Annotated in this window: 53 protein-coding genes, 1 tRNA gene, 1 rRNA gene and 1 riboswitch (1 of these 56 cut by a window edge); of the genes, 44 read left to right on the plus strand and 11 right to left on the minus strand. The window is 72.6% G+C overall.

All coding sequences use genetic code 11. The annotated features are described in order from the left end of the window. Positions 1–70, plus strand: a 5S ribosomal RNA gene (gene rrf / locus AC54T2_RS18540); the annotation flags it as partial. A gap of 198 nt (positions 71–268) precedes the next feature. Next, positions 269–667, plus strand: coding sequence for a single-stranded DNA-binding protein (locus AC54T2_RS18545; protein ID WP_496666911.1), 399 nt, complete (start codon positions 269–271; stop codon positions 665–667). Here AC54T2_RS18545 and AC54T2_RS18550 read toward each other — a convergent pair. Beyond that, entirely contained in the window at positions 642–1760 is a 1119-nt protein-coding gene (locus AC54T2_RS18550) for a DUF1015 family protein (RefSeq protein WP_496666912.1), read from the minus strand. The genes AC54T2_RS18545 and AC54T2_RS18550 overlap by 26 nt on opposite strands. 48 nt (positions 1761–1808) lie before the next feature. Here AC54T2_RS18550 and AC54T2_RS18555 point away from each other — a divergent pair, with 48 nt between their 5' ends. Genes AC54T2_RS18555 through pyrG form a run of 8 tightly spaced genes read left to right on the plus strand, consistent with a single transcriptional unit; the run spans position 1809 to position 10393 of the window. Beyond that, a complete protein-coding gene (locus tag AC54T2_RS18555) occupies positions 1809–2828 on the plus strand; it encodes an HAD-IIA family hydrolase (protein WP_496666913.1) in 1020 nt (339 codons plus the stop codon). Between the two features lie 10 nt (positions 2829–2838). Next, positions 2839–3024 (plus strand): hypothetical protein, encoded by a 186-nt coding sequence (locus tag AC54T2_RS18560; protein ID WP_496666914.1) that lies wholly within the window; start codon positions 2839–2841, stop codon positions 3022–3024. 6 nt (positions 3025–3030) lie between these two features. Continuing rightward, the gene (locus AC54T2_RS18565) at positions 3031–3870 is read left to right on the plus strand and encodes a TlyA family RNA methyltransferase (protein ID WP_496666915.1); all 840 of its coding nucleotides are present in this window, start codon (positions 3031–3033) and stop codon (positions 3868–3870) included. Further along, complete coding sequence (locus tag AC54T2_RS18570) at positions 3867–4817, plus strand: NAD kinase (RefSeq protein ID WP_186342283.1); 951 nt, start codon at positions 3867–3869, stop codon at positions 4815–4817. Before AC54T2_RS18565 ends, AC54T2_RS18570 begins: the two co-directional genes overlap by 4 nt. Beyond that, entirely contained in the window at positions 4810–6582 is a 1773-nt protein-coding gene (gene recN / locus AC54T2_RS18575; protein ID WP_186342282.1) for a DNA repair protein RecN, read from the plus strand. The genes AC54T2_RS18570 and recN overlap by 8 nt, the downstream gene beginning before the upstream one ends. A gap of 15 nt (positions 6583–6597) precedes the next feature. After that, positions 6598–7797 (plus strand): putative cytokinetic ring protein SteA, encoded by a 1200-nt coding sequence (steA, locus tag AC54T2_RS18580; RefSeq protein WP_186342281.1) that lies wholly within the window; start codon positions 6598–6600, stop codon positions 7795–7797. Beyond that, a complete protein-coding gene (locus AC54T2_RS18585; protein ID WP_496666916.1) occupies positions 7794–8687 on the plus strand; it encodes a copper transporter in 894 nt (297 codons plus the stop codon). Before steA ends, AC54T2_RS18585 begins: the two co-directional genes overlap by 4 nt. An 11-nt stretch (positions 8688–8698) precedes the next feature. After that, a complete protein-coding gene (pyrG, locus tag AC54T2_RS18590) occupies positions 8699–10393 on the plus strand; it encodes a CTP synthase (protein ID WP_186342279.1) in 1695 nt (564 codons plus the stop codon). A gap of 66 nt (positions 10394–10459) precedes the next feature. On the opposite strand, the gene AC54T2_RS18595 is transcribed toward pyrG, so the two are convergent. Beyond that, positions 10460–10987, minus strand: a complete 528-nt coding sequence (locus AC54T2_RS18595) for a hypothetical protein (protein ID WP_496666917.1) — start codon at positions 10985–10987, stop codon at positions 10460–10462. A gap of 165 nt (positions 10988–11152) precedes the next feature. Here AC54T2_RS18595 and AC54T2_RS18600 point away from each other — a divergent pair, with 165 nt between their 5' ends. Further along, a complete protein-coding gene (locus AC54T2_RS18600; protein ID WP_186342278.1) occupies positions 11153–11740 on the plus strand; it encodes a pyridoxine/pyridoxamine 5'-phosphate oxidase in 588 nt (195 codons plus the stop codon). A 93-nt stretch (positions 11741–11833) separates the two neighbouring features. After that, entirely contained in the window at positions 11834–12466 is a 633-nt protein-coding gene (locus tag AC54T2_RS18605; protein ID WP_496666918.1) for a CG0192-related protein, read from the plus strand. A gap of 299 nt (positions 12467–12765) precedes the next feature. Here the strand turns inward: AC54T2_RS18605 and pepN are convergent, their stop codons facing one another. Continuing rightward, positions 12766–15213, minus strand: coding sequence for an aminopeptidase N (pepN, locus tag AC54T2_RS18610; protein ID WP_496666919.1), 2448 nt, complete (start codon positions 15211–15213; stop codon positions 12766–12768). Between the two features lie 56 nt (positions 15214–15269). On the opposite strand from pepN, the gene AC54T2_RS18615 reads away from it, so the two are divergent. From AC54T2_RS18615 to AC54T2_RS18630, 4 genes are all read left to right on the plus strand, one after another. Next, complete coding sequence (locus AC54T2_RS18615) at positions 15270–15890, plus strand: NUDIX domain-containing protein (protein WP_186342275.1); 621 nt, start codon at positions 15270–15272, stop codon at positions 15888–15890. Positions 15891–15966: 76 nt separating this feature from the next. Next, positions 15967–17082, plus strand: coding sequence for an alanine dehydrogenase (gene ald, locus AC54T2_RS18620; RefSeq protein ID WP_496666920.1), 1116 nt, complete (start codon positions 15967–15969; stop codon positions 17080–17082). After that, on the plus strand, positions 17079–18011 hold the full coding sequence (gene xerD / locus AC54T2_RS18625) for a site-specific tyrosine recombinase XerD (RefSeq protein ID WP_489976874.1): 933 nt from the start codon (positions 17079–17081) through the stop codon (positions 18009–18011). The genes ald and xerD overlap by 4 nt, the downstream gene beginning before the upstream one ends. Beyond that, positions 18008–21157: an AfsR/SARP family transcriptional regulator gene (locus AC54T2_RS18630; RefSeq protein ID WP_496666921.1), complete on the plus strand. Its 3150-nt coding sequence runs from the start codon at positions 18008–18010 to the stop codon at positions 21155–21157. The genes xerD and AC54T2_RS18630 overlap by 4 nt, the downstream gene beginning before the upstream one ends. Here the strand turns inward: AC54T2_RS18630 and AC54T2_RS18635 are convergent. Together AC54T2_RS18635 and AC54T2_RS18640 are read right to left on the minus strand one after the other, a co-directional pair. Beyond that, positions 21141–21968, minus strand: a complete 828-nt coding sequence (locus AC54T2_RS18635) for an ABC transporter permease (RefSeq protein WP_496666922.1) — start codon at positions 21966–21968, stop codon at positions 21141–21143. The two genes, AC54T2_RS18630 and AC54T2_RS18635, sit on opposite strands and share 17 nt — an antisense overlap. Beyond that, positions 21965–23023, minus strand: a complete 1059-nt coding sequence (locus AC54T2_RS18640; protein WP_496666923.1) for an ATP-binding cassette domain-containing protein — start codon at positions 23021–23023, stop codon at positions 21965–21967. The genes AC54T2_RS18635 and AC54T2_RS18640 overlap by 4 nt, the downstream gene beginning before the upstream one ends. Before the next feature lie 120 nt (positions 23024–23143). Between AC54T2_RS18640 and AC54T2_RS18645 the strand changes: the two genes are divergently transcribed. The 12 genes from AC54T2_RS18645 (at position 23144) to der (ending at position 35394) form a co-directional block, all read left to right on the plus strand. After that, positions 23144–25741 (plus strand): DUF3516 domain-containing protein, encoded by a 2598-nt coding sequence (locus tag AC54T2_RS18645; RefSeq protein ID WP_489976878.1) that lies wholly within the window; start codon positions 23144–23146, stop codon positions 25739–25741. Between the two features lie 294 nt (positions 25742–26035). After that, positions 26036–26941 carry a ParA family protein gene (locus tag AC54T2_RS18650; RefSeq protein ID WP_496666924.1) on the plus strand — a complete coding sequence of 302 codons (906 nt, stop codon included), beginning with the start codon at positions 26036–26038 and terminating at the stop codon, positions 26939–26941. Further along, entirely contained in the window at positions 26926–27288 is a 363-nt protein-coding gene (locus tag AC54T2_RS18655; protein WP_241005097.1) for a hypothetical protein, read from the plus strand. The genes AC54T2_RS18650 and AC54T2_RS18655 overlap by 16 nt, the downstream gene beginning before the upstream one ends. Then, a complete protein-coding gene (locus AC54T2_RS18660; protein ID WP_186342268.1) occupies positions 27285–28187 on the plus strand; it encodes a segregation and condensation protein A in 903 nt (300 codons plus the stop codon). The genes AC54T2_RS18655 and AC54T2_RS18660 overlap by 4 nt, the downstream gene beginning before the upstream one ends. After that, entirely contained in the window at positions 28184–28963 is a 780-nt protein-coding gene (gene scpB / locus AC54T2_RS18665; protein ID WP_186342267.1) for an SMC-Scp complex subunit ScpB, read from the plus strand. The genes AC54T2_RS18660 and scpB overlap by 4 nt, the downstream gene beginning before the upstream one ends. Before the next feature lie 61 nt (positions 28964–29024). Further along, positions 29025–29828: a pseudouridine synthase gene (locus tag AC54T2_RS18670; RefSeq protein WP_496666925.1), complete on the plus strand. Its 804-nt coding sequence runs from the start codon at positions 29025–29027 to the stop codon at positions 29826–29828. Between the two features lie 95 nt (positions 29829–29923). Continuing rightward, positions 29924–30856: a GNAT family N-acetyltransferase gene (locus AC54T2_RS18675; RefSeq protein WP_496666926.1), complete on the plus strand. Its 933-nt coding sequence runs from the start codon at positions 29924–29926 to the stop codon at positions 30854–30856. Positions 30857–31108: 252 nt separating this feature from the next. Continuing rightward, the gene (gene aroH, locus AC54T2_RS18680) at positions 31109–31480 is read left to right on the plus strand and encodes a chorismate mutase (RefSeq protein ID WP_241005096.1); all 372 of its coding nucleotides are present in this window, start codon (positions 31109–31111) and stop codon (positions 31478–31480) included. Next, positions 31473–32558: a prephenate dehydrogenase gene (locus AC54T2_RS18685; protein ID WP_496666927.1), complete on the plus strand. Its 1086-nt coding sequence runs from the start codon at positions 31473–31475 to the stop codon at positions 32556–32558. The genes aroH and AC54T2_RS18685 overlap by 8 nt, the downstream gene beginning before the upstream one ends. Positions 32559–32569: 11 nt before the next feature. Then, a complete protein-coding gene (gene cmk, locus AC54T2_RS18690; RefSeq protein ID WP_186342262.1) occupies positions 32570–33256 on the plus strand; it encodes a (d)CMP kinase in 687 nt (228 codons plus the stop codon). Further along, complete coding sequence (locus AC54T2_RS18695) at positions 33253–34002, plus strand: lysophospholipid acyltransferase family protein (RefSeq protein WP_496666928.1); 750 nt, start codon at positions 33253–33255, stop codon at positions 34000–34002. The genes cmk and AC54T2_RS18695 overlap by 4 nt, the downstream gene beginning before the upstream one ends. Positions 34003–34008: 6 nt before the next feature. Next, positions 34009–35394: a ribosome biogenesis GTPase Der gene (der, locus tag AC54T2_RS18700; RefSeq protein WP_186342260.1), complete on the plus strand. Its 1386-nt coding sequence runs from the start codon at positions 34009–34011 to the stop codon at positions 35392–35394. 13 nt (positions 35395–35407) lie between these two features. On the opposite strand, the gene AC54T2_RS18705 is transcribed toward der, so the two are convergent. After that, positions 35408–36085 carry a M23 family metallopeptidase gene (locus tag AC54T2_RS18705; protein ID WP_496666929.1) on the minus strand — a complete coding sequence of 226 codons (678 nt, stop codon included), beginning with the start codon at positions 36083–36085 and terminating at the stop codon, positions 35408–35410. Between the two features lie 181 nt (positions 36086–36266). Between AC54T2_RS18705 and AC54T2_RS18710 the strand changes: the two genes are divergently transcribed. Next, positions 36267–36340 (plus strand) — tRNA-Pro (locus AC54T2_RS18710). Positions 36341–36833: 493 nt separating this feature from the next. On the opposite strand, the gene AC54T2_RS18715 is transcribed toward AC54T2_RS18710, so the two are convergent. Next, on the minus strand, positions 36834–37874 hold the full coding sequence (locus AC54T2_RS18715; protein ID WP_186342248.1) for an NYN domain-containing protein: 1041 nt from the start codon (positions 37872–37874) through the stop codon (positions 36834–36836). A 346-nt stretch (positions 37875–38220) separates the two neighbouring features. On the opposite strand from AC54T2_RS18715, the gene AC54T2_RS18720 reads away from it, so the two are divergent. Together AC54T2_RS18720 and AC54T2_RS18725 are read left to right on the plus strand one after the other, a co-directional pair. Continuing rightward, positions 38221–39390, plus strand: coding sequence for a sensor histidine kinase (locus tag AC54T2_RS18720; protein WP_496666930.1), 1170 nt, complete (start codon positions 38221–38223; stop codon positions 39388–39390). Next, positions 39387–40040 carry a response regulator transcription factor gene (locus AC54T2_RS18725; RefSeq protein WP_186342246.1) on the plus strand — a complete coding sequence of 218 codons (654 nt, stop codon included), beginning with the start codon at positions 39387–39389 and terminating at the stop codon, positions 40038–40040. Before AC54T2_RS18720 ends, AC54T2_RS18725 begins: the two co-directional genes overlap by 4 nt. Positions 40041–40692: 652 nt before the next feature. Here the strand turns inward: AC54T2_RS18725 and AC54T2_RS18730 are convergent. Then, positions 40693–41280 carry a hypothetical protein gene (locus tag AC54T2_RS18730; protein WP_186342243.1) on the minus strand — a complete coding sequence of 196 codons (588 nt, stop codon included), beginning with the start codon at positions 41278–41280 and terminating at the stop codon, positions 40693–40695. 1177 nt (positions 41281–42457) lie between these two features. On the opposite strand from AC54T2_RS18730, the gene AC54T2_RS18735 reads away from it, so the two are divergent. Then, a complete protein-coding gene (locus AC54T2_RS18735) occupies positions 42458–43936 on the plus strand; it encodes a phospholipase D-like domain-containing protein (RefSeq protein ID WP_496666931.1) in 1479 nt (492 codons plus the stop codon). 238 nt (positions 43937–44174) lie between these two features. Here the strand turns inward: AC54T2_RS18735 and AC54T2_RS18740 are convergent, their stop codons facing one another. Genes AC54T2_RS18740 through AC54T2_RS18750 form a run of 3 tightly spaced genes read right to left on the minus strand, consistent with a single transcriptional unit; the run spans position 44175 to position 47303 of the window. Then, complete coding sequence (locus AC54T2_RS18740; RefSeq protein WP_496666932.1) at positions 44175–44792, minus strand: pyridoxal-phosphate dependent enzyme; 618 nt, start codon at positions 44790–44792, stop codon at positions 44175–44177. Beyond that, entirely contained in the window at positions 44678–45763 is a 1086-nt protein-coding gene (locus tag AC54T2_RS18745; protein WP_489976884.1) for an SLC13 family permease, read from the minus strand. The genes AC54T2_RS18740 and AC54T2_RS18745 overlap by 115 nt, the downstream gene beginning before the upstream one ends. 4 nt (positions 45764–45767) lie before the next feature. Further along, positions 45768–47303, minus strand: coding sequence for a sulfatase-like hydrolase/transferase (locus tag AC54T2_RS18750; RefSeq protein WP_496666933.1), 1536 nt, complete (start codon positions 47301–47303; stop codon positions 45768–45770). Positions 47304–47563: 260 nt separating this feature from the next. Between AC54T2_RS18750 and AC54T2_RS18755 the strand changes: the two genes are divergently transcribed. The 12 genes from AC54T2_RS18755 to gcvP all read left to right on the plus strand — a co-directional run. Then, a complete protein-coding gene (locus AC54T2_RS18755; RefSeq protein WP_186342238.1) occupies positions 47564–48913 on the plus strand; it encodes a hemolysin family protein in 1350 nt (449 codons plus the stop codon). Further along, the gene (locus AC54T2_RS18760; RefSeq protein WP_186342237.1) at positions 48903–49967 is read left to right on the plus strand and encodes a hemolysin family protein; all 1065 of its coding nucleotides are present in this window, start codon (positions 48903–48905) and stop codon (positions 49965–49967) included. The genes AC54T2_RS18755 and AC54T2_RS18760 overlap by 11 nt, the downstream gene beginning before the upstream one ends. A 20-nt stretch (positions 49968–49987) precedes the next feature. Next, positions 49988–50587, plus strand: coding sequence for a cardiolipin synthase ClsA (gene clsA / locus AC54T2_RS18765; RefSeq protein WP_241005095.1), 600 nt, complete (start codon positions 49988–49990; stop codon positions 50585–50587). Beyond that, on the plus strand, positions 50580–51479 hold the full coding sequence (locus AC54T2_RS18770) for a DUF881 domain-containing protein (RefSeq protein ID WP_496666934.1): 900 nt from the start codon (positions 50580–50582) through the stop codon (positions 51477–51479). Before clsA ends, AC54T2_RS18770 begins: the two co-directional genes overlap by 8 nt. Continuing rightward, positions 51476–51808: a small basic family protein gene (locus tag AC54T2_RS18775; protein ID WP_186342235.1), complete on the plus strand. Its 333-nt coding sequence runs from the start codon at positions 51476–51478 to the stop codon at positions 51806–51808. The genes AC54T2_RS18770 and AC54T2_RS18775 overlap by 4 nt, the downstream gene beginning before the upstream one ends. Next, entirely contained in the window at positions 51801–52634 is an 834-nt protein-coding gene (locus tag AC54T2_RS18780) for a DUF881 domain-containing protein (RefSeq protein WP_496666935.1), read from the plus strand. Before AC54T2_RS18775 ends, AC54T2_RS18780 begins: the two co-directional genes overlap by 8 nt. A gap of 49 nt (positions 52635–52683) precedes the next feature. Further along, positions 52684–53070: a glycine cleavage system protein GcvH gene (gene gcvH / locus AC54T2_RS18785; RefSeq protein WP_241005094.1), complete on the plus strand. Its 387-nt coding sequence runs from the start codon at positions 52684–52686 to the stop codon at positions 53068–53070. A 132-nt stretch (positions 53071–53202) separates the two neighbouring features. Then, positions 53203–53715, plus strand: a complete 513-nt coding sequence (locus tag AC54T2_RS18790; protein WP_186342232.1) for an FHA domain-containing protein — start codon at positions 53203–53205, stop codon at positions 53713–53715. 3 nt (positions 53716–53718) lie between these two features. Beyond that, positions 53719–54459: a transcriptional regulator FtsR gene (gene ftsR, locus AC54T2_RS18795; protein ID WP_496666936.1), complete on the plus strand. Its 741-nt coding sequence runs from the start codon at positions 53719–53721 to the stop codon at positions 54457–54459. 53 nt (positions 54460–54512) lie between these two features. Continuing rightward, positions 54513–54980 (plus strand): bifunctional nuclease family protein, encoded by a 468-nt coding sequence (locus tag AC54T2_RS18800; protein ID WP_186342230.1) that lies wholly within the window; start codon positions 54513–54515, stop codon positions 54978–54980. A gap of 297 nt (positions 54981–55277) precedes the next feature. Then, on the plus strand, positions 55278–55802 hold the full coding sequence (locus AC54T2_RS18805; RefSeq protein WP_496666963.1) for a MerR family transcriptional regulator: 525 nt from the start codon (positions 55278–55280) through the stop codon (positions 55800–55802). Positions 55803–55938: 136 nt separating this feature from the next. Then, positions 55939–56047: riboswitch (glycine riboswitch) on the plus strand. Positions 56048–56223: 176 nt separating this feature from the next. Next, on the plus strand, positions 56224–57439 hold the beginning of the coding sequence (gcvP, locus tag AC54T2_RS18810) for an aminomethyl-transferring glycine dehydrogenase (RefSeq protein ID WP_496666964.1). Its footprint extends 1550 nt past the window's final position; only the first 1216 of its 2766 coding nucleotides appear in the window; it begins with the start codon at positions 56224–56226; the stop codon falls past the right edge of the window.

The following is a 57439-nucleotide window of genomic DNA, read 5'->3' on the forward strand; positions in this document are numbered from 1 at the left end:
GGAAGTTAAGCCTTTCAGCGCCGATGGTACTGCAACCGAGAGGTTGTGGGAGAGTAGGACGCCGCCGGACATACATTGTGGAAGTGGGGTCACCTTCGGGTGGCCCCACTTCTGCATTTCATGGCATCGTCCGGAGCGCACTCGGCGCGTGCTGCCTGGCCGCTCACCGTCCACAGGCGGCCTGAGAACGGTGTCGTCCACAGCCGTTGCGACCACGGGTCCGCTGTTGTCCGTCCTCCCCGTCAGAGTCGGAGGCAGGAGGTGCATGGTGAGCACAGGACAGACGAAGGCCGCGGCCCGGAGCACGCCTGCCGGTGCGGACGAGGCGATCAACGAGGTACGACTGACGGGGCGGCTCAGCAGCGTCCCGATGACGGTCGAGCTGCCCAGCGGCGACAGCCTGGTGACCTTCCGGGTGTCGGTGGAGCGCCCGCCGGCGACGGGCAGGGTGAGCGGCTCCGCGTCGGGGCAGCGGGTCGACTCGATTCCCTGCACGGCGTGGACCGCGGTGCTGCGACGCCGCGTCGTGGGTTGGCGCCCGGGTGACGTCGTCGAGGTGGTGGGCGCCGTGCGGTGCCGGTTCTACCAGGCCGGCGGCGCGACGCGCTCGCGGGTGGAGGTCGAGGCGTCGTCGGGACGGATCATCCGTCGAGCACCGGCCGCATGATCACACCGAGGCTCGGCTTGGGCTGGAACGACGTCGCCTTCTCGGGCAGGAGCCCGCCCGACTCGACGAGGGCCTGCACCTGCTCGAAGTCCGGGCTGGGCAGCAGCACGCCGGGCGCCGCGGCCGACGTCGCGGCCAGAGCCTCGTCGACCGTGTGGTGGTGGTGGATGCGGCGCGGCGGTCGGGGCAGCCGGGGCAGCACGTGGTCGTGGAGCCAGGACACCGCGGCCTCGCGCTCGAGCCCGTCCGGCGCCACGGCGTACCAGGCGTCCCCGTCGGTGAGCACCATGTGAGTGCTGTCGAGGGCCCCGAGCGCCCGGGGGCGGGGCTGCTGCGTCACCGCGGCTCCCGCCCGGCGAGCCCCGTCGAGCAGCGCGTCGAGCCCGACGCCGGGCAGCGTGCGGTGGATGGCGCCGAGGAAGAGGGGAGTGTCGGCCTGGTCGACCAGCATCGCGAGTCCGGAGTCCCAGGGCGTGCCCGGGTGCTGCTCCTGCAGTCGGAGGTAGGCCGCGTAGCGGTGGTGGCCGTCGGCGAGGAGGCATCGGCTGTCGGCGATGAGGCTCCCGATCCGCGCGACGGTCGCGTCGTCGCGCACGGCCCAGAGCCGCTGTCGCTGTCCGGTGCGGTCGAGGTAGCGCCAGTCAGGCTCGGCTCGCGTGAGCTCGGCGACCAGCTCGCGGAGCTCGCGGCGGCCGTGGTGCACGAGAAGGATGGGGGCGGGGTTGAGGTCCATCTGCAGCATGCGGTCGGCCAGCTCGCCGGCCTGCTCGGGGTGGATCGCCTCGTGCGGCCACACCACCCGCTTCTCGAGCGTCTCCGCGCGGCGCGAGACGCGAAGGGCACCGACCAGTCCTCGCACGGTGAGGCCGCCGGAGGTGTACTCGTGGAGGTAGAGCGCGGGCTCGGTGTCGGCGCTCGCGTCACCACGGGCCATCCACTGCGTCAGCCGCCCCGCGACGTCGCGATAGGGTCGCGCCAGTGCTCGCGCGGAGGCGGGGTCACCCACGCGCGCCGGTGCCAGCATCACCGCCCGGAACGGGAGCAGCTCGAGGGGCTTCGCCACGTACGGAGGCACGACGGTGGCGGAGTCCATCGGAGCATCGTAGGGGGACGCTCGTCACAATCCGGAAAGGGGTGGACCATGCTCGAGGAGTCGACGACGCCGCTCGTGGAGGCGCACGACCTGGTCATGTTCGACCTCGACGGGGTGGTCTACGTGGGCACCGAGGCCATCGCGGGAGTCGCGGAGGCCATCGACAAGGTGCGCCAGGACGGGCGCCACGTGGCGTTCGTGACCAACAACGCCTCACGCACGCCTGAGCAGGTGGTCGACAAGCTCGTCGGGGTCGGGGTGGACGCCCATCCGTCGGACGTGGTCACGTCGGCACAGGCCGCGGCCCGGCTGCTCGTCGAGGAGCACGGCGCGGGCGCCCGCGTGCTGCTCCTGGGCGGCGAGGGTCTCCGGGTCGCACTGCTGGAGGCGGGTCTGGTGCCGGTCGACGACCCGGAGGGCGCGGTGGCCGTGGTGAGCGGCTACGGACCCGACGTGCGGTGGCGCGAGATCATGCGTGCGGCCACCCTGGTGCGCGGCGGGCTGCCCTACGTGGCCAGCAACGCCGACCTGACGATCCCCACCCCCTACGGACTCGCGCCCGGTCACGGCGTGCTCGTGCGCACGATCACCGGATTCGCCGGCGTCGACGCCGTGGTGGCGGGCAAGCCCGAGAAGCCGCTCATGGAGGAGACCGTGCTGCGCGTGGGTGGCGACCGGCCCCTGATGGTCGGCGACCGCCTCGACACCGACATCGAGGGCGCCCACGCGATCGACGCGCCCTCGCTGCTCGTGCTGACCGGGGTGACGTGGCTCGACGAGCTGGCAGCGGCTCCGCCCCGGCTCCGCCCGACCTACATCTCACCGACGATGGACGGGCTGTTCGAGACCCATCCGGCCCCCGCGGTGAGCGAGCGCGCCGCGGAGCTCGGCGGCTGGATGGCCCGGGTCGACAGGGGCCGACTGAGCGTGTCGGGCGAGGGGTCGGACGCCGACTGGTGGCGCGTCGCTGCCACCGCGTGCTGGCGTCACCTCGACGACAACGGGAGCCCCGCCGACGTCACCGACACGACGCCGCCCGGACCCGTCCGGCGACTCGGCGCCGAGTAGGCTCGCGGCCATGAGCGAGGTGCCCGAGCACGACCCGACCGGCGTCGAGGCCGTCGACCGCGTGCTGGCCGACGTGTCAGGGCTGGACGGGATCCCCGTCTCCGACCACGTCGCCGTCTTCGAGCGGGCCCACGAACAGCTGCGGCGTGCGCTCGACGCCCGGCCCGACGCGCCCGGCGCCGACCCGGGCGCCTGAGCCACCGTGCCGCCCAGACGCCTTCGCCTCGACCAGGAGCTCGTCAGGCGCGGCCTCGCCCGCTCGCGCGATCACGCCAGCGAGCTGGTGGCCGCCCGTCGGGTGACGGTGTCGGGGGCCGTCGCGACCAAGCCGGCGACCGGGGTCACCACCGACGTCGCGATCGTGATCAAGGACGACCCGTCGTCGGTCGACTACGTCTCCCGGGGCGGGCACAAGCTCGCCGGCGCGCTGGCGGCGTTCGCCGAGCACGGCCTGACCGTCCGGGGCAAGCGGTGCCTCGACGCCGGCGCGTCCACGGGCGGCTTCACCGACGTGCTGCTGCGGGCCGGCGCGCGCGAGGTGGTGGCGGTGGACGTCGGCTACGGGCAGCTCGCGTGGTCGCTGCAGAGCGACGCCCGCGTGCAGGTCCACGACCGCACCAACATCCGTGAGCTGACCCTCGACGTGATCGGCGAGCCCGTCGACCTCGTGGTCGGTGACCTGTCCTTCATCTCCCTCGCCCTCGTCCTCGACCCGCTCCTGTCGGTCACGCGGGACGACGGCGCGCTGGCGTTGATGGTCAAGCCGCAGTTCGAGGTCGGCAAGGACCGGGTCGGCAAGGGGGGGGTGGTCCGTGACCTGGCGCTGCGGGCCGAGGCGGTCACCACGATCGCCGACCTCGCCGCCGAGCGCGGATGGGGAGCCGTAGCGGTCACGGTGAGCCCACTTCCCGGCCCGTCGGGCAACGTCGAGTTCTTCCTGCTGCTGCGGCACGGGCCGGCGTCCGTCGGGGCGGACGAGATCCGCGCCGAGGTGGAGCGCGCGGGGTCGATGGGGGTGGCGGGTGAGAGGGTGGACCCGTGACCAGCAACAGCCCCCCGCGCCGTGTCCTGGTGCTGGCGCACACCGGCCGCCCCCAGGTGCACGACGTGGCCCGCGAGTGCGTGCAGACGCTCACGGCCCACGGGATCGGCGTACGCCTGCTGGCCGACGAGGCAGCCGACCTGGGCCTCGACGACTCCGACGTCCTCGTCGAGACCACCCGGGCCGACGACAGGCCGGGTGAGGGCTGCGAGCTGGCCCTGGTCATCGGCGGCGACGGCACCATCCTGCGGGCCGTGGAGCTGACCCACGAGACGAGCACCCCGCTGCTCGGCGTCAACCTCGGCCACGTCGGGTTCCTCGCCGAGGCCGAGCAGGAGGACGTCGCGTCGACGATCGCCGCGATCGTCGCGCGCGACTACACCGCCGAGGACCGGCTCAGCCTCGACGTGTGCGTGATGGTCGGCAAGGAGGTGCTGTTCTCCACCTTCGCGCTCAACGAGGCGAGCGTCGAGAAGGCGGCCCGCGAGCGGATGCTCGAGGTCGTCGTCGAGGTCGACGGGCGGCCGCTGTCACGGTGGGGCTGCGACGGGGTCGTCTGCGCCACGCCCACCGGCTCCACCGCCTACAACTTCAGCGCCGGTGGACCGGTGGTGTGGCCCGAGGTCGAGGCCCTGCTGATGGTCCCGCTGAGCGCGCACGCGCTGTTCGCCCGCCCGATGGTGGTGGCGCCGACGTCGGTGCTCGCCGTCGAGGTGCTGTCCAACACCGAGGGCTCGGGCGTGCTGTGGTGCGACGGCCGGCGCACGGTCGACCTGCCGCCGGGCGCGCGCATCGAGGTGCGCCGCGGCGCCCGTCCGGTGCGCCTGGTCCGGCTCCACCACGCGCCGTTCACCGACCGGCTGGTGGCCAAGTTCGACCTGCCGGTCGAGGGCTGGCGTGGCGCCGCCGAGCGTCGCCGGCGCGACAACGGGGACCACGATGCTTGAGGAGCTGCGGATCAGCCAGCTCGGCGTCATCGAGTCGTCGACGCTCGAGCTCGGCCCCGGCCTCACCGTGATCACCGGTGAGACCGGCGCCGGCAAGACGATGGTCGTCACCGCGCTCGGCCTGCTGCTGGGCGGCCGGGCCGACCCGGGGGCCGTCCGCTCGGGGGCCAAGCAGGCCCGGGTCGAGGGGGTCGTCGCCGCGACCGCGCTTCCCGGCTTCCGCGGGGCCGTCGAGGACGCCGGCGGCGAGGTCGAGGACGGGCAGGTCGTCCTGGCGCGCAACGTCGCGGCGCAGGGACGCTCCCGGGCCTGGGTCGGTGGGGCCTCGGTCCCGGTGACCACGCTGGCCGAGGTGGCCGAGCCGCTGGTCGCCGTCCACGGCCAGTCCGACCAGCACCGCCTGCTCCGGCCCGGCGCGCAGCGCGCCTCGCTCGACCGGTTCGGCGGCGACGAGCTGGCCGCGACCGCCGCGGCCTACGCCGCCCGGTGGTCCGAGCTGGTCGTCACCGAGCGCACCCTGGCCGAGGTCGTCGGCTCCGCCCGCGAGCGGGCCCGGGAGGCCGACCAGCTGCGCTTCGGCCTGGGGGAGGTCGAGGCCGTCGACCCCAGGCCCGGCGAGGACGCGGAGCTCGCGGCCGAGGAGACCCGGCTCGGCTTCGCCGACACGCTCCGCACCGCCGCCGAGACGGCCCGAGAGGCGCTCTCGAGCGAGGAGGGCGCCCCCGACGCCCTCGCCACGACCAGCACGGCCCGACAGGCGCTCGAGGGTGTGCGCGAGCACGATCCGGCGGCCGGCGAGCTGGCCGACCGGCTCGCCGAGCTCGGCCACCTGCTGGTCGACGTGGCCGGCGACGTCGCGTCCTACGCCGCCTCCCTGGAGACCGACCCCGCGAGGCTGGCGGCCGTGTCGGAGCGCCGGGCGGCGCTGACCGCGCTGACCCGCAAGTACGGCGAGAGCATCGACGAGGTGCTGGCGTGGGCCGAGGACGGCGCCAAGCGGCTGCTCGACCTCGAGGACACCGGCGGGCGGATCTCCGAGCTCGAGTCGCGCCGCGACCGCATCCGCGCCGAGCTCGGCGAGCTCGCGTCCACGCTGAGCGCCCAGCGCACCGAGGCCGCCCGGCGGCTCGGCGTCGCGGTGAGCGAGGAGCTCACCTCGCTGGCCATGCCCCACGCCACGGTGACCGTCGCGGTGACGCAGCAGGAGACCCCCGCCCCGGAGACCCCCGCCGGCCCGCAGCTGCTGGTCGACGGGCGGTGGGTGCGCGCCGCGGCGCACGGGGTCGACGACGTCGAGCTCCTGCTCGCCGCCAACACCGGCGCCGAGCCGCGCCCCCTCCACAAGGGGGCGTCCGGCGGCGAGCTCTCCCGCGTGATGCTGGCGCTCGAGGTGTCGCTGGCGGAGACCGGGTCGGTGCCGACGTTCGTCTTCGACGAGGTCGACGCCGGCGTGGGCGGCAAGGCCGCCATCGAGGTGGGACGTCGGCTCGCCGCGCTGGCCCGTGCCTCCCAGGTCCTCGTGGTCACCCACCTGCCGCAGGTGGCCGCCTACGCCGACCGCCACGTGGTGGTGCACAAGTCGAGCGACGGCACGGTCACCACGTCCGGCCTGGTCGCGCTCGGCGACGACGATCGCGAGCGTGAGCTGTCGCGGATGCTCGCCGGGCTCGAGGACTCCGAGAGCGCCCGCGCCCACGCCCGCGAGCTGCTCGAGGCCGCCGCGCCCGAGCGGGCGTGCCTCCCCGGGAGGCCGGGACCCGGCTGAGACCATGGCGGGGTCATGAAGTTCGCAGTCCGCACCCGCCAAGCCCCCGCCCTCCCCGGCGTCCACGGCCCCGCCCGCGTCCACCGGCGTACGGCGAGCGTGCTCGGTCGCCTGCACCCGGGCGACGTCGCCGTCCTCGACCACCTCGACATGGACCGCGCCACCGCGCAGGCGCTGGTCGACGCCGGTGTCGTCGCCGTCGTCAACGCGAGCCCGATGATCTCGGGTCGCTACCCCAACCTCGGCCCCGAGCTGCTGGTCGAGGCCGGGCTCGCCGTCGTCGACAGCACCGGCTCCGAGGTCTTCGACCGCGTCAAGGACGGCGCCGCGCTGCGCGTCGACGGGGGAGCGGTGCACGTCGGCGACACCCTCGTGGCCGACGGCCGCGAGCTGACCGACGAGCTGGTCCGGGGCGAGATGGACCGTGCCCGCTCCGGCCTCACCGCCCAGCTGGAGAGCCTGACCCACAACAGCACCGAGTTCCTGCGCCGCGAGCAGGACCTGCTCCTGCACGGCCACGGCGTGCCGACCACCGCGACCGAGATGGCCGGTCGGCCCGTGGTCGTCGCCGTCCGCTCCCACGGCTGGGAGGACGAGCTGCGCGCCATCAAGCCGTTCCTGCGCGAGCAGCGGCCCGTCCTGGTCGGCGTCGACCGTGGCGCCGACGCCCTCGTCGGCGCGGGGCACCGCCCCGACGTCGTCGTCGTGACCGGTGGCTCCGACGACCTGCCCGCCGCCGCCGTCCTGCGCCGCGCCCGCGACGTCGTCGTGCTCGTCCAGCGCGGGGCCAAGCGCGACGTGACCGAGCCGTTCGAGCGGCTCGGCATCCGCGCGCTGCGCTTCGAGACCACCGCGACCACGCAGGACGCCGCGCTGCTGCTGGCCGCCGCCCACGACGCGGCCCTCATCGTCGGCGTCGGCATGCACGCCACGCTCGACGAGTTCCTCGACCAGCGCCGCGCCGGTCTGGCCAGCACCTTCCTGACCCGGCTCAAGCTCGGCCCCGACCTGGTCGACGCCGCCGCCGTCGCGCGGCTCTACGACGGCGCCGTACGACCGCGGCACCTGGCCGGGGCCATCGCCGCCGGCGTGCTCGCGCTCGCCGCCGCAGTGAGCGTCACCCCCGTCGGCCAGCAGTGGGTCGACGACGTGTCGCCCCGGGTCTCCGGCGCGACGACCGACCTGATCGACGACGTACGAGGAATGCTCCCTTGATCACCCTGCGCCACCACCTGCTCACCATCGTCGCCGTGTTCCTGGCCCTCGCGGCCGGGATCGTCCTGGGCGGCGGCCCGCTCTCCGACGTCGGTCCCACCGTCGCGACCGCCGGGGGAGACCGCGAGACCACACCCGCCGACGACCAGGCGCAGGTCGACTACACCGAGAGCTTCGTGTCGGCTGTGGGCCCGGCCACCGTCGGCGGCCGTCTCGCCGAGCGGTCGGTCGCCCTGGTGACGGTGCCCGGCGCCGACGAGCAGCTGGTGGGTGCGCTCGGCGAGCAGGTGACGGCCGCCGGTGGCACCGTGAGCGCCCGCTACGACCTCGCCGACGACCTCGTCGACCCCGCCCAGAAGTCGCTCGTCGACACGCTGGGCAGCCAGCTGCTGACCCAGCAGGCCGAGGGCGACGTCGCCGCCGACGCGTCGACCTACGACCGCCTCGGCCAGCTGCTCGGCCTCGCCGTGGCCTCCAAGGACGCGGAGGGCCAGGGCGTCAACGGCAAGGCGCGCGCGATCGCCGACGCCATCAGCGGTGCTGGCCTGATGGCCGAGCCGGGGGAGGTCGCCGAGCGCTCGCCGCTGGTGCTCCTCGTGCTCGGGACCGACGCCGAGGACGACGGGTCGGACGCCATCCTCGCCGGGCTCGCCCAGGGCCTCGCGGCTCAGGCGACCGGCGTGGTCGTGGTGGGGGTCACGGCCGACGGCGGCACCGGGCAGCTCGGCCGGTTCCGTGCCGACCCGGCCTCGGCGGGCGTCGCCAGCCTCGACGGCATCGACACCGCAGCCGGCCGGGTAGCGACGATCCTCACACTCCAGCGCTCGCTGACCGCTCCCGGTGGCGCCTTCGGTGCGTCGGGTGCCGACGGACCCGTCCCGCTCGGGTAGGATCGAAGCCCGTGAAGAGCCACACGCCGACCAAGCACGTGTTCGTGACCGGAGGCGTCGCCTCCTCCCTCGGCAAGGGGCTCACGGCCTCCAGCCTGGGCAACCTGCTCAAGGCGCGCGGCCTGCGCGTGACGATGCAGAAGCTGGATCCCTACCTCAACGTGGATCCCGGCACGATGAACCCGTTCCAGCACGGCGAGGTCTTCGTGACCAACGACGGGGCCGAGACCGACCTCGACATCGGCCACTACGAGCGGTTCCTCGACACCGACCTCAACCAGATCGCCAACGTGACGACCGGCCAGGTCTACTCGACCGTGATCGCCAAGGAGCGACGCGGCGACTACCTCGGTGACACCGTGCAGGTCATCCCGCACATCACCAACGAGATCAAGGACCGCATCCTCGCGATGGGCGGGCCCGACTTCGACGTGGTCATCACCGAGGTCGGCGGCACGGTCGGCGACATCGAGTCACTGCCGTTCCTCGAGGCCGCGCGCCAGACGCGCCACCAGATCGGGCGCGACAACTGCTTCTTCATCCACGTCTCGCTGGTGCCCTACATCGGCCCGTCCGGCGAGCTCAAGACCAAGCCGACGCAGCACTCCGTCGCCGCGTTGCGCTCGATCGGCATCCAGCCCGACGCGATCGTGTGCCGCGCCGACCGCGACCTGCCCGCCGGCATCAAGCGCAAGATCGCCCTGATGTGCGACGTCGATGACGAGGCCGTCGTCACGTGCGCCGACGCGCCGTCGATCTACGACATCCCCAAGGTGCTGCACCGCGAGGGCCTCGACGCCTACGTCGTGCGCCGCCTCGACCTGCCCTTCCGCGACGTGGACTGGACCGACTGGGACGAGCTGCTGCGCCGCGTCCACAACCCGTCGGAGGAGGTCACGGTCGCGCTGGTCGGCAAGTACATCGACCTGCCCGACGCCTACCTCTCCGTCAGCGAGGCGCTGCGCGCCGGCGGCTTCGCCCACGACGCCAAGGTCAACATCCGCTGGGTCGCCTCCGACGAGTGCCGCACCGAGGCCGGCGCCGCCCGGCACCTCGCTGACGTGGACGCCGTGCTGGTGCCCGGCGGCTTCGGCGTGCGCGGCATCGAGGGCAAGCTCGGCGCGCTCCACTACGCCCGCACCCACGGCATCCCGACCCTCGGGCTGTGCCTGGGCCTGCAGTGCATGGTCATCGAGTACGCCCGCAACGTCGCCGGGCTGACCAAGGCCGGGTCGACGGAGTTCGACCCCGACACCGTCGAGCCGGTGATCTCCACGATCGAGGAGCAGAAGAAGTTCGTCGACGGCGCGGGCGATCTCGGTGGCACCATGCGGCTGGGCCTGCAGAAGGCCGACCTCGCCGAGGGCAGCGTGGTGCGGGCGGCCTACGGCGAGGCGACGGTCGAGGAGCGCCACCGCCATCGCTACGAGTTCAACGACGCCTACCGCGACACCTTGGCGAGGGCGGGCATGGTCTTCTCCGGCGTCAACCCCGAGCTCGGCCTGGTCGAGTTCGTCGAGCTGCCCGCCGACGTGCACCCCTACTACGTCGCCACCCAGGCACACCCCGAGCTGCGCTCGCGGCCCACCCGCCCGCACCCACTCTTCGCGGGACTCATCGGGGCGGCCATCGAGCGCCAGCGCTCCGAGCGGTTCCCGCTCGACGAGTCCGGCCTGCGCCGCAAGGACGAGGCAGTCGAGGCCTGAGCCCCGGCCGGCCCGTGACCGGGCCGGATTCGGTCAGACGTACCTGCACCTGCGCCCGCGGGCGGATCAGCCGACGTTGACGTCGACCCGCGCAGTGACCCCGGCGTCAACCGATCCGACGTAGCCACCCAGCACGCCTACGAGCACCCCGATCACGACGAGTTGGCCGATGGGCGCACCTGCGCGGGCTGACGGACGCGTCTGCTGCCATGCGTACCAATCGCTGCGGCAGAACTTTGCGAGTCCGGCGAGAGCCCCGGCACTGGCAGTGAGCGCGAGCACCGCGGGGGCTGTCTGACCAAGGCCGTGGATCGAGAACAGATCGGCAAGACCGCCGACGAAACCCAGCGTCAGTAGGACCCAGGCAAGCACGATGCGGACGCGGCGGGCCCGGACGACGCCAGCGGACACGTAGCCGACCAGCAGGGCCCCGAGGATCATGGACAGGACCTGCGACGCTTCCTCGCCGACGCGACCTCCATGTCGGAGGACCAGGAGCACCTGGCCCGCCAGCGAGGCCCAGGCAAGCACCCAGATCGAACGAGGAAGTGGGGGCGTAGCGTCCAGCCGCTCGAATGCCCCTTCGGCGGTCACCGGGTCATCGTCGCACCCGGAGCGAGCACGCGCTGGCATCTGGTTTCGGACGTGCACGTGGGTTGCAGCGAACGATGCGAGCGGATCTTGCGACGAGCGTGCGGGTGTGGGCCTGTCCTGACTGCCGTCAGTCGTGCCTCCGGGTGCACGTGCGAACCTAGGATCATGGCCACGACGAGCGCGGAGGACATGCGCCGGATCCCCTCCCTGACCGGGACCGCACCCAGCATCGACCCGACTGATCTGCCTCCCGACCCCGTACAGCTCTTCCAGGAATGGCTGGACGTCGCCCTAGAGCAGGGTGTCGCCGAGCCGATCGCCGCCACGTTGGCAACCGTCGACGACGAGGGAGTCCCGGATGCCAGAACGCTGATCCTCAAGGCAGTCGACACCGAAGGCTGGGCGTTCGCTGGCGCCGCATCGTCGCAGAAGGGTCAGCAGCTCGAGAAGCATCCTTCGGCCGCGTTGAACCTGTGGTGGCAGCCGCTCGTGCGAGCCGTGCGTGCGCGCGGCCCTGTTGTCGAAGCATCCAGACGAGAGTGTGTCGCAGACCACGAAGCCCGCAGCGAGGCAGCCCGCGCCGGTGTCGATCCGCAGGACTGGAGGTTGTGGCGCATGGTCCCGTCTCGCGTCGAGTTCTGGCAGGGCTCTCCGGATCGCCGGCACCTGCGCATCATCTACACCTACGACGGAGCCTGGCACCTCGACATCTGGCGCGGTGAAGCCCGCCCAGGGTCTCCCTCCGAGCGCTAGCGGCCAGCAGTCGTTGTCCGCTGCCACGTGGCATGCGGGCGGAGGGACCCACGATCGTGGCGTCCGAGCGTCTGTGCCGAAGGTGGGGCGCCTATGGTCGTGGCCATGGCTCTCATCCACAAGGCGACCTTGAATCCGACCAAGCTGCAGCTGCTCGCCAGCTGGCTGCCGCGGCAGACCTGGGTCACCGACGTGACGGACCTCGAGCAGGTGGGCGCCTACAGGTTCGACGATCCGGCCGGCGTGGTGGGCATCGAGGCTCTCCTCCTGCAGTCTCGTGACGGCTCGGTGTTCCACGTCCCGTTGACCTACCGGGGGGCGCCGTTGGTCGGGGCCGAGGAGTTCCTCATCGGCACCACCGAGCACTCCGTGCTCGGAACGCGCTGGGTGTACGAGGGGTGCGGCGACCCGGTGTGGGCGACGGCGCTCGCGACCGCTGTACTGACCGGCGGCACCCAGGCCGAAGAGCTCGTCGACATGGAGGGGCGCCTTCAACCACGGGCCGCCACCGCGGAGGTGCGGGGCAGCGGGAACCAGGGGACCCCCGTGGCGGAGGTGGAGGCGGTCAACTGCCGCGAGGAGGGCTCGACGACGGTCGTACGGACCGAACAGTTCGACCTGGTCGTCGTTCGCGTGATCGGAACCGAGGTAGCCGTCCAGCAGACGCTCACCGGCAGCTGGGCCCAGCACGGCCCGGCAGTGTTGGCCGGAGTTCGACCGATCTAGCGGACCCGGCGCTGGCTCCTCGACAGAGGGAACCTCCTGCGCGGAAGAGCCGGACTGTCCGCTCGAACCGGCGGCGCTGCATCCAGCAGGACGTAGCGCAACGCACGGTCGCAGATGTCCGCGCGAGGTGGGTCCACTGCTCGGCCGACGAACACCGACCATGAGCGCTCTTCTCCCTCCCCGAACACACAACCTCTGCGGATGTGGCATCCGCGAAGCTCTCCGCTGGGAGCTTGATCAGTCGGCCGTCGTACCGCGTGCCACGAACCCCACGTCGACGAACAGCCGGAGCGCCCCGGTCAGAGGCGGCGGGCCTGCAGGATGCGGCTGAGGACGAAGGAGTTCGAGCGGAGCTGGTTGCGGGCGTAGGCGATCAGGGCGGAGTCCTCGGCGGCGTTCTCGGCGGCGGCGAGGAAGTCCTCGTCGCCGGCGCCGAGGGGGTACATCGCCCGGATGGTGAGGCCCTGGTTGAGCAGGCCGCCCTTGAGCGTGCGCAGCTCCTCGAGGTAGCGGTAGGTGTAGGGGGCGAGCAGCTCGGCCTGCCCGGGACGCCAGAACGTCGAGCCGAGCACGAGCGTCTCCCGGCTCGCGGGTACCGCGTAGTCGACGAAGAACGCCCGCCACACCTCCTCCTTGGCCTCGACGTCGGGACGGGCGGCGAGCACCGCGAGCCGACGCATCGCGGCGTCGGGGTCGGGGTCGGACTCGAGGAGCCGGCGCACGGCGTCCTCGTCGTAGTCGCCGAGCTCGGCGCGGCGCACCGCCATCCGCCACGCCAGGTCGAGGTCGGTCGCCTCCGCGGCGGCCGCCTCGAGCACGGCCCAGTGCGCGGCGGCGGAGGCTGACGCGGCCAGGGTGCGCAGCGCCGCCTGCCGGGCGTCGGGCAGGTCCACGAGGCCGACGACCGCGTCGGCCAGCGCGGCCAGGAGCGCGGGCGACTCGGCGGCCGGCGCCCACCGGTCGGCGACCTGCAGCGCTTGGGCGAGGAACGGCTCGATGAGCGCGGGGCTCGTCTCCGACGCCAGCGCCCGGGTCAGCGCGGCCGACACGTCGCGAGGGGCGACGTCGCCGAGCAGCAGCAGCTGGCCGGCGGTCGCCGCGACGAGGGCCCGGTCGAGCGGGTCCTCGAGCTGGTGGATGCGCTCGAGCATCAGGCGCAGGGACGTGTCGTCGGGCTTGACGGCGGCGAACGTGAAGTCGCCGGCGTTGACCAGGCGGAGGTCGCCGCCGGGGAGATCGACGGGCGTGCGCGGGCCGGTGACCTCGTGGGAGGAGCGACCGGCCGGCACGAGCGTGTCGCCCGAGGCGTCGAAGACGGCGATGTCGAGGTGGTGCGGCCGGGGGTCCTGGGTGCCGGGTGCCTGCACCACCAGCTCGCTGTCGGCCAGCGTGATGACGTCGGTGCCCGCCTCGTCGAGCCACGCCCGGGTCCAGGCGGACAGGTCGCGGCCCGAGGCCCGCGCGTAGCAGTCCATCAGGTCGTCGAGGCGGGTGTTGGAGAAGGCGTAGCGGCTGAAGTAGTCGCGCAGGCCCTCCACGAAGGCGTCCTCGCCGATGTAGGCGACGAGCTGGTGCAGGACGCTCTGGCCCTTGACGTAGGTGATGGCGTCGAAGTTGGACATCGCCGACGCCACGTCGGGCACGGCACCGCGGATCGGGTGGCTGGCCGGGCTCATGTCCATCTCGTAGGCGGTGCGCTTGGAGGCAGCGAGGAACGTGGCCCACTGCTCGGTGAACTCGCTGGCCGCGGCCATCCCCCAGTTGGCCGCCCAGGACGCGAAGGCCTCGTTGAGCCAGAGGTCGTCCCACCACTGCATGGTCACGAGGTCGCCGAACCACATGTGGGCCATCTCGTGAAAGATGAACTCCGCGCGCACCGCACGCTGCGCGTGGGTCGGGGGAGTGCGGAAGAGCTGGCCGTCGCCGTAGGTCACGCACCCCCAGTTCTCCATCGCGCCGCCCAGGTTGGGGACGAAGACCTGGTCGTAGCGCTCCTGTGGGAACGGGTAGCCGAAGCGCTCGCCGAAGAAGGCCAGGCCCTGGCGGGTGAGGGTCACCATCTCGTCGAGGTCGCGCTCGAGGATCGGCACGAGCGACTGGCGGCAGTAGAACCCCAGGTCGTAGCCGTCGTGCTGGCGGCGCACCTCGTGGAACGGGCCGGCGTTGACCACCACGACGTACGTCGAGAGCCGGGGCGTGTCGGGGTAGGTCCACACGCGCGCGTCGCCGGTCTCCGCGTCCACCACCGACTCCGGGGCACCGTTGGAGGTGACCAGCCACGACGACGGAGCGGTGACCACGAACCGGTGCGGGGCCTTGAGGTCGGGCTGGTCGAAGCACGCCCACACCCGCCGGGCCTCGTCGGGCTCGAGGCTGGTCCAGACGTAGACCAGCTTGTCGGTGGGGTCGACCGTGCGCAGGACGCCCTCGCCGGTGTCGGTGTTGGTCGTGCTCGCCTCGACGACCAGCACGTTGTCGGCGGCCAGCGCGGGCAGCGGCAGCCGGCCGTCGGCGGCCGCGGACACGTCGATGTCGTGGCCGTTGAGGCTCGCTCGCGCCACGTCCATGGCGACGTCCACGAAGGTCGTGGCGCCGGGCTCGGAGCAGGTGAACGTGATGGTGCTCGTCGACCGCCAGACCTCGCCCTCCAGCAGGCCGGTCATGTCCACGTCGATGTCGTAGCGCTGGACCTCGAGGAGGTCGGACCGGGTCTGCGCTTCGTCCTTGGTGAGCGTCGCCAACGTCATGGGCCGAACCTACTCACCCACCCGTCGACGTCGCCGCCTGGGCTAGCGTCTGGCGCATGGGAGACCGGAACGGGGACGACGGACCGCAGGAGCTCGCCGACCGGCCGATGGCGTGGCCGGTGGTGTCGAGCCACTACCTGCACCGCGACGACTGGGTGGTGGCGCTGCGCGAGGACATGATCACCCGCCCGGGGCACTCCGAGGAGTTCAGCCGGATCAGCCTCGAGCACCCCGGTGCGGTCGTGGTGCTGGCGGTGGACGACGACGAGCGGGTGATGTGCCTGCGGCAGTACCGCCACACGAGCGGGCGGGAGTTCGTCGAGCTGCCGGCGGGACTGCGCGACGCGGGCGACGAGCCGGCCGTGGAGACCGCGAAGCGCGAGCTGCGCGAGGAGGTCGAGCTCGAGGCCGCCCACTGGCAGCAGCTGCTGAGCACGTTCTCCAGCGCCGGCATCAGCAACGAGGTGCACGACATCTTCCTGGCGCGCGGGCTCTCGCACGCCCCGCGAGGCGACTTCGCGATGGAGCACGAAGAGGCCGAGATGGAGCACTTCTGGGTGTCGATGGCCGATCTCCTCGACGCCGTCCTCGACGGCCGCGTGCGGCAGGGCCCGCTGGTCCAGGCGGTGCTCGCCTACGACGTGCTGAAGCGTCGGGGAGTCCTGACGGCCCCGTAGGCCGCCCCGGGAGTAGTCTCGCCCACGCTGTGAGGCGGCCCACGCCGTGAGGCCCCGGATCCCGGAGGAGCAAGGCATGAAGGTCGGCGTCCCCAAGGAAGTCAAGAACCGCGAGTATCGCGTGGCTCTGACCCCCATCGGTGTCCACGAGCTGGTCCAGCACGGTCACGAGGTGATGATCGAGCGGGGCGCCGGGAGCGGCTCGCAGGTCCCCGACGAGGAGTACGTCGCCGCGGGGGCGCGGATGCTCGAGACGGCCGACGACGTGTGGGGCGCCGCCGACATGGTGCTCAAGGTCAAGGAGCCGGTCGCCGAGGAGTACGCGCGGATGCGCGACGGCCAGACCCTCTTCACCTACCTCCACCTGGCCGCCGACAAGCCGCTGACCGAGGAGCTGCTGCAGCGCCGGGTGACGGCCATCGCCTACGAGACGGTCCAGCTGCCCTCAGGTGGGCTGCCGCTGCTCTACCCGATGTCGGAGGTCGCCGGCTGCCTCGCGCCGCAGGTCGGCGCGCACGCGCTGCTGAAGGCCAACGGCGGTCGCGGGGTGCTGATGGGCGGCGTGGGCGGGGTCGCCAACGCGAAGGTCGTGATCATCGGCGCGGGCGTCTCGGGGCAGAACGCCGCCAACATCGCGCTCGGGATGGGCGCGGACGTGACGCTGCTCGACACCGACCTCGACAAGCTGCGGATGTCGTTCTGGCGCTACAACAACCGGGTGCACGGCCTGGCGTCGTCCAAGCTGGCGATCGAGCAGCAGGTGATGGAGGCCGACATGGTCATCGGCGCGGTGCTGATCCCCGGTGCGGCGGCGCCGAAGCTGGTCAGCAACGACCTGGTGGCGCGGATGAAGCCCGGCTCGGTGCTGGTCGACATCGCGATCGACCAGGGCGGCTGCTTCGAGGACTCGCACGCCACGACGCACGACGACCCGACCTACGAGGTGCACGACTCGGTGTTCTACTGCGTGGCCAACATGCCGGGCGCGGTGCCCAACACCTCGACGTACGCGCTCACCAACGCGACGCTGCCCTACGCGGTGGCGCTGGCCGACAAGGGGTGGGAGCGGGCGCTGCGCGAGGACGCGAGCCTCGTCCACGGCCTCAACACCCACGCCGGGAAGCTCACCAACGCACCGGTCGGCGACGCCGTCGGCATCGAGTCGGTGGCACCGGAGACAGTCCTCGGGTGAGCCCCGGGGCGCCGCTGGGCCGCGCGGTCCGCACCTACCTCGACCACCTCGCGGTCGAGCGCGGGCTGGCGGCCAACACGCTCAGCTCCTACCGGCGCGACCTGAGCCGCTACGTCGAGTTCCTCGCCGGCCAGGGCATCGAGGAGCTCGACGCGGTCACCGAGGCGACCGTCGTCGCGTTCCTGGTCGGCCTGCGCGAGGGCAGCGACACCCACCCCCCGCTGGGCGCGTCGTCCGCGGCGCGCACCGTGGTCGCCGTGCGCGGCTTCCACAAGTTCGCCGTCTCCGACGGTCTCGCCGCTGGCGACCCGGCGGCGGCGGTCAAGCCGCCGACCCCGGCCAAGCGGCTGCCCAAGGCGCTCCCGCTGTCGGACGTCGAGGCCATCCTCGAGGCGGCCGGGGCGCCCGGCACGGCGCTGGCCCTGCGCGACCGCGCGCTCCTCGAGCTGCTCTACGGCACCGGTGCCCGCATCTCCGAGGCGGTCGGGCTCGACGTGGACGACCTCGACCAGCACGACGGCACGGTGCTGCTGCGCGGCAAGGGCGGCAAGGAGCGGCTGGTGCCGGTCGGCGGCTACGCCCGAGAGGCCGTGGCCGCCTACCTCACGCGCGCGCGCCCGGAGCTGGTCGGCACCGGCAAGGGCGGCCCGGCGATGTTCCTCAACTCCCGCGGCGGTCGCCTGTCGCGGCAGAGCGCCTGGGCGGTGCTGGTGAAGGCCGCCGAGCGGGCGGGCGTCACCGCCTCGGTGTCGCCGCACACCCTGCGGCACTCGTTCGCGACGCACCTGCTCGACGGCGGCGCCGACGTCCGCGTGGTGCAGGAGCTCCTGGGCCACGCGTCCGTCACCACGACGCAGGTCTACACGCTGGTCACCGTCGACAACCTGCGTGAGGTCTTCGCGACCGCCCACCCGCGAGCGCGCGAGTGACCACGGGGGAGCGCGTCCGGCTGCGGCTGCTCGGGGCGCCGTCGTGGGACGACGCCCCTGTCGTGGGGGCCCGCCCGCAGGCGCTGCTGGCCGCGCTGGTGCTCGAGCCGCGCGGCCTGAGCGTGGCGCAGCTCGTCGACCAGGTCTGGGAGGACGACCCGCCCGCCGCCCCCGGCAAGGCGCTCCAGGTCATCGTCTCGCGGCTGCGGGCCGCGACGGCGCCGGAGGTCGTCGAGCTGACCGAGACCGGCTACCGGCTCGGCGTCGACGCCGCTGAGGTGGACGTGCTGGCACTGGGTCTCGCGGTCGCGGAGGCGCGGGAGGCCCTCCGCGCCGGTGACGCGGTGCGGGCGGCTGAGCTGGCCGAGTGGTCGCGGGCGTGGCCCGAGCCCGCGACCGACGACGCGCCCGGACCACTGGCCCGGCTCAGGTCCCTGGCAGCCCGGACGCTCGACGCCGCCGACGACCTCCTGGGACGGGCCCTGGCCCGCCAGGGCCGCCACGCGGAGGCGGTGCCGCTGCTGGAGGCGGCCGCCGCTCGGTGGACCGACGAGTCCGGCGTGCTGGTCGACCTGCTCCGCAGCATCGCGGCCGTCGGTGGGCCTGCGGTCGCGCTCGGCCGCTACGAGGACTACCGCCGCGACCTCGCCGAACGCCTCGGCGTCGACCCCGCGCCCGAGCTGCAGCGGCTGCACCGCGAGCTGCTGGCCGCCGACGACCCGGTGCGCACCGGGCTGAGGTACGACGGCGCCGGGCTCCTGGGCCGCGAGCAGGACCTGGCCCGGCTGCGCTCGGCGCTGGCGGCGTCGCGGCTGGTCACGGTGCTCGGTCCCGGGGGCATCGGCAAGACCAGCATCGCGCAGGTGCTGGCCCGCGAGTCCGTGCTGCCCCACGTGCACGTCGTCGAGCTCGTCGGCGTGGGCGCCGGCGACGACGTCGTGGTCGCGGTCGGCGCGGCGCTCGGCGTGCGCGGGTCGGTGACGACCCGCCTCGCGCTCACGCCGGCCGAGCAGGCCGACGTCCGCAGCCGCTTGGCGCAGGAGCTCGACTCCGGGCCGACGCTGCTCGTGCTCGACAACTGCGAGCACGTGCTCGAGCCCGTCGCGTCCCTCGTGGCGTTCCTGCTGGCGACGACCCGTGACCTCCAGGTGCTCGCCACGAGCCGCGCCCCGCTGCGGCTGGCCGCCGAGCGCGTCGTGCCGCTGACCCAGCTCTCGCCCGAGGACGCCCGCGAGCTGTTCGTGCGGCGCGCGTCGGCCACCCGGCCCGACGCGCTGCTCGACCCGGCGACCGTCGGCGCCGTGGTCGACCGGCTCGACGGGCTCCCGCTCGCCGTCGAGCTCGCCGCCGCGCGGGTCCGCACCATGACCGTGCCAGAGGTGGCCGCGGCGCTCGACGACCGCCTGACCGCGCTGAGCAGCCGGGAGCGGAGCACCCCCGACCGACACCGCACGCTAGCGGCGGTGATCGGCTGGTCGTGGGACCTCCTCACGGCCGCGGAGCAGCGGGCACTGGCGTGGCTGTCGGTGTTCCAGGACGGGTTCGACCGCGCGGCGGCGACGGCCGTCCTCGGCCGTGACGGCTCCGACCTCGTCGACGCGCTGGTGGAGCAGTCGATGCTCGTCCTCGTCGACGACGGCGAGACCGCGCGACTCCGGCCGCTCGAGACGATACGTGAGTACGCCGCCGCCGAGCTGGCCCGGCGCGGCGAGACCCCCGAGGCCCTGGACGCGCTGCACGGATGGGCCGCCCACCTCGCCGCACGGTGTCGCGACCTCGTCGTCTCCGACGAGCAGGTCGCGCAGGTCGACCTCCTCGTGCGGGAGCAGAACAACCTCACCGACGTGCTGCGCCGGGCCCTGACCATCGGCGACCGCCCTCTCGTGGCCCGGATGGTCGCGCTGCTGGGCAGCCTGTGGACCATCACCGGCGACCAGCCGAAGATCTTCGCCGTCTGCGACGCGGCCGTCGAGGTGCTGTCGGGCTGGGACGTCCCCGACGAGGCGCGCCACGACGCCCTCGAGGCGGCGGGCGTGCTGCTGGTCCACGTGACGTGGGTCCCCGGCGTGGAGGTGGGCGGGCTCGGCGACCTGCTGACCCGCGGGGAGCCGCCCGCGGGCGCGTGGGGGCTGATCGGCCGCACCGTGCTGCAGGTCGACGAGGACACGCCCGCCCGGCTCGCGCGCGTCGCGGCGGAGCAGACCGGGGCCGGCCTCGCCGGCGCGCTGCTGATGTGGGCGAGCATCGTCGCGGAGAACGCCGGCGACGTCGACGCCGCGCGCGCGTACGCCGAGCAGGCGCTGCGGCACCGGCTCTCGGTCTTCCTGCGGGCGTCCGTGCACGCCGAGCTCAGCCAGCTCGCGATGACCGCGGGCGAGCACCATGAGGCCGCGCGGCACGCCGCCGTCGCGTGGCCGCTGCTCGAGCAGATCCACTCCGTCACCGACTCCTACAGCCTCCAGGTCGCCACCGCCCTGTCACCGCTGCTGGACGGCGACGTCGCGGGGGCCGTCGCGGTCCTCGACGCCGTCGGACCACCGGGTGGCGCGGCCGCGCAGATCGGTGCCCGGGTGGCGTGGCAGGCCGCCCAGGCCGAGGTCGCCCTCGCCCGGGGTGACGGCGCCGAGGGGATCCGGCGCTACGACGCGCTCGTCGACATGGTCGTCGACGCGGACAGCGGGCCGGCCGTGTCGCCGTGGGCGCCGATGATCTCCGCGGCCGCACTGGTCTGCCGTGCGCGTCACGGCACCGGGGCCGCGGACCCCGTGGCCGACGAGCTGCGCGACCGGGTCGTCGGACCGGGAGGCCGGACCCCACCGGGCACGCTGTGGTTCACCGACCTGCCGCTCAACGGCGTCCTGCTCATCGCGCTCGGCGCGTGGGTGGTCCGCTGGGGTCCGCCCGACCAGCGCTCGGACGGCATGTTCCTGCTCGCCGTGGCGCACCGATGGGCCTACAACCGCAGCGTGCCGGTGATGGCGTGGGAGTCGATGGTCGCCGTCGCCGACGCCGCGGAGCCCGGGCGGCTCGGCCGCCTCGTCGGCGAGCTGGCCGACCGCCCGGGACCGGAGCTCGTGCCCGAGGCGGCCGCAGCCGTCGACCGGCTGCGGCGCGCCTGGGCGGGCGGGGTCACGTCCTCCGGCTGAACGCCCGCACGGCCAGCGGGGCGAACACCGCGATCAGCACGGCGCAGCCCAGCAGCGCCCAGGCGACGTCGGTGGTGACGGCGCCCTCGTTGGCCAGGTCGCGGATCGCGCTGATCACCAGCGACACCGGGTTGACCTCGGCGAACGCGCGCAGCGGCCCGGGCATCGTCTCGGTGGGCACGAACGCGTTGGACAGGAACGTCAGCGGGAACATCACCAGCAGCGAGATGCCCTGCACGCCCTGGGCGTTGCGGCCGAGGATCCCGAAGAGCGTGAAGATCCACGCGAGCGACCAGCCGGCCAGCATCGCGAGCAGCACCGCGCCCGCGACCCCGGCGACGCCGCCGCCGGGCCGGTAGCCGATGGCGATGCCGACCCCGAAGGTCAGCACCGAGGCGATGAAGTAGCGCACCAGGTCGGCCACCATCGGCCCCGCCAGCGGTGCGATGCGCGAGATCGGCAGCACCCTGAACCGGTCGAACACCCCGGTGTCCATGTCGGTGCGCAGCTGGACCCCGGTGGCCACGCACGCGGTCAGCACGGTCTGCCCGATCAGCCCCGGAATGATGAGCGGGAGATAGCTGTCGACGTCGCCGGAGATGGCGCCGCCGAAGATGTAGGCGAACATCGCGGTGAAGACCAGCGGCTGGATGGTGACGTCGAACATCACCTCGAGGCTGCGCTGCATCTTCTTGGTCGCCCGCCACGCGAGGGTCATGGTCTGGCTGATCGTGTCGGCCACGCCGACGCGCTCCGTGGTGGGACCCGTGGTGGGGCCTGCGGTGGGCTCGGGCAGGGTCGCGGTGCTCATCGGGCGGTCTCCATCTTGTCGGTCTTGTCGGTCTCGTCGGTCTCGTCGGTCCCGTCGCCGCGCTCGTCCTGCTCGCCCGCCGGGGTGTCGTGGGTGTCGTGGCCGGTGAGGGCGAGGAACACCTCGTCGAGCGAGGGCTTCTGCACGGTCACCGACTCGATGGCGACCCCGCGGTCGCGGAGCGAGACGAGGACGTCGACGCTCTGGTCGGTGCGGGCCAGGGGCACGTTGACCCGCCGGGACTCCGGGGTGAGCACGGCCTCCTCGCCGAGCAGGCGGAGGGTCTCCTCGGCGACGACCGCGAGGTCGGCGTGGTCGGCGAGCTGCAGCTGCAGGGTGGACTGGCCCACCGACGACTTCAGCTCGTCGGAGGTGCCCTCGGCGACCTTGCGCCCGCGGTCGATCACCGCGATGCGATCGGCCAGCTGGTCGGCCTCGTCGAGGTACTGCGTGGTCAGCAGCACGGTGCAGCCCTCGCGCACCAGGTCGCGGACGGTGTCCCACACCTGGCCGCGGGTGCGCGGGTCCAGGCCGGTGGTCGGCTCGTCGAGGAAGATCACCGGCGGCCGGGTCAGCAGGCTCGCCGCCAGGTCGAGGCGGCGGCGCATGCCGCCTGAGAAGGCCGAGATCGGCTTGCTCGCGGCCTCGACGAGGTCGAACTGCTCGAGCAGCTCGGCCCCGCGGGCGCGGGCCTCGGTGCGCCCGAGACCCTGCAGCCGGGCGAAGAGCCAGAGGTTCTCGGTGGCGGTGAGGTTCTCGTCCACCGAGGCGAACTGGCCGGTGACGCCCAGCGTGCGGCGCACGGCGTGGGGTGCGGTGCGTACGTCGTGGCCCAGGATGCTCGCCTCGCCCTCGTCGATCGTCAGCAAGGTCGCGAGCATCCGCATCATGGTCGTCTTGCCGGCGCCGTTGGGGCCCAGCACGCCGAACACCTCGCCGCGCTGCACCCGGAGGTCGATGCCGTCGACCGCGCGCTGGTCGCCGAACCGCTTGACGAGGCCGGTGGCGGAGACGGCGGGTCCCGGCGCGGAGCGGGAGTCATGTGGTGTGGTCATGACGGCCACGATCGACGCGCGCGGTTTCACGGCGGTTGCATGTCGGCCGCGCCCACGAAACCGGCACCGGGCGCGCGCCCCCGCGAGCGTCGACGCGTGCGCGGATGGTTGGATCGAGACATGCCGGACCCAGTGCGCCTCGACACCCGGGTCCCCACGGGCGCCGACCCGGACACGGTCTACGACGCCTTCACGGGCTGGGTCGCCGACCGTGGGCTGGAGCTCTACCCCCACCAGGACGAGGCGGTCATCGAGGTCCTCGACGGCAACCACGTCATCCTCGCGACCCCGACGGGGTCGGGGAAGTCGCTGGTGGCGATCGGCGCCCACCTGGCGGCGCTCGCGCGCGACGAGGTGAGCTTCTACACCGCGCCGATCAAGGCGCTCGTCAGCGAGAAGTTCTTCGCGCTCATCGAGGTGTTCGGCGCCGACAACGTCGGGATGCTGACCGGGGACGCCGCGGTCAACCCCGACGCGCCCATCATCTGCTGCACCGCGGAGGTGCTCGCCAACATCGCGCTGCGCGAGGGACGCTCGGCCGATGTCGGCCTCGTGGTGATGGACGAGTTCCACTTCTACTCCGAGCACGACCGGGGCTGGGCGTGGCAGGTGCCGCTGCTCGAGCTGGTCGACGCGCAGTTCCTGCTGATGTCGGCGACGCTGGGCGACGTCTCGTTCTTCGTCGAGGACCTCCAGCGGCGCACGGGGCGCGACACCGCGGTCGTCGACGACGCCGAGCGGCCGGTGCCGCTGAGCTTCCGGTGGTCGATGGAGCCGCTCGACGACACCCTCGAGGAGCTCGTCGTCACCGGCCAGGACCCGGTCTACGTCGTCCACTTCACGCAGGCGGCCGCCGTGGAGCACGCGACCAACCTGCTGCGGCGACCGCTGAAGAAGGTGGACAAGGACGCCATCGCCGAGCGCATCGGCGCCTTCCGGTTCGGGGCGGGCTTCGGCAAGACGCTATCGCGGATGGTGCGCAACGGCATCGGGGTGCACCACGCCGGCATGCTGCCGAAGTACCGCCGCCTGGTGGAGACGCTCGCCCAGGCCGGGCTGCTGCGCGTCATCTGCGGCACCGACACGCTCGGCGTCGGGATCAACGTGCCGATCCGCACCGTGCTGTTCACCGGCCTGGCGAAGTTCGACGGCAACCGGCAGCGGGTGCTCCGCACGCGCGAGTTCCAGCAGATCGCCGGCCGCGCCGGGCGGGCGGGCTACGACACCGCCGGCCACGTCGTCGTCCAGGCTCCCGAGCACGTCATCGAGAACGAGCAGGCCAAGGCCAAGTCGGCCGCACGCGTCGCCGCCGGCAAGAAGAAGTCGAAGGCGCAGCTCAAGAAGCCGCCCGAGGGCACGGTCGTGTGGACCGAGCAGACCTTCGACAAGCTGGTGGCCGGGGTGCCGGAGCGGCTGACCAGCCGGATGAAGGTCGACAACTCGATGCTGATCAACGTCCTGACCCGCGAGGAGGACGCGTTCTCGGTGCTCCGGCGGCTCCTCACCGACAACCACGAGGACCGTCGCGGGCAGCTGCGCCTGGCCCGGCGGGCCCTGCGCCTGTCGCGCTCGCTCGTGCGTACGGGGATCGTGACCCGCCTCGACGAGCCCGACGAGCACGGCCGGCGTCACGTGCTCACCGTCGACCTCCCCGACGACTTCGCGCTCAACCAGCCGCTCGCCCACTTCGCGCTGGCCGCCTTCGACGTGCTCGACCCCGAGTCCGAGACCTACGGCCTCGACGTGGTGTCGGTGGTGGAGGCCGTCCTGGAGGCACCGCGCCAGATCCTGATGGCCCAGCAGCACGCCGCCCGCGGCGAGGCCATCGGGGAGATGAAGGCCGACGGCCTGGAGTACGACGAGCGGATGGCGCTGCTGGAGGAGATCACCTGGCCCCAGCCGCTGCGCGAGCTCCTCGAGGCCCTCTACGAGACCTACCGGCAGACCCACCCGTGGCTGCCCGACGACGCACTCGGCCCCAAGTCGATCGTCCGGGAGATGTGGGAGCAGGGGATGGGGTTCACCGACTTCGTCGGTCGCTACCAGCTCGCCCGCTCCGAGGGACTCGTGCTGCGCTACCTCACCGACGCCTACCGGACGCTGCGGCAGACCGTGCCCGAGTCGCACCGCGCCCCCGAGGTGGAGGACGTCATCGAGTGGCTCGGCGAGACCGTGCGCCAGACCGACTCCTCGCTGCTCGACGAGTGGGAGGCGCTGGCCGACCCCGACCACGCCTCCTCGTCCGTCGCGCACCACGAGCCGCCGCCCCCGCCGCGCCCCCTCTCGCGCCAGGAGCGGCCGTTCCGGGTGATGGTGCGCAACGCGATGTGGGCGCGGGTGGACGCGGTCTCCCGCGACGACCTCGACGGTCTCGTACGCCTCGAGCGCGCCGCCGCCGACCGCACCGACCCGCCGCGCGAGGTGGTCGTCGGCCGGTCGGCGTGGGACGCCGCACTGGAGGACTACTACGCCGAGCACGACCGGGTCCTCACCGATGGCGACGCGCGCGGTCCGGACCTGCTGGTCGTGGGGGAGGAGCGCGTCGGCGAGCCCGTCGGCGCCGAGGAGGGCACCACGGCCCGGGTCCGCGACGTACGCCAGACCATCCACGACCCCGAGGGGCACCACGACTGGGTGATCGAGGCGAGGGTGGACTGCGACGCCACCGACAGCGCCGGCGAGCTGGTGATCGCGACCGTGGCGATGAGGCGGCTGTGAGTCCGTCCCCGTGGGCCGCGTAGAGTCCCGCGCGGTGCAGGCCGGGACCGTCTCGGAACTGGTGCGACAACTGTCGACGTGTCGACAAAGTCGCGGGCGTGCGACGTGGTCCAATCGAGCGGTAGGCCCGATGCACGACCCAGCCACGACGAGGCACGAGGAGCAGACATGAGCGGTGCGGGATTCCCCGGTCACGACACGGGCAGCAGTGCCCCGCAGATGCCGCCCCTCGTGCGGACGCCGGTGCCGCACCAGACAGCCCAGCCAGGCCCGACCCCGCGAGACGAGCAGCCCGTGACCCAGCCGATCCCCTTCGAGCGCCCGATCGAGTCGCCCACCGCGACCCTCCAGGCGGAGGAGCCGCTCGGGCCCACCGGTCGCCCGATGCCGGTCTTCCCCGAGCCCCCGGCCCTCACCGAGCACGGCGGCGCCCGCGTCGTCTCGATGTGCAACCAGAAGGGCGGGGTCGGCAAGACCACCACCACGATCAACCTCGGCGCGTCGCTGGCCGAGCTCGGGCGCCGGGTGCTGCTCGTCGACTTCGACCCCCAGGGCTCGCTGTCGGTGGGTCTGGGCCTCAACCCGCACGAGATGGACTTCACCATCTACAACCTGCTGATGGACCGCGAGGTGTCCCTCGACGAGGTCGTCGTGCCCTCCGGCATCGAGGGCATGGACCTGCTGCCGTCCAACATCGACCTGTCCGCGGCCGAGGTGCAGCTGGTGCACGAGGTCGCACGCGAGCAGACCCTGCAGCGCGTGCTCGCCCCCGCGCTCGAGCACTACGACGTCATCCTCATCGACTGCCAGCCCTCGCTCGGGCTGCTCACGGTCAACGCCCTCACCGCCTCCGACGGCGTCATCGTGCCGCTGGAGTGCGAGTACTTCGCGCTGCGCGGCGTCGCGCTGCTCAAGACCACGATCGACAAGGTGCGCGAGCGGCTCAACCCCAAGCTGGAGATCGAGGGGGTGCTCGGCACCATGTTCGACGGGCGCACGCTCCACAGCCGCGAGGTGATGGAGCGCCTGGTCTCGGCGTGGGGCGACAAGGTCTTCCACACCGTCATCCGTCGCACCGTGAAGTTCTCCGACGCCACCGTCGCGGGGGAGCCCATCACGTCCTACGCGTCGTCGTCGACGGGCGCCGACGCCTACCGCCAGCTGGCGAAGGAGGTGCTGTCCCGGTGGCCCGCCGAGTGAGCATGCCGGCCGCGGACGACCTGTTCCGGCCGACCGCCGACCCCGTCGACGCCGCGGGGGCCGAGGCCGACACCCGGCCGCGGCGGGTGCGTGCCGTCGCCGACGAGGCCGAGCCGGCCGGGCCGCGCAAGCCCAGCGGGCGCGTACGCCACGACGAGAAGATGACGGTCTACGTCACCTCCGACGAGCTCCTCGACATCGAGCACGCCCGGCTCACGCTCCGCCGCGAGCACGGCCTCGCCGTCGACCGGGGCCGCCTGGTGCGCGAGGCGCTCGCGCTGGTGCTCGCCGACCTCGAGGGCCAGGGGGCCGACAGCGCGCTGGTGCAGCGGCTGCTGGCCGAGTGAGCGCCGCCCGCCCTGCTGCTCCGGGCGCCGCGCCCGCCGACTCGCTCGAGCCGGGCAGCGAGGCCCCGGCGTTCGCCGTCCGCCTGGACAACTTCGAGGGACCCTTCGACCTGCTGCTCGGGCTGATCGCCAAGCACAAGCTCGACATCACCGAGGTCGCCCTCTCCCAGGTCACCGACGAGTTCATCGCCCACGTCAAGACCCTCGGCGAGCAGTGGGACCTCGAGCAGACCACGTCGTTCCTGGTGGTCGCCGCCACGCTGCTCGACCTCAAGGCGGCCCGGCTGCTGCCGCAGGGCGACGTGGAGGACGAGGAGGACCTCGCGCTGCTCGAGGCGCGCGACCTGCTCTTCGCCCGGCTCATGCAGTATCGGGCGTTCAAGCAGGTGGCCACGGTCATGGAGGACCGGCTGGCCTCGGAGTCGCGCCGCCACCCGCGCGCGGTCGGCCTGGAGGAGCGCTTCGCCACCCTGCTGCCCGACGTGCTGATCGGCATCGGGCTCGAGGAGTTCGCCCGGCTGGCGGCGCGGGCGATGGAGCCCAAGCCGGTGCTCGAGGTGTCGCTGCAGCACATCCACGCCGCCAAGGTCAGCGTGCGCGAGCAGGCCCAGCTGGTCGTCGACCGGCTGCGGCGCGGCGGCACGATGACGTTCCGCGCGCTCTGCGGCGACTCCCCGGACCGGCTCACGACGGTGGCCCGCTTCCTGTCGCTCCTGGAGCTGTTCCGCGAGGGCGCGGTGTCGTTCGACCAGGTCACCCCGCTCGGCGAGCTGACGGTGCGCTGGACGGGCGCCGAGGACGGCGACGTCGAGATCCACGACGAGTTCGACGGCGCCCCGTCGGACGACGATGATGTACCGCTGCCGGCTCCCGCCGGTGTGCGCGAGGAGGACCAGTGAGCGAGCAGCCCGACAGCAGCCCGGCCGAGGCGGGGGAGTCCGTCGACCAGGAGCTCGACGTCGAGACCCTCGCCGTCCCCGTCGCCGAGCTGCGTCCCGCGCTCGAGGCCATCCTGATGGTCTCCGACGAGCCGCTCGGCACGGTGCGGCTCGCCTCGGTGGTGGGGCACCCCGTCGAGGAGGTCGAGTCGGCGCTCGACGCTCTCGTCCGTGAGTACGCCGAGCAGGGCCGCGGCTTCGAGCTGCGGTCGGTGGCCGGCGGATGGCGCTTCTACTCGCGCCCGGAGTTCGCCGGCGTCGTCGAGGCGTTCGTCCTGGAGGGGCAGCAGGCGCGGCTGACCCGGGCCGCGCTGGAGACCCTGTCGGTGGTCGCCTACAAGCAGCCGGTGTCGCGGGCGCGGGTCTCCGCCATCCGCGGCGTCAACGTCGACGGCGTGATGCGCACCCTGCTCACCCGCGGACTGGTCGAGGAGGCCGGGCAGGACGAGCAGAGCGGCGCCAACCTCTACCGCACCACCTCCTACTTCCTCGAGCGCATCGGCATCACCTCCCTCGACGAGCTGCCCGAGCTCGCCCCCTACCTGCCCGACATGGACGACCTGGAGGACGAGCTCGCCAGCGTCGCCGGCCTCGACGCCGCGCCCGAGCCGACGCCGGAGCCGTCCCCCGAAACGTCCTCCGAGCCGTCGCCCGAGCCCGACGACTCTCCCGCCCGGCACCCCTCGCCCCACTCCGGGTCGGGCACCGAGCCCGACGGCGGGACGGAGGTCTCATGACCACCTCCCGCCCTCACTCCCGGCCCCACCCGCACCCCCACCGCTCGCCCAGGGACCCCGCATGAAGCCGCACGACGCGCCCGACAACGACCAGCCCGCCTCGCAGCGCCCCGAGACCGACGAGGACGGCCTCATCCGGCTGCAGAAGCTGCTCGCGAAGTCGGGGGTGGCCAGCCGCCGCAAGTGCGAGGAGCTGATGCTCGACGGCCTCGTCGAGGTCGACGGCGAGGTGGTCACCCGCCTCGGCACCAAGGTCGACCCCCGCACGGCGGTGATCCGCGTCGACGGCAAGCGGCTGCCGCCGATCAGCGACAAGGTCTACCTGGTGCTCAACAAGCCCCGGCGCGTCGTGTCGACGATGTCCGACCCCGAGGGCCGGCCGACGCTCGGCGACCTGGTGGCCGACCGGCCCGAGCGGCTCTTCCACGTGGGGCGCCTCGACACCGACACCGAGGGCCTGATCATCCTCACCAACGACGGCGACTTCGCCCAGCTGCTGGCGCACCCCTCCCACCAGGTCGACAAGACCTACGTCGCGGAGGTCGACGGCGAGGTGCACGTCCGCACCATCCGCGAGCTGCTCGCTGGCGTGACCCTCGACGACGGCCCGGTCACCGTCACCCACGCACGGGTGCTCGGCGGTGACCCGCGGCGCGAGGGCAGCAACCGTTCGATCGTGGAGCTCACCATCCACGAGGGCCGCAACCGCATCGTGCGGCGGCTGCTCGCACACCTCGGGCACCCGGTCCGCCGGCTCACCCGCACCCAGATCGGACCGCTGACCCTGGCGCGGCTGCGGCCGGGCGCGATGCGCGAGCTCACCGTGGCCGAGCTGGGCGAGCTGATGGACAGCGCGCAGCTCTGACTGGGTGTGTCCCTGTCGGCGACGTCAGCGACCGGATCCACCGATGAGCAACAAAGGGTTTGCCTACGGTTGGGGCGGCCGCGGAAACTCGGGCGATGCGAATCGCCCAGCCCTCGGCCACGCAGCTGGCTTCCGCGGCGACACTGAGCGTTCCTGCCGAGACCGGCCTCTCGGCCGACGAGGTGGCAACAGAGATCGCGGCGGGCCGTATCCGGCCCGAGTGGTCCGTCCTGGCGATCGACGAGTCTGGCGCGGTCATCGGGCGAGCGATGTGGTGGGGCCGGGACACGACCGTGCCGATCGCGTTGGACGTGTGGGACGTTCATGCGCAGGTGCCCGACCGCGGCAGCCTGGCCAGGGCTCTTCTCGATGCGGGACACGAGGCCCTGTCACGTCGAGGGGTGGCCGTCCCGCTGCCGCACACGATGCGACTGCCGAACGACTGGCGCGACCATGCGACCGTGGCCGCCGAGATGCACCTGAAGACTCGTGCCGCTGCTGCAGCGGGCATGACGCGGGTCAACGAGCGACTCCAGTTCCAGTGGGACGCGGATCGACCGTTGCCGCCAGCACTCGGCTCGCTCGTGTTCGCGCCGGCCGACGACGACACGTTCGTACGACTGTTCGCCGCCGCTGCGGAGGGCTCGCTGGACGTCATGACCCGCCGCGAGCTCGAGTCCAGCAGCCCCGACGAGCTGGCCCGTGCCGAGATCGACTACTACCGAGCCTGCCCCGGGGAACGCTCCTGGTGGCACACGGCCGCCACGACTGACCGCACCGTCGTCGGTGTCGCCATCCCGTCAGCGACCCCGACGAACCGCAACGTCGGATACCTCGCCGTGCTCCCAGAGCACCGAGGTCGGGGGTACGTGGACGAGATCCTCGCGTTCATCACCCGCTTCCACGCCGAGCAGGGCGCCCCTCGCGTCACCGCGACCACGGATGCCGCCAACGCGCCCATGGTTGCGGCCTTCCGCCGCGCCGGCTTTCGTTGCACCGAGACGCGCATCGAGCTTGAGGCCCCCTGAAACGAGGGTCACGCACCCGGGCGCATGCCGCGATGAGGGCACGCGTCTGCCGATGAGCGGGACGTCCTGCGACACCGTGGATGGGTACGTTCTGGACCGTGGACTGGTCCGCAGGCCCCAGCAGGTCCCACCGCTCGTCGGTCAGGTCACTCGGGCTCGGGCACGGCATCCCCGGCACGGTGTCCACGCATCTCGCCCAGCCGATGGGCCACACCCAGTGAGACTCGGCGCCGCTAGGCTCACCGTGTGGCAGTGAGAGCAGTACGTGGTGCGACCCAGCTCGACGAGGACACCCGCGAGCACATGCTCGACCGGGTGGCCGAGCTGGTGACCGACGTGATGGAGGCCAATGGCCTCGAGGTCGACGACTTCATCTCGATCATCTTCACCGCGACCAGCGACCTCACCAGCGAGTTCCCGGCCTATGCCGCGCGCCAGCTCGGCTTCTCCGACGTCCCGCTGGTGTGCGCCCGCGAGCTGGAGATCGAGGGCTCGATGCCGCGGGTCGTGCGCCTGATGGCGCACGTCGAGACCGACCTGCCGCGTGCCGAGATCACCCACGCCTACCTCCACGGTGCGGCGCACCTGCGTCGCGACCTGGCGCGGACCACCAGCCATGGCTGACGGCGACCTGCCGGCCCTGACCGGGCCGGTCGAGGTCGTCGGCGCCGGGCTCATCGGCACGTCGATCGCGCTCGTGTGCAGCCGGCTCGGGATCGAGGTGGCGCTGCGCGACACCTCCGAGGAGCACCTGCGCACCGCCCACGGCCTCGGCGCCGGACGCCCGGCGACCGCTGCCGACCGTCCGCAGCTGGTCGTGGTGGCCGTGCCACCGGCCCTGGTCGGCGACGCCGTCGTCGAGGCGCTCCGCCGCACCGACGCCGTGGTCACCGACGTGGGCAGCGTGAAGGCGGCCCCGCTCGAGGCGGTCGCGGCCCGCGTCGGCCCCGCCGAGCTGGGGCGCTACGTCGGCTCCCACCCGATGGCCGGCAGCGAGCGCTCCGGCCCCCTGGCTGCCAGTGCCGCGCTCTTCGACGGCCGCCCGTGGGCGGTCACACCCCACCCCCACGCCCGACCGGAGGCGGTGGGGCTCGTCGAGGCGCTGGTGCTCGAGTGCGGTGCCGCGCCGCTGGTGATGGAGCCGGTCGAGCACGACCGCGCGGTCGCCCGGATCTCCCACCTGCCCCACCTCGCCGCGGTGCTGGTCGCCGGGCGGCTGGCCGCCGCCCCCGCCGAGCACCTCGCCCTGTCGGGCCAGGGAGTGCGCGACGTCACCCGGGTCGCCGCCAGCGACCCGGCGTTGTGGCAGCAGATCCTCGAGGCCAACTCCGAGGCGGTGCTCGACCTGCTGGCCGAGGTCCGCGCCGACCTCGACGCGCTGATGGCGGCGGTCGCCTCGGACGCCGACGACGACCTCGCCGACATCCTCACCCGCGGCAACGCCGGCACCGCCGCGATCCCGGGCAAGCACGGCGGCCCGGCGCGGCCGACCCGCTCGGTCTTCGTGGCCGTGCCCGACAACCCGGGCGAGCTGGCCCGTCTCTTCGGCGACGCCGGCGAGATCGGCGTCAACATCGAGGACGTCCGCATCGACCACGACCCGGCCCGACCGGTCGGCCTCACCGAGCTCGTGGTCGAGCGCGACAGCGCCGAGCGCCTGCTGGCCGCTCTCGAATCCCGCGGCTGGACGACCCACCGGTAGCCTTCTCGCCCGTGAGCAGCGCCAGCACCCTCCCCTCCAGGTCCCTCGTCATCGCCGTCGACGGCACCTCCGGATCCGGGAAGTCGAGCACGTCTCGCGGCGTGGCCCGACGTCTCGGCCTGCGCTACCTCGACACCGGCGCCATGTTCCGCGCGATGACCTGGTGGCTGCTGCGCGAAGGCGTCGACGTACGCGACCAGGCGGCGGTCGCGGCCGCCGCCGGGCGTCCCACCATCGAGTCCGGCACCGACCCGCTCGCCCCGACCATCACCGTCGACGGCACCGACGTCTCCGTCGAGATCCGCGGCGAGGACGTCACGGCCGCGGTCAGCCCGGTCAGTGCCGTGCCCGAGGTCCGGGCTCGCCTGCTCGAGCTCCAGCGCGAGGTGATCGGCGCGGGCGGCATCGTGGTCGAGGGACGTGACATCGGCTCGGTCGTCTGGCCGCAGGCCGAGGTCAAGGTCTACCTCAGCGCCGACCCCGACGCCCGGGCCCAGCGGCGCGCGGCCGAGCAGGGCGGCAGCGACGTCGCCAGCACCCAGCAGTCGCTGCTCGAGCGCGACCGCATCGACTCCGGTCGCGCCACCGCGCCGCTCACGGTGGCCGAGGGTGCCGTGCACGTCGACAGCACCCACCTGACGCTCGCCGAGGTCATCGACCGCATCGTCGAGCTGGCCGCGGAGGTCCGGCCCGCGTGACCCGCGCGGAGCTGCCGACCAGCGCGGAGGAGCACCCCGCGACCCGGGTGCTGCAGCGGGTGCGTCCCGTGGCGGCACGGCTGGTGCGGGCGCGGTGGCCCGCGACGGTGCACCACGCGGACCGGGTGCCGGCGTCGGGCGGCGTGATCCTGGCCGCCAACCACGTCGGGATCATCGACGGGCCGCTGCTCGCCACCTTCTCGCCGCGCCCCGTGCACGCCCTGACCAAGCGCGAGATGTTCGCGGGCCGGCTCGGGCGCTTCCTGCGCGCCTCCGGACAGATCCCGCTCGACCGGTTCCACGCCGATCCCGGCGCGATCCGAGCCTGCCTGCGGGTCGTGCGCGACGGGGGAGTGGCCGGCATCTTCCCCGAGGGCACCCGTGGCGACGGGGAGCTGCACCGCTTCCACCACGGTGCGGCCTACCTGGCCCTCGTCACCGGCGCCCCGGTGGTGCCGGTCACGATGATCGGCACCCGGCCGCCGGGCGGCGGCGCCAACGCGCTCCCCGGGCGCGGCGACACCATCGACATCGTGTTCGGGCAGGCGTGGCGGACGACACAGCAGCCGTGGCCGCGTACGCGGGAACAGGTGCGGGCCACCTCGGTGTTGCTCCGGGGGCACATGCTGTCCGAGCTGGCCGCCGCGCTCGCCGAGACGCGCCGATCCTTGCCCGGGCCCCTTCCTGCGGGACAATCCGAGGACGACCCCGACACCGGGCTCGTCGAGCCACCCAGAGAGCTGTGATCACCCATGACTGACTACGACGCCGACGTCGAGTCCGCGTCGACCCCGGGGTCCGTCCCCGGGACCGATGCCACCGGCCCGACCCCCGTCCTGGCCGTCGTCGGGCGACCCAACGTGGGCAAGTCCACCCTCGTCAACCGGATCATCGGTCGCCGCGAGGCCGTCGTGGAGGATCGTCCGGGCGTGACCCGCGACCGCGTCTCCTACGACGCCCACTGGAACGGGCGCGCCTTCACCGTCGTCGACACCGGCGGCTGGGACCCCGACGCCCGCGGCCTCGCCGAGCGCATCGCCGGGCAGGCCGAGGTGGCGGTGTCGCTGGCCGACGCCGTCCTCTTCGTCGTCGACGCGACCGTCGGCATCACCGACGCCGACGAGGCGGTCGTGCGGATCCTCCGCAAGTCGGGCAAGCCTGTCGTGCTCGCGGCCAACAAGGTCGACGACCAGCGCACCGAGGCCGAGGCCTACGGCCTGTGGAACCTCGGCCTGGGCGAGCCCTTCTCGGTCTCCGCGCTGCACGGGCGCGGGTCGGGCGACATGCTCGACGCGATCCTCGCGGCGCTGCCCGAGACCCCGGAGGAGGTCTTCGACGAGGTCGGCGGTCCCCGCCGCATCGCGATCGTCGGCAAGCCCAACGTCGGCAAGTCCTCGTTGCTCAACATGCTCGCCAAGGAGGACCGCGTCGTCGTCGACAACGTCGCCGGCACCACCGTCGACCCCGTCGACGAGCTGATCACCCTCGGCGACCGGACCTGGCGGTTCATCGACACCGCGGGCATCCGCAAGCGCGTCAACCAGGCGTCCGGCCACGAGTACTACGCCTCCCTGCGCACGACGACCGCCATCGACCGCGCCGAGGTGGCGGTGCTGGTGCTCGACGCCAGCCAGACGGTGTCCGAGCAGGACATGCGCATCATCCAGACGATCCGCGACGCCGGCCGGGCGATGGTCATCGCCTTCAACAAGTGGGACCTCGTCGACGAGGAGCGTCGCCACTACCTCGAGCGCGAGATCGAGCGCGACCTCGTGCAGGTGCGGTGGGCGCCACGCATCAACTTCACCGCCCGCACCGGCTGGCACGTCGACCGGCTGGTGCCGGCCATCGACAAGGCGCTCGAGGGCTGGGAGACGCGCATCGGCACCGGGGCGCTCAACACGTTCCTGGGCCGGCTCATCGCCGAGCACCCGCACCCCGTGCGCAGCGGCAAGCAGCCCAAGATCCTCTTCGCCACCCAGCCGTCGACCGCGCCGCCCACGTTCGTGCTGTTCACGAGCGGTCGGCTCGACGCAGCCTACGAGCGGTTCGTCGAGCGGCGCCTGCGCGAGGAGTTCGGCTTCGTCGGCACGCCGATCGTGATCAACCAGAAGCCGCGCGAGAAGCGCAAGCGCTGACGCCGGGTGCGGGTCAGGGGTCGAGCCCCTGCGCCCGCAGCCAGTCCATCGGGTCGACCGCGCCGTCGGGTGTCCGCACCTCCAGGTGCAGGTGCGGGCCGGTGGAGTTGCCGGTCGAGCCGACGCTGCCGATGACGTCCGCGACGTCGACCTGCTGGCCGGTCGAGACCGACGCCTCGCTCTGGTGGCAGTACCAGACCTCGGTGCCGTCGGGGAGGGTGAGGATCGTGCGCAGCCCGTAGGGCCCGGCGTCCGCCACCTCGGTGACCACGGCGGCGGCGACCGCGACGACCGGCTCCCCGGCGTACGCGCCGAAGTCCTGCCCGTCGTGCTGGGCCTCCCACAACGGGCCGGTCAGGCCGAAGCCGGCCGAGACGTCGTACGACGCCAGCGGGAGCACGGCCCGCACGGCGCCCGGGTCGCCGTGGTAGCCGTAGTCGGCCAGGACTGCGCGGCGTCCGACGAGGGCCCGGTCTCGCGCGTCGGCGCGTCGGTTGAGCGCCGTCAGGGTCTGCTCGCGCTCGGCGAGCTGGTCGGCCAGCGCGACGGCCTCGGCCAGCGCCTGCGCGTGCGCACCGTCCTCGTGGACGGCAGTCTCGGGTGCCGCGTACGCCCCGGGCGCGGTGAGGCCCAGCCCGACGAGTGCCGCGAGTGCGGCGATCGTCGGAGCAAGGCGTGGCAGTGCTGGCATCGGAACCCCCCACAGGTCGAGGGTCCATGCTCACCGCCGCCGGGGCACGCCGGTGGGGGTTCGGCGACAAATGGCCCAGTCGGGCCAGGCGCCGTGCCGCGAACGGGCGGGTCGATTCCGTGGCGGCCGAGGGGCTGCGGTAGTGTTCCCCACGCTTCGCAGGCTTCGCGCCGGAGGCACTCGGGCTGTGGCGCAGCTTGGTAGCGCACTTGACTGGGGGTCAAGGGGTCGCAGGTTCAAATCCTGTCAGCCCGACCGAGAAGTAGCCCCTGACCAGCGGAAACGCTGATCAGGGGCTACTTGCGTTTCGAGCCAAATCGCCTCGTGCCACGTTCATGTCCCGAAAACTCTGTCGCATGACCGGCTTTGCCTCGGTCTGGGGAGCCCTGCGGACGTTCGTTCCTGGAGTGGTCATCGGGCGTAGTCCGCAGGCTCACTCGCTCGGCGGGGTCGTCGTCTTCCGGCCGGCGAAGCTCTGCAGAAGGTGCGTCACGTCGGGCGCTGACCGGTCCCTTTCGATGTAGTACTCCTTGGTGATCACGGAGGAGGAGTGTCCTAGGACGCGGGCCGCGGTGTCGGGAGAGTGCGGCGACCTGATCGATCGTCCACAGCTCTCCGGCACCGCCGCCAGCCTGGCGAGGAACAGTTCTGGTGCGCGCGTGTGCCGCTCGCCGAGCGGGAGTGGCCCTATTTCCGCTGTCGTAGGTTCCCCATAGCGACGGCGTCGCACACGTCCCGCCAGGTCGAGTCACCTGATGCGGCCTTGTCGATCAGGAAGATCATCGCAAGTCCGTCCGTCCGTGCGCTCGCAGTGCTGGCACGGCCCCCGACGACGCAGCCAGTAGCAGTACGTGGCCACCCCCAACCCGACCGCCCAGAACAGCCAGATCAGGCTGGGGGCCCAGGTGCTCCAGTTCTCGGCTGAGAACCCGTCGTTGACCCGGGGGTTGAGGAACATGACCGACGCTGCGGGAATTGTCACCGTGACGGTGGCTGCCGGGATGACCGCCAGCATTACCGGGACTCTTCTGCGGGCGAGTCGCGGCACCCAGCTCGGGAACCGCTCTCCCCACGCGGCGATCAGTCCGTGCGTGAGCATCGCCCCTCCCGTCGAGACCAGCCCGAGCACCAGCCCGATGGCGAGCAGGCCGGGGGTCGCCGCGAGGCTGTCGTACAACGGGTCGGACAGGCCTAGCGGCCAGCCGAGGAACCAGGCGAGCCGGGTGATGTCGTACGGGACCGTCGACAGCACTGCCACCCAGACCCCTGCCCTGCCCCAGCGCAGTAACCGTTCGGTCGTGGGCTCTGGCCGGAGCCCACCGCGCCCGCAACGACTGCACGCCCCCTGGGTACGGCGGTAGTGGCCGAGCGTCGCTCCCGCCCACAGCAACCCTCCGACGAAGATCAGCAGCACGTTCACTCGGTGCCAATACAGGATGTCGCCGATGCCGTCCTGCGCGCCGGGGACTCCGGTGAAGGCGAACACCAGCATCGCCGGCCACATCACCAGCGTGGTGAGTGGCGTGTAGTCCGACATTACGCCGGCGAACAGCACGGCAGCGCCGGCGCCGTACCCGGTTGCGGCGCGACGCAGTGCCGGGCCGACGTGCTCTTGGAGCATGACGAAGCCGCTGGCGACGCCGACCACGCCGAGCACCAGGAACAGGGGGCCCATGACGTGCGGCGGCGCCCCCTCGAAGAGCGAGGCGCTCGAGCGGTCTTCGTGGACGGTCGCGAACGGGTACCACTGCCAGCCGGCCCACCACACTGCCCCGAATGTCGCGAACACCGCCGACCAGACGATGGCACCCCACGCGGTCCACCGAGGCCACTGGCGCCAGAGTCGACGAAAGGCCGCCGACCCGGACGTGGACGGCCGGGACGACTCGGACGCGTGGACCCTCGATGACGCGCCGTCTGTGTCGACGGAGGCGTCAACCGGCTCGAAGCAGGCATGGGTATCAGTCATGCACCCCACAGCACCACCGCGGCGCGGGAGCCGATTCCCCCGCGCGGGGGACAGCGCTCCCTCGCGTCGGGATTTCCGGGCTGGGGTCGGTCGGTCGGCGATCCGCCGCACGCACTCCCCCGTGCGAGGGAGCCGGTCGGGGGCAAGAACCTGAGACGATGGCCCGGTGAGCAGCCTGCGCCGAGCGGCGACCGCCGTGCTGGGACCGGGCGCCCTGCTCGGAGTGGCGTTCGTCATGCTCGGCGCGGCCCTGGCCCTGGCGTTCACGATGCTCGCGGCCCTTCTCGCCGCCGCGGTGGGCCAGGCCACTGCACTTGCGCAGCCGCTCGTCGTGACCATCGGCGTGCTGATCGGTTCGCTCCTGGTGCTGGCGGTGGGGGCCCTGCCCGCCGTACGACGGATCGAGGGCACCGCATCCGAGTCGATGCTCGCGGTGTCCTTCTTCGGCGGGCTCCCGCAGGCGTCCACCCAGTGGCACGACCGCTGGCGGAGCGTGGGCTGGCTGTGGGCGCACGTCCTGGCGGGAGCGGCCCTGGTCCTTTGGACGGGGCCGGTCCCGTTCCTGGCTTTCCAACAGAGCCCATGGTTGGTGCTCCCCTCAGTCCTTGCCGTTCCGGCGCTCGGGGCGTTGTTGGCGGCTGGGCTGCGCCGGCTGGCTCCTCTGCTGCTCGGACCGTCGCTCCGCGAGCGGGTGGACCGGTTGGAGCGGGAGGCGACGGAGCTGGGCGAGCGACACCGGATCGCCCGCGAGATCCACGACAGCGTCGGTCACGCGCTGAGCCTGGTGACCGTGCAGGCCGCTGCGGCAGCCCGGGTGCAGCACTCCGATCCCGGCTTCGTCGCCGAGGCGCTGGCGGCGATCGAGAGCGCCGCCCGACAGGCGGCGGGCGAGCTGGACCACGTGCTGGGGCTGCTGCGGGTGGAGGAGACGACGCGACGACCGACCCCGGACCTCGCTGACCTCGTCGACCTGGTCGATGCCGCCCGCCGCGCTGGCCTGGACGTGACCATGGAGGACCGGTCTGGCGACGCTGACGACGCCGTACCCCCGGTCGTCTCCCGGGAGCTCTACCGGGTGGCTCAGGAGGCCTTGTCCAACGTCCTGCGCCACGGTTCCGGACCGTGTCGGGTCCGCCTCGATCGGACTGGGGGTGCTCTCACTCTCGAGGTCACGAACACGTCCGCGCCCCCTCCCCGACGGATGGGGGACCGGCGCGGTCATGGCCTCCGAGGAATCCGGGAACGGGTCACGGCGATCGGCGGCCACGCGACCGCTGGCCCGACAGACGACGGCTGGCGCTTGCGCGTGGTGCTGCCCATCAGGACCGCACGATGACGCGGGTGCTGCTCGTTGACGACGAGCCCCTGGTGCGTCGCGGCATTACTGTCACGCTCTCGACGGAGGACGACCTCGACGTCGTGGGCGAGGCGGAGGACGGCGCCGAGGCGGTGTCCCAGGTCGGCCGGCTGCGCCCCGACGTCGTGCTGATGGACATCCGGATGCCCCGGGTCGACGGCATCACCGCCACCCGAACCATCACTGCAGGCAACCGGCCACCCGCAGTGATCGTGCTGACGACGTTCGAGAATGACGACCACGTCTACGACGCCCTGCTGGCGGGCGCCCGCGGCTACCTGCTCAAGCGCGCCCCTGCTAACGACGTCGTCGCGGCCGTACGCCTGGCCGTCCAACCGGACACCCTTCTGTTCCCCGCCAAGCTCCGCGAGCTGGTGCGGCAACGGTCGCGGCAACCGAGCGCGAGCGGTCCCGACCTGGCTCGCTTGTCGGCACGGGAGGAGGAGGTGCTGCGGGCGATGGCACGAGGCCTGTCCAACCCGGAGATCGCCGCGACGCTCCACCTCGGCGTGGAGACGGTGAAGACGCACGTGGCGGCCGTGCTGGCGAAACTAGGAGTCCGTGACCGGACGCAGGCGGTTATTCGCGCCTACGAGTCGGGCTTCGTCGTGCCTGACGATCTTTGCTGAAAACCACCTGAGACCGCGCGGGCTGGCGGACCGGCAGGTCCACCGCCGCACGGCCGGACCAGCGCGCAGATCGCTTGCGTGCGGGTCGCCCGTCCCGGCCGCGAGAGAGGTGTGCCCCACTCCACCGCGCGAGGCCGCTTGGGACGGCGACCCCCAGGAGAAACGTGCGCACCGAGCCAGCAGGTTCAAATCCTGTCAGCCCGACCGAGAGAAACAGGGCTCTGATCTGCAGAAACCGCAGGTCAGAGCCCTGTTTGCGTCCGCAATGGCCTTGGCCGTTTGACCACCTGGACCCCACGTTCAGGGTCATTTCAGGGCCAAGCTCGGCGTTCTGGGTTCCGCACGATCACACGTGGCCCGCAGTCAAGTGGGGCCGCGCAATCGCGCTGGTTTCCGCAGGTCGGCGCCGGCGGCATGCGGATGGCCCCGCCTTGGGGTCCAGTCGTCTCGTAGCCCCTCCAACAGGTGTGGCGGAAAAGAAGCAGGGCCCCGGCGCCATGTCGTGGCACCGGGGCCCTGCTGGGTGAGAGGAGAACTCCCCCGCGAATCTCCTCTCAGGCGGTGGGCGCGGCCCGCCGGTCCGTCCAGGAAGGAGGTTGTCTCGCCCGAGCCTTCGGAGAGATTCCCCGACGGCCGGTCGTGATGGCCGGTGTCAGTTGTTGATGGTCCCGGCGTCCACGGTGATGCTGGTGTTGGGGACGCACAGCGCCCAGACGGTCAGCGTGCTGGTCTGCTGCCCGTTGCCGAGGACGATCCAGCCGTCAAGGCGACCCGGACGCGGGGTGCCGGTGTCCCAGTTCATGCGACCGGGGAACGACGAGTTCACCACGAAGCCGTCGTCCTGCGTGTCCACGGTGCCGCCCTGCACGCCGCCCGCGATGGCCGTGTAGGTCTGGGAGACCGTCGGGTCGTCGTCACACGCCACGGTGGCCGATCCGCCACCGCCGTTGATGTAGGTCAGCGTGCGGTACTTCGCACCGACGAGCGCGTTGCCGGGGTCGCCCTTGGCACCGTCCTTGCCGTCCGCGCCCTTGGGGCCGACCGGACCGACCGGGCCGGGGACCCCCTTGGTGGAGGCGGTGAACTTCTCGACCGCGCCGGGGGCGATGTCCTTCACCTTGACCGAGCCGTCACGGATGTCCTTGCTGCCGATGAGGTCACCGGCGACTGCGCCGCCCGTGCCACCGATGACGAGCGCTCCCGCGAGGATGAGGCCGGTGATGATGTTGCGCTTCTGCAATGTCTTGCCCTTCAGGTGTTGGGTGTTCCGTGTTGCGATTCGTGGGGGAACGGCTCAGTCGCGTTCCGGTCCCCAAAGAGGGTTCCCTGGGTGTTGGCGCGCCACGTTGGGTTGCTCGCAACCGTGGTGACGTTCTCGGGTCTCTCCGGTGCAACGAGCCCGGACCGTGATGGTTACGCTGTGCGGGGGCTCAAGCCGGCCCCCGCACGAGCGCACTGTCCGAAACGAGCGCGACCCCAGTCCTGGGGGAGCTGGGGCTTGTCTCCACTTTCGACGAAGAGGGTCGAACGTGCTTCGTTGATAGGTCGGGCGGATGAGTTCCCCTCGATGTCGTCGGCGATCTTGCGGAGTGCCTGCAGCACCGCCTCGTGCAGGTTCGCCCCGGCGACATGCGCACCTCGCGCACGTCCGGGTGGGGAGAGGGGGAGCCGGCACGCGCTGTCCCCGCTGCCGCACCTGGGTTGGCGTCGCGGGGTGGCACTCGGTCTCCTCACCGCGTTCGCGGCTGCCTGCTGCTACGGCCTCGGATCGGTGCTGCAGGCGATGGCTGCTCGCGGCACCACCGCAGGCCGCGACTCCTGGGGCGGCTGCTGCGGTCCTGGCGCTACCTCCTGGGCGTGGGGCTGGACGGCCTGGGGTTCTTAGTGGCACCGCCGCGACGCCGAGGACGACCGCGGCCACGAGCACGCCCCACTCCTGGCCCGCATCGGCGGCGCGCGGCGCCACGGCGCTGGGGTCGGTGGCCGGCCTGGCGTACGGCGCCACGGCGGTGGCGTCACGGATGCGGCCTGGCGACCTGTCCCCGGCCCACGTCCTCGACGCGGTGCCGGCGCTCGTGCGGAGTCCGTCGACCTATGCGCTCGTCGTCGCCGGCGTCGTGGGGCTGATGCTGGTCGGCGACCAGCCGCGCGCGGGTTGGCGAGGTCGAGATGCCCGAGGGGGCGCCGTCGGCGGCCGGAGCGGGGGCCCGTCCGCCGGGTAGCCGGCCCGCGCCGGATCGGATGCGATCCGTGCGCAACTTTCCGTGGCCCGGCGCCGTCTCCTCTTGTCGGACGGACCGGGTCTGCGAACCGCTGGGCCCGGTCGACGTGCCCCGGCCGTGCTCGCGCAGCGATGTGTGGGACGGGGCCTGAGCGTGACGACGCCACCCGACGGTGGCGGTCAGGAAGGCGTGTACGTGTCGAGGTTGTTGGTCCTGCTCACCCTGGCCCTGGTGCTGGGCACCCCGGAGGCCGTCGTGCCCACGGCCGCGGCCGCTCCCGGGGGCAGCCCGGGGTCCACGGCGGAACGGGCGGCGGCTGCCCAGACCGACCCGGCCGAACAGGCCGCCCGGGCGAAGCGCAAGAGGTGGAAGGCGCCGCAGGGTCCGTTCTTCAACGACCCGCACCTCAAGAAGGGGCACTACCGGATCGAACGCCGGGTGATCGACACCATCAACCACGCGCCCAAGGGGTCGACGATCAGGATCGCGGTCTACTCGTTCGACCGGATGCCGGTCGCGAGGGCGCTGATCGCCGCCCACCGTCGGGGCGTGAAGGTGCAGATGCTCCTCAACGACCACCAGTACACGAGGGCGATGCTGGCCATCCGGCGCGAGATCGGCGCCAAGCGCAGCAACAGCAGCTTCATCTACCGCTGCAAGGCCGGGTGCCGGAGCAAGAGGAACGAGTACAACAACCTGCACACCAAGTTCTACACGTTCTCCCGCGCCGGTCGCTCCACGGACGTGCTCGCCGTCGGCTCGGCCAACATGACCCAGAACGCCAACATCCACCAGTGGAACGACCTCTACTTCACCTCCGGCGACCATGAGCTGTTCCGGCAGTTCGTGCGGCTGTTCAACGACATGAAGAAGGATTACGACACCCGCCAACCCCCGCAGTTCTTCTGCGGGACGCCCCGGCTCGGCGTGTGCGACGACTCGGTCGACAAGCACACCGCGTGGATCATGCCCAAGCCGTCGGGGGCCAAGAACGACCTGATCCTCGACACGCTGGGCAAGGTGCAGTGCCTGACCCCGGACGCGGCCGGCGGTCAGAAGCGCACCCGGCTGGCGCTGTCGATGCACACGATGCGCGGCAGGCGGGGCGACTACCTCGCCGCGGCCATCCGGCAGAAGTACATCGAGGGCTGCCAGGTGCGGGTCAGCTACGGGCTCATCGGCTACCACACCAAGCGCGTCATCGGCGCGCCCACGCCGCGGGGGCGGATCCCGCTCCGCTCGACCGGGCTCGACTTCAACCCCGACGACAACTACGACCTCAACAAGGACGGCAAGGACGACCTGATCCTGAGCTACTACAGCCACCAGAAGTACCTCGTCGTCCAGGGCACCTACAACGGCGTGCCCGACTCCCACCTGGTGCTCACCGGGTCGTCCAACTGGGCCAGCCTGAGCCCCGGCAACGACGAGCTCCTCTTCACCATCCAAGGCAAGCGGGTGGCGCGGAAGTACCTCAAGAACTTCGACTACCAGTGGAAGAACAAGCGCAACTCCCGCAACGCCTACACCACGACCTACCTCAACTTCCGCGTCTCGACCAAGGTGCGCAACCCCGACGGCACGTGGCGCACGGTGTGGCGGACCGAGCGGCGGCCGGTCACCACGATCGAGCCGGATCCCTACCGCCCGGGTCCCTACTGGGAGGCCGACTGAGCCCGAGGTCCGGGCCAGGGGAAAAAGGTGTGCCCGGCCCGTAACACCACGGGCCGCGAGCACGCTGAGGAGGTGAGCGGCCGCGTTCCGCTGGGTCCACCACCGTGTCGTCCGTGCCTCGACCTCCCGCCGTGGCACGGATCCCCCCAGAGACAGTGGGTCGGCCCGAAAACGCGAACCACAGCGGCGTGGCCCTCCGGGGCCACGCCGCTGCTGTGTGCTGGTCAGCCGCCGGCCGTCATGCGGGACGTACGCCCCGCTGAGGACCGCCGCCATCGCGGTCGCCGCCCCGTGCTCGGACGCGATGCGGTGCTCGGCCCAGAGGTGGTCGCGGGACGCGACGATGTCGTCCTCGCCCACCAGGACCGAGACCGGCGGCTCGGCCCGGAGGGCGGCGTCGGCGAGGTCGCCGAGCCGGCGTAGAGCCCGCCGCCCCCGACCGCCACCACGATCGCGATGCCCGGCTCGTCCTCCAGCACGCCTGGGCGAGCCCGGCGTTGCCGCCTGAGGCGACCACGACGCCGGCCGGGCCGAGCTCGCCGCGCTCGCGCGCGGCCAGCTGGCGGTTGTAGGCGCCGCGGGTCTTGAACACGCCGCAGTGCTGCAGGTGCTCGCACTTGAGCCAGAGCGTGTCGCTGCCGGCCGGGGCGAGCAGGGGAGTGCGCCGCACCCGGCCGTCGATGCGGCGCCGGGCGGCGAGGACGTCGTCGCGGGAGATCGTCACCGGGGGAGTATCGCGGCTCAGCGGATCGCGAGGGTGGCGGCGGTCACGCTGAGGGTCGCGCACAACGCCCCCCAGGCGGCCAGGCGCAGCAGCGGGATCCGCAGTCCGGCCGCCCGGCAGCGCTGCAGCCACAGGAGCGTGGCGAGCGACGCCCAGGGGGTGACCAGGGCACCGGCGTTGACCCCCACCAGCGACGCGACGAGGCGGCGCACGTCGTCGGACGCCGCTGGCTCCACGAGCAGGTAGGCCGGGAGGTTGTTGACGGCGTTGGCCGCGAGCGCCGCGGTGGCGGACAGGTGGAGCAGGTCGAGGGTCCGGGTGCCGGCGCCGAACGCCGGTGCGAGCCAGTCGAGCATCCCCTCGCCCTGCGCGAGCCGCAGCAGCCCCGCCACCACGAGGAACGCGCCGGCCATCAGCCACGGGGGTCGGACGTCCCGCACCAGGCCCGGCGCGCGCCAGCGGAGGACGGCGAGGAGGACGCCGGCCGAGCCCAGCGCCACCAGAGCGGGAGGGGCGCCCACCGCGAAGAGCGGACCGATGAGCAGGCACACCCCGCCGGCGACGACGAGCAGCACCCGGTCGTGGGGATCGGCCGGGGGCTCCACCGCGTAGGTGCCGCGCAGCGCGCGGCGCTGCAGCACGGCGATGAGGAGGAGCGTGACAGCGACGGCCGCCAGCGCCGGGAGCGCCGCCGCCCGCACGTAGTCGCCGTGACCGGCGTCGAGGTCGGCGAGCCGGTGCACGGCGAGCAGGTTGGTCAGGTTGGAGACCGGAAGCAGCAGCGAGCCGGTGTTGGCGATCCAGAGCGTGGTGAGGGCGAAGGGGAGCGGTGCGATGCCGGTCTGCCGGGCGACGGCGATGCCGACGGGCGTGAGCAGGACCGCGGTGGTGTCGAGGCTGAGCACGACGGTGCAGGCCACGGCCAGGGCGGCGAAGGCGAGCCACAGCAGCAGCACGCGGTGCCGGGCGCGCCGCGCGAGGGCGTGGGCGGCCACGTCGAACACGCCGGCGAGCTGGGCGACCTCGGCGGTCACCGTGATCGCCACCAGGAACACGGCGATCGGAGCGACCTGGACCAGGGCGGCGAGGAGCGTCTGGCTCACGCCGTCACGACGGCCCCTGGGTGGGGTCGGTCACCGGGTCGGTCACCGGGTCGGTCACCGGGTCGGTCACCGGGCCGAACTGCTGGTTGCAGGTCCATCCCGCGCACTCGGTGAGCTCGCGGCGGCGCTGCTCCAGCACCGCCCGCACCCCGGCGTAGGCCGGATCGTCGACGAGGTTGACCAGCTCGCCGGGGTCGAGCAGGCGGTCGTAGAGGAAGCCGTCGGTCCCGTCGGTGCCGTAGAGGTAGCGCTCCGTGCGCACCCCGCGGTGCGACCAGCCGTCGCCGAGCGTGCGGCCGGTCTGGATCAGGGTGGTGTCGCGGAAGGCCTGGTCCTCCCCGCGCAGGGTCGGTGCGAGCGACGTGCCGTCGACCTGCCACTGCGGGGTGACGCCGGCGAGGGCGGCGAAGGTGGCCGGGAGGTCGACGAGCGTGACCGGCAGCGCCGAGGTGCTCCCCGGCACGATGCCCGGGCCCCGGACCAGCAGCGGGACCTGGAGGGCCTCGTCGGTGAGCACGTCCTTGCCGAGGTAGCGGTGCTCGCCGAGGGAGTAGCCGTTGTCGGAGGCGAACACGAGGTAGGTCTCATCGAGGACGCCCTCGGTCGCCAGCGTCTCGACCAGCGAGCCGACGGCCCGGTCGACCGACTGCAGCGCCTGGAGACGAGCGGTGTTCTCGGCCGCGACGTCGGGACGCGAGACCCGGGCGCGGTTGCGGAGGTAGCGGGGCTGGTCGGTGACGTCGTCCTCGTCGAAGGCGGGGTCGTCGAAGGACGCGGGGCGCTCGTCGAGGAACAGCTGCTCGTCGCGGGGCTCGGCGAGCGGCAGGCTGCGTCCGCCCTCGGGCGTGATCCGGTAGTGGGGCGCGATGTGCCAGGCGTAGACGACGAACGGGTCGCCGCTGCGGGCGAAGTCGCGGACCGCCTCGTTGGCGTGGTCCTCGATGACCGAGGTGACGTAGGCGTCGGTGTGGTGACGCGGCTCGCCGTCGTTGGTCATCGTGAAGTCGACGTAGTCGTAGGTGCCGCGGGTCAGCGCGTCCCAGCGCGACCAGCCGGCGGGCCGGACGTCACGGGGGCCGTAGCCGTTGAGGAACTTGCCGACGAACGCCGTGCGGTAGCCCTCGTCGCGGAACCATGCGCTCGCCTCCCGGGTGGGATCGAGGGCCTGGAACCCCCCGTGGACGCCCCGGTTGTGCTGCACGCCGTTGTTCTGGGCGTACTGGCCCGTGGCGAGCTGCGCGCGGGCCGGGCAGCAGAGCGGGTGAGGGGAGATCGCGTCGGTGAACTCCATGCCCTGGTCGGCCAGGAGCCGGCGGGTGATCGGCATGTGGTCGAGGTCGTCGTCGCGCATGTCGTCGGTGAGCACGAACACCAGGTTGGGGCGCGCGGGGCCGGCGTCGGCGCCCTGGGTGCCCTGCACCATCCGCGCCGCGTCGGGCCCGCTGGCGTCACCCGGGTCGCCGGTGGCGCTGACCGTGGCCAGGGTGGCGATGAGGACGACGAGGAGGGCAGCCGAGACAGACTGTGCCCACGCTCGCATTGTGCCCCTCGCCGAGACCCGGAGGGCACCTGTCGCACGCCCTGTGTCGGCGCCACCCTAGGCCGCGGGGACCCGCCACCCCAAAAGCGACACGACGACTGGGGCCGAGAAGGTCCCGACCGTTACCCTTGGGCGCGTCGGCGGCCCCCTCTGCGGGGCGCGCCACGACCACGACCCCGGACGAAGGAACCCGCAGCAGCCGCCATGGACGAGAGTCAAAGTCCCCGCACGACCGCACCGACCACCACCGGGTGCGCGTCGTGACCCCCCTCCTGCTCCTGCTGGTGTCATTGGCCCTCGTGGCTGCCTGCGGCCTCTTCGTGGCCGCCGAGTTCTCCCTCGTCACCGTCGACCGCCCCGGCGTCGAGCGCGCGGCCGCGTCGGGTGACGAGGGCGCCCGAGGGGTCCAGCTGGCGCTCCGCTCGCTGTCGACGCAGCTCTCCGGCGCCCAGGTCGGCATCACCGTGACCAACCTCGCCATCGGCTTCCTGGCCGAGCCGGCCATCTCCGACCTCGTCGACGAGCCGCTGGCCGCGCTGGGCGTGCCCGACGGCGCGGTCAGCCCGCTGTCCATCGCGCTCGGCCTGGCGCTCGGCACGGTGATCACGATGATCTTCGGCGAGATGGTGCCCAAGAACATCGCCATCGCCCGGCCGCTCGAGACCGCGCGCGCCACCCAGGGCTTCATGCGCGGCTTCACCGCACTCAGCCGCGGGCCGATCCGCGCACTCAACGGCTCGGCCAACGCGATCGTGCGCCGACTCGGCATCGAGCCGCAGGAGGAGCTCCGCTCCGCGCGGAGCTCCCAGGAGCTGTCCTCGCTCGTCCAGCGCTCCGCCGACCAGGGCACCCTCGACGCCGACACCGCCGAGCTGGTGGAGCGCTCCGTCGAGTTCGGCACCCGCACCGCCGGCGAGATCATGACGCCGCGCGTGCGTACGACGACGGTCGAGGACGGCGACCGCGTGTCGACGGTCATCGACCTGGCCCGCCAGACCGGCCACTCCCGCTTCCCCGTGCTCGACGCGGAGGACGCTGTCGTCGGCACCGTGCACGTCAAGCACGCGGTGGCGGTGCCGGTCCACGAGCGTGCCACCACGCGCATCAAGCACGTGATGGTCAAGCCCGTCGTCGTGCCCGACAGCCTCCGGCTCGACCCGCTGCTGGCGCTGCTGCGCCAGGACGGCTTCCAGATGGCCGTCGTGCTCGACGAGTACGGCGGTCACGCGGGCATCGTGACGCTCGAGGACGTCGTCGAGGAGATCGTCGGCGACATCTCCGACGAGCACGACCGCCTGGGCGCCCGCATCCGGCAGCGCCGCGACGGCAGCTGGACCCTCTCCGGGCTGCTGCGCCCCGACGAGGTCGAGGACGTCACCGACATCGAGCTGCCCGACCACGAGGACTACGACACCGTGGCCGGACTGGTGATGCGTGAGCTCGGCAAGATCCCCGAGCCCGGCGACCGGATCGAGGTGCCGGTGCCCGACCGCAGCGATCCCAACGAGGTGCGTGAGCGACTGGTGACCCTGACCGTGCAGAGGATGGACGGCTTGCGCATCGACCGGCTCGACCTGGTCCTGGTGGGGGAGTCCGACCATGAACAGTGACCTCTTCGGGGTGGGCCTGGCCGTCGTGCTGCTCGCCCTCAACGCCTTCTTCGTCGGCGCCGAGTTCGCGCTGCTGGCCGCGCGCCGCAGCCAGATCGAGCCGCGGGCCCAGGAGGGCTCGCGCGCAGCTCGCACCACGCTGCGCGCCATGGAGAACGTCTCGCTGGTGATGGCCGGCGCCCAGCTCGGCATCACCGTCTGCTCGCTCGGCCTCGGCGCCATCGGCGAGCCCGCAGTCGCCCACCTGCTCGAGCCGCTGTTCCACGCGGCCCGGCTGCCCGAGGACCTGCTCCACCCGGTGTCGTTCGTGGTGGCGATGTCGATCGTGGTCTACCTGCACGTCGTGCTCGGCGAGATGGTGCCCAAGAACATCGCCCTCGCCGGGGCCGACCGGGCCGCCCTGGTGCTGAGCCCGCCGATGATGGTGATCGTCACGGTGCTGCGCCCGGTCATCGGCGGCATGAACATGGTCGCCAACGGGGTGCTGCGACTGCTGCGCATCGAGCCCAAGGACGAGGTCCACTCCAGCTTCACGCGCGAGGAGGTCGCCGCGCTGGTCGAGGAGTCGCGCGGCGAGGGCCTGATCGAGGCCGACGAGTACGACCGTCTCGCGGGTGCGCTCGGCTTCACCGAGAAGTCGGTCGCCTCGATCGTGATGACGACCGACACGCTCGCCACCGTGGCGCCGGGCTCCACCGTGGCCGACGTCGAGGCGGTCTGCGCCGCCACCGGCTTCAGCCGGTTCCCGGTGGCCGCCGACGACGGCACCCTCCTCGGCTACCTCCACATCAAGGACGCCCTCGAGTCCGAGGACGACAAGCGCTCGCGCGTCATCGAGGACAAGTGGATCCGGCCCTTCGCCTCCGTCCACCCCCACGACCTGCTCCACGACGCCCTGGAGAGCCTGCAGGTGAAGGGGGCCCACATGGCCCGGGTCGTCGAGCGTGACGGCACGGTCATCGGCGTGGTCACGCTCGAGGACGTCCTCGAGGAGCTCGTCGGCGAGATCCGCGACGCCGCCCACCACGACGTGTCCGCCGTCGAGGCTCGCTGAGTGCTCGGTAGGGTCTGATCGTGTCCGAGGGAGCTACTCGCGTCTGGACCGTGCCCAACGTCATCAGCGTGGTGCGGCTGGCCGGCGTGCCCCTGTTCCTGTGGCTGGTGCTCGGGCCCGAGGCCGACGCGATCGCGCTCGTCGTGCTGATGGTGGCCGGTTTGACCGACTTCCTCGACGGGTGGCTGGCGCGCCGGCTCGACCAGTACTCGGTGCTCGGCGAGATCCTCGACCCGGTGGCCGATCGGCTCTACATCCTCGCGGTCGTGGTCGGGCTGTACATGCGCGACATCATCCCGTGGTGGGTGGCCATCGCCCTGCCGCTGCGCGACCTCCTCCTCTGGGGCCTCGTCCCGATCCTGCGCACCCGGGGCTTCTCGGCGCTCCCGGTGCACTTCCTCGGCAAGGCCGCCACGTTCAACCTGCTCTACGCCTTCCCGCTGCTGCTGCTCGGCGACGGCGACGGCATCGTCGCCACTCTCGCGCGCAACTTCGGGTGGGCCTTCGCGTGGTGGGGGATCGGGCTCTACTGGTGGGCCGGGGTGCTCTACGCCTGGCAGGTGCGCACGCTGCTGCGCGAGACGCCACGCCACCCGTCACCGGCAGGCGACCATGGCTGAGGCGCGACCCGCTCCCGCGCCGGTCGCGGACGGTGCGAGCGGGCTGCCCGAGCACGTCACCACCCCGCTGCTCGCGCTGGTCACCGCCCGCTCGATGGACGAGGACTACGCCCACGTCGCCCAGCTGCGGGCCGCGGCCGGCGACGTACGCCCGAAGGTGGCGCGCCCGCACTGGTCGAGCGTGCTGGCGGTGGCCGCCCTCGGGGCGATGACGGCGGTGGTCGCGGTGCAGACCGCCCGGGAGGCGCCGGCCAACGAGATGGGCCGCGCCGCGCTCATCGAGCAGATCGACGTCCGGGGCGACCAGGTCCGCAACCTCCAGGCCGAGGTCGGCCGGCTGACCCGCTCCAACGCAGCCGTCGCGAGCAGCAGCACCAAGATCCGGGGCCAGCTCGACGAGATCGCCCCCCGCGTGCGGCGCGCCGAGCTCCTCACCGGCTTCTCCGCCGCCCACGGCCCCGGCGTGCGCATCACGGTCGACAACGCCCCCGGCGCCGACGTCGACAGCGAGATCCGCGACGAGGACCTCGCCACGCTCGTGGACGGGCTGTTCCAGGCGGGGGCCGAGGCCATCGCCATCAACGACCAGCGGCTCAACGCCCTGGGGGCCATCCGCAACACCAACCGCGCCGTCCACGTCAACGGCCGCCCCGTCAACGCGCCCTACGTCGTGTCGGTGATCGGCGACCCGCGCACGCTGCAGGCCCGGCTCGTGGAGACCTCCCAGGGCCAGCAGTGGTTCGGCCTGGTCAACGGTCTCGGCTTCGTCTACGAGGCCCAGAACGTCGACGACGTCAGCCTGCCGGCTGCGCCCGAACGCGCGCTTCGTGATGTGATCGAGCTCAGCGCCGACCCCGACGGCGCACCTGAAGGAGGGGGGAGCTCGCCGTGATCGCCGCCCTTGGCCTGCTCCTGGGCATCGTCGCCGGCCTCGTGTTCGCGCCCGACGTGCCGCTCAGCCTGCAGAACTACCTGCCCATCGCCGTGGTCGCGGCCCTCGACGCCGTCTTCGGCGGTCTGCGCGCCCACCTCGACGGCATCTTCGACGACAAGGTCTTCGTCGTCTCCTTCGTGAGCAACGTGGTGGTCGCGGCGGCGATCGTCTACCTCGGCGACCAGCTCGGCGTGGGCTCGCAGCTCAGCACCGGCGTCATCGTCGTCCTCGGCATCCGCATCTTCGCCAACGTCGCGGCCATCCGCAGGCACGTGTTCCATGCCTGAGCAGCGACCCGACCGCGACGACCCGACGCCCGAGACCGGGACCGAGGCGCAGCCGGAGCCCGGGACCACGACCGGGACCACGACCGGGACCACGACCGAGACCGAGACCGGGCGCGCGCGGATGCGGGTGGCGCTGACGCGGCCGTCGCGGCGCCAGGGGGTTGTCGCCGTGCTGCTTGCCGTCCTCGGCTTCGCGTTCGTCGTCCAGGTGCGCGACACGGCGGCCAACGACACCTACGAGGGGTTGCGCGAGGGTGAGCTCATCGAGGTGCTCGACGGCCTGACGGGCACCGCCGAGCGGGCCCGTCGCGAGGTCGACCGACTGGAGGCCAGGCGCGACGAGCTCACCGACGAGAACCAGGCCCGGTCCGCCGCCCTCGCCGAGGCCGAGCAGCGCGTGCGCACGCTCAACATCATCGCCGGGCTGGTGCCGGTCGCCGGCCCGGGCCTGCGGGTGACGATCACCGAGTCCGACAGCCGGGTCAACGTCGGGTCCCTGCTCGACACCGTGCAGGAGCTGCGCACCGCGGGCGCGGAGGCGATCGAGTTCAACGACTCCGTGCGGCTCGGCGCCGACAGCTCGTTCGAGAACGCCGTCGGCGGCATCGAGCTCGACGGCGAGCTCCTCGAGCCGCCCTACGTCATCGACGTGATCGGCGACCCCCACGTCCTGCGCACTGCGCTGACGTTCTCGACCGGCCCCATCGAGACGCTGGAGACCTACGACGGCGCGTCGGTGGAGGTGGCGGAGGACGAGACGATCGAGATCGCCAGCGTCCGCCCCGCGACCCGGCCTGAGTATGCGGAGTTCGGCACCGGCCAGTAGCCTGCCGAGCGACCCACGCCACACCAGCCCGACCCCGCGAGGAGCCATCGTGTATCCGGAGAACCTGAAGTACACCAGCGAGCACGAGTGGGTCCGCACCCCGGGCGAGGCCGACGGCTCGGTCCGGGTCGGCATCACCGACTTCGCCCAGGACGCGCTCGGCGACATCGTCTACGTCTCGCTGCCCCAGGTCGGCGACCAGGTGGCGGCGGGGGAGACCTGCGGTGAGCTGGAGTCCACCAAGTCGGTCAGCGACATCTACGCCCCGGTGACCGGCGAGGTCGTGGCCACCAACGCGGCCCTCGACTCCACCCCCGAGCTCGTCAACAGCGACCCCTACGAGGCGGGCTGGCTCTTCGAGGTCACGGTGGCCGACGACTCGCAGCTCGACGGGCTGATGGACGCGGCCGCCTACCAGTCCGGGCTCGACGGCTGAGCCGACGCCCGCCGGCCCCGGTGGGTCTCCCGGACCGGCCGCGGTGACCAGCGCCGGGCTGGTAGGTTCGGGGAAACCATCAACCTCAACCCTCGGCTGAGGGTTCAGCGTCGATACGTCGAGGAGCTTTCCATGCCGTTCTGCACCGCCTGTGGCAAGCAGAACCCTGACGATGCCCGCTTCTGTGCCCAGTGCGGCACCAAGCTGCTCGCTGGGGAGGAGCCGGGTCCCAGCCCGGTCGAGACCACTGCGACCATCACCTTCGGGGTCCCGGACCAGCGCGAGTCCTCCGACCGCCAGCTCAGCCCCGTCGACGCCGCCGCGGTCGACGCGCTTCCCGCCGGTCACGCGCTCCTCGTCGTGCAGCGCGGCCCCAGCGCCGGCAGCAGGTTCCTCCTCGACACCGACGTGGTCGGCGCCGGGCGGCACCCCGACAGCGAGATCTTCCTCGACGACGTGACCGTCTCGCGTCGCCACGCGGAGTTCCGCCGCTCCGGGGGCGGCTACACGGTCAGCGACGTGGGCAGCCTCAACGGCACCTACGTCAACCGCGACCGGATCGACTCCCTCGAGCTCCACGACGGCGACGAGGTGCAGATCGGCAAGTATCGCCTCGTGTTCTTCTCCTCCCACCCGGACAGCTGATCCGTGAGTGCCTCGACGGCCCCGGGGGCGGGTCGCGGCGCCCGCTACAACATCGGGCAGGTCCTCGACCAGCTGCGAGCCGACTTCCCCGGGGTGACGATCCCGAAGATCCGCTTCCTGGAGGACCAGGGACTCGTCAAGCCCGAGCGCACCGCGGCCGGCTACCGCAAGTTCTCCGGCGACGACGTGTCGAGGCTGCGCTACATCCTGACGATGCAGCGCGACCACTACCTCCCGCTCAAGGTCATCGGCGACCACCTCGACGCGATCGATCGTGGGCTCGAGCCGCCGGCGATCGAGTCGGTCGTGCCCACCGTCCCCAAGGTCGCGCTGAGCGCCGACGGACTTCCCAGCCCCGAGTCGTTCCGCCGCAGCAGTGACCTGCGCCTGTCACGGCGCGAGCTGCTCAAGGTCGCGGAGATCTCCGAGGAGCTGCTCTCCGAGCTCGAGCAGTACGGCCTGGTGAGCGCGCGCAGCGGCACCGGCCACTTCGACAGCGACGCCCTCGTGGTCGCGCAGACCGCCCGCGAGCTCGCCGACTACGGCTTCGAGCCGCGCCACCTGCGCGCGTTCAAGAACGCTGCCGACCGCGAGGTCGGTCTCGTCCAGCAGGTGGTGGCCCCCCTCGCGCGGGGCCGCGACGCCGCCGCCCGTGGCCGCGCCGAGGACGCCACCTCCGAGATCGCCGCGCTGTCGCTGCGACTGCACGCGACGCTGGTGAAGGTCGGTCTCGACCGGGGGTGACCCGGGCCAGGAGCCCGCGCGCAGGCATCAGGGCGCGTGGGTAGGGTGGGGCCATGCGCGAAATGGACGTCGTGGGAGTCCGCGTCGAGATGCCCTCCAACCAGCCCATCGTGCTGCTGCGCGAGGCGACGGGGGAGCGCTACCTGCCGATCTGGATCGGGGCGGTCGAGGCCACCGCCATCGCCTTCGCCCAGCAGGGCGTCACGCCGCCGCGTCCGCTGACCCACGATCTGATGCGCGACATGCTCGAGGCGACCGGCCAGCGGCTCGACGAGGTCCGCATCGTCGACATGCAGGACGGCATCTTCTTCGCCCAGCTCGTCTTCGACGGCGGCGCTGAGGTCGGGGCGCGGCCGTCCGACTCGATCGCGCTGGCCCTGCGCACCGGCTCCCGCATCGTGTGCGCGGAGGCCGTGCTCGACGAGGCGGGACTCGCGGTCCCGGCCGAGCAGGAGGACGAGGTGGAGCGGTTCCGCGAGTTCCTCGACCACGTCTCACCCGACGACTTCGAGTCCGAGTGACCGCGGCGTGGCGCCGCTCAACCCTCACCCTCAAGTGAAGGTCGAGGGTTGGCGACACGCCGCGGCGTGGATGGACAACCCGGATTCCGGGGCCTACGGTGAACTGTCTCTGTTGTAACTCCACCGTTGTGGTTGCCGCGTGTCGGCCGCCGGGCGGGCCCTTCCCCCAGGAGTTACCGCTCAGCGGAGGAACTGACCTGGAGGGTCACTGTGGCTAGCAACGAGAACGAGCAGGGCGCCGACGCAGCCCGCCTCAAGGCCGAGGCCGAGGCCGCCGACAAGGCGCAGGAGCAGGGGCTGCTCTTCGACGACGACGTGTCGCCGCTGCCCAGCGACACCGGCTACCGCGGTCCCACGGCCTGCAACGCCGCCGGCATCACCTACCGCCAGCTCGACTACTGGGCCCGCACCGGCCTCGTCGAGCCCAGCGTCCGCGGCGCCGCCGGCTCGGGCTCCCAGCGCCTCTACTCCTTCCGCGACATCCTGATCCTCAAGGTCGTCAAGCGCCTGCTCGACGCCGGCATCTCCCTCCAGCAGATCCGCACCGCCACGGCGCACCTGCGCGAGCGCGGCACCGACGACCTGACCCGTGTGACCCTCATGAGCGACGGGGCCTCGGTCTACGAGTGCACCAGCAACGACGAGGTCATCGACCTGCTCCAGGGCGGCCAGGGCGTCTTCGGCATCGCGATCGGCGGCGTGTGGCGCGAGATCGAGGGGACGCTCGCCGAGCTGCCCTCCGAGCGCACCGCCGAGCATCCGGGCGCCTCCGTCACCGGCGACGAGCTCGCCGCACGCCGCGCAGCCCGCCAGACCGGCTGACCGCACCCTCCACCGGCACTCTCCGTACGAGCACGGCCCACACCCTCCGACCAGGCCGCCCGGGCACACCGGGCGGCCTCGGTCATTTCGCGCCTCGGTCATTTCTCCTGCGTTCCCGCTAGACTCGGCAGCGCCGACATCCCATGCGGGAGAGTCGCGGCGCCCGGTCTCGCCGACCGAGCGTCGCGCGCCGAAGGGGCAATTCCTCCCCGGAACCTCTCAGGCACCCGGACCGCACTGGGCTGGCACTCTGGAGGTCGTCCGACCGACAGAGGGGGAGGTCCCAGCGACGCGACCTCAGGGAGCCCCCGTGCCCGACGCCACCTCGACCTCCACCGCCAGCCCGGCCGACAACCCCGGCGACGGCCTCGGCGAGTTCGTCGCCCGGCACATCGGCCCCGACGAGGCAGCGATCGCGCACATGCTCGAGGCGATCGGCCACGAGTCGCTCGAGTCGCTGATGACGGCCGCCGTGCCGGGCGGCATCCGCTCGGCCGCCGCCCTCGACCTCCCCGCCCCGCTCGATGAGGAGGCGACGGCCCGGGCCCTGCGCACGCTGGCGTCGCACAACCGACCCGCCGAGGCGATGATCGGCCTGGGCTACCACGCGACGATCACGCCGCCGGTGATCCGGCGCAACGTCCTCGAGGACCCGTCCTGGTACACCGCTTACACGCCCTACCAGCCCGAGATCTCCCAGGGCCGGCTCGAGGCGCTGCTCAACTTCCAGACGGTCGTGGCCGACCTGACCGGCCTGCCGACGGCCAACGCGTCCCTGCTCGACGAGGGCACCGCCGCCGCGGAGGCGATGACCCTCGTGCGCCGGGCCAAGCGCACCGCGACCGGCCCGTTCGTCGTCGACGCCGACGCCTTGCCCCAGACGATCGACGTGGTGCGCACCCGCGCCGCGGGCATGGGCATCGAGGTGGTCGTCGCCGACCTTGCCGACGGCCTCCCCGACGGTGACGTGTGTGGGGTGCTGGTGCAGTACCCCGGCGCGTCCGGGGCCGTGCGCGACCCGCGTCCGGTCATCGAGGCCGTCCACGAGCGCGGCGGGCTGGCCGTGGTGGCCGCCGACCTGCTTGCCCTGGTCCTGCTCGAGGCGCCGGGAACGCTCGGCGCGGACGTCGTGGTGGGCTCGTCCCAGCGCTTCGGCGTGCCCCTGTTCTACGGCGGTCCGCACGCCGGGTTCATGTCGGTCGCGTCGGGCCTCGAGCGGCACCTGCCCGGGCGCCTCGTCGGGGTCTCCGTCGACGCCGAGGGCCGCCCGGCCTACCGCCTCGCGCTCCAGACCCGCGAGCAGCACATCCGTCGTGACAAGGCGACCTCCAACATCTGCACCGCCCAGGTGCTCCTCGCCGTCGTCGCGTCGATGTACGCGGTCTACCACGGCCCGGAGGGGCTGCGCCGGATCGCACGACGCACCCACCAGCAGGCCAACGGCATCGCCGCGGCCCTCCGTGCCGGGGGAGTGGAGATCGTCAACGACACCTGGTTCGACACGCTCACCGTGGCGGTGCCCGGCCGGGCCGACGAGGTCGTCACCGCCGCCCGCCAGCTCGGTCTCCACCTGCGCCCGATCGACGCCGACCACGTCGGAGTGTCCACCTCGGAGCGCACCAGCCCGTCCACCGTCG

The organism is Nocardioides sp. Z35_8, assembly GCF_059621125.1.

Excerpts from the sequence above, each read along its gene's own strand:
- pepN (WP_496666919.1), bottom strand. The coding sequence starts at position 15,213 with ATGACGTTGGCGACGCTCACCAAGGACGAAGCGCAGACCCGGTCCGAC.
- AC54T2_RS18670 (WP_496666925.1), top strand. The coding sequence starts at position 29,025 with ATGAAGCCGCACGACGCGCCCGACAACGACCAGCCCGCCTCGCAGCGC.
- AC54T2_RS18780 (WP_496666935.1), top strand. The coding sequence starts at position 51,801 with ATGCCTGAGCAGCGACCCGACCGCGACGACCCGACGCCCGAGACCGGG.
- AC54T2_RS18600 (WP_186342278.1), top strand. The coding sequence starts at position 11,153 with ATGGCCACGACGAGCGCGGAGGACATGCGCCGGATCCCCTCCCTGACC.
- AC54T2_RS18760 (WP_186342237.1), top strand. The coding sequence starts at position 48,903 with ATGAACAGTGACCTCTTCGGGGTGGGCCTGGCCGTCGTGCTGCTCGCC.
- AC54T2_RS18705 (WP_496666929.1), bottom strand. The coding sequence starts at position 36,085 with ATGCCAGCACTGCCACGCCTTGCTCCGACGATCGCCGCACTCGCGGCA.
- AC54T2_RS18685 (WP_496666927.1), top strand. The coding sequence starts at position 31,473 with ATGGCTGACGGCGACCTGCCGGCCCTGACCGGGCCGGTCGAGGTCGTC.
- AC54T2_RS18605 (WP_496666918.1), top strand. The coding sequence starts at position 11,834 with ATGGTCGTGGCCATGGCTCTCATCCACAAGGCGACCTTGAATCCGACC.
- AC54T2_RS18640 (WP_496666923.1), bottom strand. The coding sequence starts at position 23,023 with ATGACCACACCACATGACTCCCGCTCCGCGCCGGGACCCGCCGTCTCC.
- AC54T2_RS18645 (WP_489976878.1), top strand. The coding sequence starts at position 23,144 with ATGCCGGACCCAGTGCGCCTCGACACCCGGGTCCCCACGGGCGCCGAC.
- AC54T2_RS18750 (WP_496666933.1), bottom strand. The coding sequence starts at position 47,303 with ATGCGAGCGTGGGCACAGTCTGTCTCGGCTGCCCTCCTCGTCGTCCTC.
- steA (WP_186342281.1), top strand. The coding sequence starts at position 6,598 with ATGAAGTTCGCAGTCCGCACCCGCCAAGCCCCCGCCCTCCCCGGCGTC.
- AC54T2_RS18635 (WP_496666922.1), bottom strand. The coding sequence starts at position 21,968 with ATGAGCACCGCGACCCTGCCCGAGCCCACCGCAGGCCCCACCACGGGT.
- AC54T2_RS18770 (WP_496666934.1), top strand. The coding sequence starts at position 50,580 with ATGGCTGAGGCGCGACCCGCTCCCGCGCCGGTCGCGGACGGTGCGAGC.
- AC54T2_RS18790 (WP_186342232.1), top strand. The coding sequence starts at position 53,203 with ATGCCGTTCTGCACCGCCTGTGGCAAGCAGAACCCTGACGATGCCCGC.
- AC54T2_RS18550 (WP_496666912.1), bottom strand. The coding sequence starts at position 1,760 with ATGGACTCCGCCACCGTCGTGCCTCCGTACGTGGCGAAGCCCCTCGAG.
- AC54T2_RS18560 (WP_496666914.1), top strand. The coding sequence starts at position 2,839 with ATGAGCGAGGTGCCCGAGCACGACCCGACCGGCGTCGAGGCCGTCGAC.
- AC54T2_RS18615 (WP_186342275.1), top strand. The coding sequence starts at position 15,270 with ATGGGAGACCGGAACGGGGACGACGGACCGCAGGAGCTCGCCGACCGG.
- recN (WP_186342282.1), top strand. The coding sequence starts at position 4,810 with ATGCTTGAGGAGCTGCGGATCAGCCAGCTCGGCGTCATCGAGTCGTCG.
- AC54T2_RS18725 (WP_186342246.1), top strand. The coding sequence starts at position 39,387 with ATGACGCGGGTGCTGCTCGTTGACGACGAGCCCCTGGTGCGTCGCGGC.
- AC54T2_RS18675 (WP_496666926.1), top strand. The coding sequence starts at position 29,924 with ATGCGAATCGCCCAGCCCTCGGCCACGCAGCTGGCTTCCGCGGCGACA.
- AC54T2_RS18800 (WP_186342230.1), top strand. The coding sequence starts at position 54,513 with ATGCGCGAAATGGACGTCGTGGGAGTCCGCGTCGAGATGCCCTCCAAC.
- der (WP_186342260.1), top strand. The coding sequence starts at position 34,009 with ATGACTGACTACGACGCCGACGTCGAGTCCGCGTCGACCCCGGGGTCC.
- AC54T2_RS18555 (WP_496666913.1), top strand. The coding sequence starts at position 1,809 with ATGCTCGAGGAGTCGACGACGCCGCTCGTGGAGGCGCACGACCTGGTC.
- ald (WP_496666920.1), top strand. The coding sequence starts at position 15,967 with ATGAAGGTCGGCGTCCCCAAGGAAGTCAAGAACCGCGAGTATCGCGTG.